This is a genomic window from Bacillus sp. SIMBA_074 (assembly GCF_046534555.1).
GTDB classification, from domain to species: domain Bacteria; phylum Bacillota; class Bacilli; order Bacillales; family Bacillaceae_G; genus Bacillus_A; species Bacillus_A mycoides.
In genome coordinates, this window is sequence record NZ_JAWRYM010000016.1 from 1 (window position 1) to 57671 (window position 57671).

Genomic DNA, 57671 nt, shown 5'->3' on the forward strand with positions numbered 1-57671 from the left:
ACCAAAAGAACCAGAGAAACCAACAGAACCAGAGAAACCAACAGAACCAGAGAAACCAACAGAACCAGAGAAACCAAAAGAACCAGAGAAACCAAAAGAACCAGAGAAACCAAAAGAACCAGAGAAACCAACAGAACCAGAGAAACCAACAGAACCAGAGAAACCAACAGAACCAGAGAAACCAACAGAACCAGAAAAACCGACAGAACCAGAGAAACCAACAGAACCAGAGAAACCGACAGAACCAGAGAAACCAACAGAACCAGAGAAACCAACAGAACCGGAAAAACCAACAAATCCAGAGAAGCCAACAGAACCGGAAAAACCAACAAATCCAGAGAAGCCAACAGAACCGGAAAAGCCAACAAATCCAGAGAATCCGACAGAACCGGAAAAGCCAACAAATCCAGAGAAGCCGACAGAACCAGAGAAAACAACGAATCAAGAAAAGCCAGTTCTGAAACAAAATGAAAAGATGGTAGCGAGTAAATAAAGAAAAACCCAACTGATATTGTCAAAAAGGTACTCATAAAAAGAGTGCCTTTTTTATTTGAAAATACATGTAATCTAATTTTTTTAATGAAAGGGGTCATATAGATGTTTGTTAATAGTGCAAATTTAGTACAAATTTCAAGTCTAGATAAAAGTTTAATGGTGGTAGGTCGAGTGGGAACAGGGAAAACGAGGGAATTGAAGAAAATGGCTTTAAGTTTATCAAAAGTTTTAGTGTTAAATCCATTGAAGGAATACGGAGAATTTGAAAAGAAAACAGAAGGTCATGTGACTTTACAACACTTGGATTGTGAATCGAATGAGGGGTATGGGAATTTTAAAATTACAGAAGATGTGATAAATATAGCTAAACAATATGAATACGTAATTGTAGATGAAACCAATTATTTATGTCAGGAAGATTTTATATACTTTCTTCAACAAATGAAAGATTCCGATATAAAAGTAGTAGCAAGTTTTCAACAAATGCCATCAGATGCCCAAATTACTAAGAAATTTGGATATATCATATCTTTAGATGTAACGAATGATTTCGATAAGATAACAGAGTATGAAAACTATAATTATGATTCGGGATTTGGCTTAAAAAAGTAATACGTGTGGCTAGATTGAACAGAGGTGATGCTTTGATATGTATAGTGAAAAGATATCAATCAAATATAAATTAGCTGAAAAAGAAGTACTCATTCCATTGAGTGCTTTTTTGTTTGTTGGAATGTTTTTAATCGCTAATTTTTTACTCAACTTATCTTTAGAGCTGATAGAAACAACATTTAGTGATTTATTACACCCAAAACCATTTCATATGGAGATAGGATTTCTTTTTCAGATGCCAATTGCAGAGCATCCAATTTACTACATGCTTGTTTTCCTTGTAGTGATTGGAACTATTGCAAGAACGGTGTATAAGCTGAAATCTTCCTTTAAAAACTTAAATAATCATCAGAAAGGATCTAGTCGTTTTACAATAGTTGAAGAGCTGAAAAAGCAGTATCGAGCTGTACCAGATCGAGAGGAATCATTTAAAGGTGGCGGTGGTGTCGTTATCTCACGACTAGGTGATAAGGTATTTATTGATGATAGCCCGGTAAACAATTTAATTATTGGTACAACACGCTCTGGTAAAGGGGAAACTTATGTATTTCCTACAATTGATGTTTATTCCAGGGCGGAGCATCAACCTTCTTTAATTATTAATACACCAAAAGGGGAACTATTTACGGCATCGAAAGATACCTTGGAAGAACGAGGGTATCACATTGAAGTTTTGAACTTGTTAAACCCACCTGATTCTATGAGTTATAACTTATTGCAGCTTGTCAAAGATGCTTATAAAGATGGAGATTATTCAACAGCGCAAGCACTATGTAAAACACTTTCTCACACTTTGTATTACAACCCAACTGTCAAAGATCCTTTTTGGCAACAGTGCGCTATGAGCTTGTGTAACGCCATGATACTAGCTGTTACGGATAAATGTATTGCAGAAGGTACAGAAGAAAAAATTACAATGTATGCAGTTGCAAATATGTTATCAGAACTTGGTTCAAAAGAGGTAATCGTAGATCCGGATGCAGATCCACAAAATGCATTAGATTTATACTTTGAAGGCTTACCAGCGGATAGTGTTGCGAAAATGCAATATGCAACCTCAAACTTCTCGAAAGGAACGACACGAGGGGGGATTTTCACCCAAACAATGAACGGACTTTCTATTTTTACATTTGATGAAATCGCTAAAATGACAGCAAAAAATAGTGTGGATTTAAAACGTGTCGGTTTTGGAAAAACAATAAAAGGAAAAGTGACATCTAGAAAACGAGTAGAAATTGTATTTCCAGATGGCTCAAAGGAGTCTATCAAGGCAGATATTACAGGACGTTTTGCATTAGATTTTAAGAAAGTAATAAAAGTTGGAGATACCATTCAATGTAATGAAAAGGAAAATCCGCAAACGAAAACATCTATTTCTATTACAAAAATAGATGAAAAAACGGGTCATACAGAATTTAAGGTAGTAGAAGAAAATGAAGATATGAAAATAACAAAAGTGGATTATTTCGATAAACCAGTCGCTATTTTTATGATTACACCAGACTTTGATTCTTCGAATCATGTGATTGCTTCTATTTTTGTAAGGCAGCTTTATTTTATATTGGCAAAGGGTGCGTCCCTTGCTCGAGGGGGAGAATGCCACCGTGAAGTAGTATTTTTACTTGATGAATTTGGAGTGCGCCCATACGGGCATGTAGAGAATCTCCTTAGACAAGAGATGGGAGTCTGTGCTTAACCCATTTACCACCTTGCTTACCTAGAAGGGGAAACCCGGAGGGGACCAGAGCATGCAAGGAAAGCCCTAAGTTACCCAAATGACCTAGGTACGACTGAGGGGCAAGGTAAAAATGTTATGAATAAGGATGAAGGCTAAACTGCTTGAACCATAGTCCAAAGTGGAGTATCGTCGCCCGAAGTGAAGGGTCATTGAAACGCTTCGCAGTCTAAGAATGGAAATATTGCCGAAGTTTCCATTGAACATACGTGTTACGTATGGCAGACCAAAGACTGACTAACTTGAATAACAAGTAACGGACGAAAGTGGCATCCGACATCATAATTAGTCTAGTCTCTATATGTACTAAATGGGGATTGCCTAACTTGGAGTGCCTCGTAAGGAGGCTATTGAGGATGATACCAAGTGTAAAAAGCAAGGTATGTGGCTCATGAAAATCCAATATGGCAACGGAGTTCTCGTAGTAGTCAGAGCGAGGGAAAGCCTCGTACAAGGCGAAGGAGAACAGTCTTTTCGACTAATATTAAATTGGGAAGGGGCGTGAGGCTCTTGCGAAGCCCAAAAATCGTATTAGAAAATCTAGCATCTCACAGTAAGAAAGCAGGATACAAATACAAGAAATTATATCGAAATCTGTACAATCCATTATTTTTCCTTGAAGCTTATCAAAACATATACGCTAGCGAAGGAAATATGACTGCTGGAACAGATGGAAAGACCATTGACGGAATGTCTAAGAGAAGAATCTCAGGATTAATTGATAAATTGCGAGATTATTCTTATCAGCCAAAACCAGTAAGAAGAGTTTATATTCCAAAGAAAAATGGAAAAAAGCGTCCGTTAGGCATACCTTCCGTAGAAGATAAGTTAGTCCAAGAAGTCATAAAAACCCTACTAGAATCTATCTATGAACCAACATTTAGTAAGTTTTCTCATGGGTTCCGCCCTGAAAAGAGCTGCCATACAGCTCTAATACAGGTTAAAGGCACGTTTACTGGGAGTAGATGGTTCATCGAAGGTGATATTGAAGGCTTTTTTGACAATATTAATCATCATATCCTTATCTATACTCTAAGGAAAAGGATAGATGATGAACAATTTATTGCGCTGATATGGAAGTTTCTTAGAGCCGGTTACTTAGAAGACTGGAAGTTCCATAAGACGTTTAGTGGTACACCACAAGGTGGTATCCTTAGCCCCTTATTAGCAAATATTTATTTAAATGAATTAGATAATTTTATGAATCGTTATAAGTCAACTTTTGATGTAGGAAAGACTAAAAGGACAAATCCAGTTTATTCTAAAATACAACATCAAATAAGTAGGGCTAAGAAAAAACTAAGGGAAGCTAAAGAAAAAGATGAAGTACGGGAAAAAGAGTTGACCAATAAGATACGTGAGTTATTAGCTGAAAGAGAACGCACTCCTCAACGGTATCCAATGGATGAGAATTATAAACGAATTCAATATGTGAGATACGCCGATGACTTTCTAATTGGAGTTATTGGGAGTAAGGAAGATGCGAATAGAACAAAGAAAGACATCGCTAATTTCTTGAAATCTGAACTTAAGCTAACGTTATCTGAGGAGAAAACACTTATAACAAACACAAGAAATAAGGCTCGATTTTTAGGTTACGACGTTAAAGTTGGACGAGATTTCCACTCCAAACGGCGAAGCGATGGAATAAAAACAAGAGCATTCTCGTTAAAGTGTGAACTATATATGCCTGCTGATCTTGTCTATAGTCGCCTATTTAAAAAAGGGGCAATAAAAGTCAACCAAAAGACAGGTCAATGGAAACCAATTCACCGTCCAGAGTTAATTAAATTAGTGCCTCTTGAGATTTTAAGGAACTATAACGCTCAAATACGTGGAACCTATCAATATTATCAACTGGCGGTGAATGTGTGCCATTTAAACAGTTATAAGTATCTCCTGGAATACTCTATGTATAAAACCTTAGCAAATAAGTACCGTACTACCTTAGGCAAAGCTAAACAAAAATTTATGGTGAATGGAATATTCCAAGTCAGTTATAAGACAAAGTCCGGCAAGAAAACGGAAGTGCTTTATGATAAGGGATTTCGTAGGAATAAAGCTCCTATAACTAAAAAGGATATAGAAAAACTTCCTTCGGAAGTATCCTACCAATCCCGAACATCGCTTATTCAAAGGTTGATGGCTAATCAATGTGAATGGTGTAAGGCTGAAGAAGGCTCAATGGAAGTTCATCATGTTCGAAAGTTAAAGAACCTTAAAGGGAAAAAGAAATGGGAAAGACAGATGATAGCAAGGAACCGTAAAACAATGATACTTTGTCGAAAGTGTCATCGTGACCTGCATAACGGGAAGCTAGACTGAAGAGACGGAGAGCCGTATACCTTGAGAGGGGTACGTACGGTTCGGGGGGGAGTTCTCGGAAACCTAAGACCGAGAGGTCTTAAGGCGCCGGGTTCTTACCCTACAACATGCCGAGTATTGAAGGAATGGCGAATATTATTACGGTTTGTCTCGGTAGAAATATTCGCTTTAACCTTGTTGTTCAAGCATACGCACAAATAAAAAATAAGTATGGAGATGATGCAGATACCATTGATGGAAACTGTGGGAATACGATCTACATTCTAACAAACGATCAAGAAACAGCAGAAAAAGTGTCCAAAAAGCTGGGGAATCAGACAATTAATCTACCTTCTCGAAGTGGAAAAGGTCTTTCTACAGATAAAAATAAAACGGAAGGTTTAGATCAACGACCGTTATTAACAGCAAATGAGCTTATGAGTTTTAAAGAAGGAGAAAGTGCTGTTATTCGTGTCATAAAACGTCAAGATAATAATCGAAAGCGTATCAGACCACGTCCAATTTATAATACGGGAGAAACAGCTTTAAAATATAGATGGGAGTACTTAGGGAAAGAGTTCGATACAGATAAATCTATTTTAGATATAGATATCGACTCCTTACATGATGATGTAGAACCGAAAAAACTGATTGTAGATTTTCTAGGAGAAAGAAAGGAAGAACAAATTAAGAAAGAACCATCAGAGCCAGAACAGGAAGATTTGTCACCAGTAGAGACAACGCAGCCAGTAGAAGAGCCAACAATGATGGGAATTGATGAAGATATACCGGAAGAGGCGTTTCAGCAGGAAGATAGCCCGTTTGATTCCCTCACCATTGAAAATTGGAAAGAAAAAACGGTTAATGAATTTTTTGAATCTGATTTAGCGGTTTTAAAACTGGTTGATAAGTTCTTTTTAGCTCAGTTAGGCAAATCAATAGATGAAGTTGAAAATCAAGAAATGGGCGAGTTTTACAGTGAATTTCAAATGTTAGCTCACAATGACCACATTGACAAAAGTGTTTATCAAGCAGTCGAAAATAAGATTAATCGAATCTTGCGTGATTTAGAAGAAAAAGAACAAGTGACGAGTTAGAAAAGCACTCAAATGATTGAGTGCTTTTTTGAATCCAAATATAAAGGAGGAAGAGGGAATGTGTGTACCGACAATCACGGATAAAATGCAATTGATTTTAGATAGTTACTTGCCATTTGTAACAGAAGAAAATGAGGTCATTCTTGGTCTAGACGATGCGGTTCTTTTCCTTTCAGTAGATCGGGAACAAAAAGGGAAATTGATTATTCGCATTGACAGACTGAATGAGAGAGTGAATTGGACAGCAAAAGAAGTATTAGGGCAATAGCAAGCATGAGAGGAGGATAAATGGTGAAAGATGAAGAAATTTTAAAAACTATAGAAGCGTTCTCGGATTATCTTCAAGTAGGAGACATCGTGAATTATGTATTGCGTTTGTTAGGATGGTTCCTAATTGTAGGCTTATCGTTAGTTGTAGATGCTTTAGAAGGTGTGACAGATGCCATTCTGGGGATTAAAGGATTCTTTAATTCACCGGAAATACAAAATTTTGTCGATATGTTATATCCATTGTTTGTCGTTCTTTTAGCCATATCATTTTTATATATTGGCTACATGTTCATTATGAACAAACAAATGAACCGTTCTCAAATTATCATCAATATTTTTGTAACACTGAGTGTACTTTGTCTATTAAGTACTGGTATGACAAAGGTTGATAAGTTCACCGATGATGCCATAGCAGTTGTAAAATCTGAACAAAAGGGTTCTTTAAGTGATGAAATTATTAAGAAGAACATAACGGATATTGCAGTAATAGATCAAAATGGATGGAAAAAGAAAGAAGATTTGAATCCGAAAAATAATATTCCTGAAAAAAATATTAGACAAATAGATATTACAGAAAAAATTGATTCCGATTTCAAATTTACGAAAGACAAAGATTTATCAGATGGTGGTCAAAAAATCCTACAAAATAAAAGGGTGATGGATGCATTAGGAGTTGCATCTTTAGCAGAATTGAAAGGTGGTTGGTTTGATTTCTTTCCAGAAAAGTATTATCGCTGGCATTGGAATTTTTGGTATATATTCTTTACTTTACTAATAACTGGCGCAACGTTGTTATTGGTAAGTGTTAAATTAGCTAGATTATTTTATGAATTGGCATTTAACTATTTGTTAGCCAACATCTTAGCACCAGCCGATGTTGCAAATGGTCAAAAATTAAAAGCGGTGTTATCGAATATCCTCAATATATTTATAGCAACAATTATGATATTCCTGTCTTTGAAGCTATATATAATGGGAACGGCGTTTCTCCATGACAAATTAAATGGTGTACCGTATCTGATTGCATTAGCGGCATTTAGTATGGCAGTTCTAGATGGCCCGGCAGTCGTAGAAAGATTATTTGGAATAGATATTGGATTAAAGAGCAGTTGGGGCATGTTAGCAGGTGGTTTCGCACTTGGTAAAGGGATTGGCGCTCTTGCAAATTCAAAACCAATGAAGGGTCTAGGAAATATGATTGGAAAAGGGGCGAAAGGTGCAGCAGAAGGAACTGGTGTTGCAGCAGCAAAAACAGCAAGTGCGGCAGCGATGGCAACAGGTGGCATGGCTGGTCTTATAAGTGGCTTGAAAAATGGAAATGAATCTGAAAATAAAGAGTCCTTGCAAGATCAAATGAAAAAAGCAGATCAGAAGAAAGTAAATGGAAATGATTTGGCAAAAAATGAAAAAGAAAAAGGTAACTTAAATAAGGAAGAAGATAAAAAGAATGGTGGTACGCCATCTATTCAAGAAGATATGAAAAAAGGAGAGAACGAAAACCCTGGGGTAGCAAATGGGCAAGAATCGGGAACAACAAGTCTTCAAGATGAAATGAAAGAAGCCGGAAAATCAAATGGAGCGAGTGAAGGAAGTCCAACGGCAGGAGGCGTAAGACAAGGAGCAAGTGAAGGAGGTCAAACACCAGAAGACGTAAGACAAGGAGCAAGTGAAGGAGGTCAAACACCAGGAGGCGTAAGACAAGGAGCAAGTGAAGGAGGTCAAACACCAGGAGGCGTAAGACAAGGAGCAAGTGAAGGAAGTCCAACGGCAGGAGGCGTAAGACAAGGAGCAAGTGAAGGAGGTCAAACACCAGGAGGCGTAAGACAAGGAGCAAGTGAAGGAAGTCAAACACCAGGAGGCGTAAGACAAGGAGCAAGTGAAGGAAGTCAAACACCAGGAACAGTAAGACAAGGAACAAGTGAAGGAGGTCAAACACCAGGAGGCGTAAGACAAGGAGCAAGTGAAGGAAGTCAAACACCAGGAACAGTAAGGCAAGGAAAAAGTGAAGGGAATCCAACACCAGGAGCAGTAAGACAAGGAACAAGTGAAGGAGGTCAAACACCAGGAACAGTAAGACAAGGGGCAAGTGAAGGAAGTCAAACGCCAGGAACAGTAAGACAAGGAGCAAGTGATGGAAGTCCAACGGCAGGAGGCGTAAGACAAGGAGCAAGTGAAGGAAGTCCGGCATCAGTAGAAACATCAAGACCAGCACCAAGCGGAAGTAGCCCGGCACCAGTGGAAACATCAAGACCAGTACCAAGTGGAAGTAGCCCGGCACCAGTAGAAGCATCAAGACTAGTACCAAGTGGAGGAAGCCCGGCACCAATGGAAACACCAAGATCAGTGCCAAGTGGAAGTAGCCCGGCACCAGTGGAAACATCAAGACCAGTACCAAGTGGAAGTAGCCCGGCACCAGTAGAAGCATCAAGACCAGTACCAAGTGGAGGAAGCCCGGCATCAGCCGACATCGTAACGGTGACACATAGTAGCCCAATTATTCCTTATGAAAGTGATAAAGAAGTGGTAGCAAGTAGAAGTCAGGAAACACGGACATTAGGACAATATACAACCGATAAAGTTAAAAATACAACATCATCCGTGAAACAAAAGGTAAGAGGAGTACAAGAGCGCATTCATAATTCTGAAACGGTACAGAATACAAAGCGTTTTTATCAGATGGGGCAAAACACGGGTAAAAGTTGGAGAGATATTGTAAACAAAAATAAAAATAATACAGATAAAAAATAAGCGTAATCGTACGCTTATTTTTTATTGTCGAAAAGGAGGGAATCCCGATGAGAAGCTATCGGATTCCGAAGGAAATCAGTACAGAATTACGGATTAATAAAGTGCTTTATTTAATAGATTTCTTTTTATTAATTGGCTTATTAGTTGTAACGATGATTCTTAGGAATTTTGTACATGATTCCTTTCAATTACCATTTGTTATTTTCATGGCAGCTATTGCAATTATTATGATTTGGCGACCAAGTACGAATCCTCAAAAACGAATGTATGAAGTGTTGATTATTACACTGTTAAGAAGGAAAGGTGCATATTGCGCCATTGATAACGATCAATAAGGGAGGGATCACATATGGCGTTATTCAGCGAAAAAGATGTGGAGAAAGAAGAGCCAAAACAACTAGAAGTGCCGAAGAAAACAGCATTTCGATTTAATGAAAAAAATGTAAAAGAATCACTTTCTGAACCAAAAGATATTGTGAAGGTGGTACCCAACAAAAAGAAAGAAGAAAAACCAAAGGTAGAACCAAAAGTAAAAAAACAGAAGAAAGAAAAGCCAAAGAAAGATGTTTCGAAAAAGAAAAATACAAAACTGTTAGGTTTTTTATCTAGAAAAAAGAAAGAAGCGCCACCAAAGGTAAAGAAAAGTATTGCAGAAATTATGCAAATCGTAGATATGACAGAGGATGGCATATTTGAGCTGAAAAATGAGGAGTTTTTAGAAATTCTTCAAGTGGAAGGTGACGATATGTTCTCAAAGAATAGCGACGAACAAGCATTTGTCATTTTCTCACATGCTTATTTTTATCAAGCCTACAAACAGTCCATTAAACTTGTTTTTTTAAACTTCCCATGTCAAACAACCGAACAACAACGTTATATAGAGAAGAAAATTAAAGAATGTACCAGTCCTTTGTATGAACGAATTTTAAATCAAAAGTTAAAAGAACTTCAGTTTTTAGAATGGGGCAGAACAAATCGGGAAGCCTTCTTATTTATTTACGGAGAAACGGAATTAATCGTAAAAGAACGTGTGGATGCAGCAAAGCGATATATCAAACGCTCTACTGAACTATTAGAGGTGGATGAAGAGAAAAAGTTAGAGCTTATGTTTAAATTGTTTAATCAAAATGCAAAATTAGGAACGAAAAATATATGGTAGTAAGGGGGAAACAATATGTTTGCGTTCAAACGTAAAAAATCTAAAAAAGAAAAACAGGAAGAACTAAAAAAGAAGAAAGGTTACAACCCCTATTTAGTGGCTAGAGTTCAGCCACAAGGGGGAATCAGCTTTAAAGAAAGTTATGTGCAAACAGGTGATGGATTAGGTACTTGTATTCATGTTTTTGACTATCCAACAGAAGTAAATGATTTTTGGTTAGAACAAATTATGAATATGCCAAATGTGATCACAACATTAGATGTAATGAGTGATGATCGAAAAGAAGTTGTTGAATCTATTAATAAATCCATGAGTGAACAAAGTGTTCGGCATGATACAGCAAAGGATAATATAGATCGGATCGATGCAAAAAATGAATTTTTAGAGCTGGAAGCTCTCTATACGGATTTGAAACAAGGTGAGGTCATGAAACGTATTCATATCCGTATCTATGTTTCCGCTAGAACTTTAGATGAGTTAGAAAAACAAGTAAAAGAAATCATGGAAACATTAGAGTCTTATAATTTTCGAGGAGCTGTCTTTTTAAATGAACAAGAGTATGAATGGGATGCACTCGTAACGAGCTTTGATACACAAAAAAATTATGTGAACCGAAGAAAAGGAAAAGAAATTCCGGCAGTCAGTTTGGCTGGTGGATGTCCATTTCACTATTCTTATTTGAACGATCCATACGGTACGTATTATGGGACAACGAAAACAAAAGGAAATGTTATTTTTGATATTTTTCATAAAGACAAACAAAGAAAGAGTTATAACGGTGTAATGGTTGGAAAGCCTGGTGCTGGAAAATCAACCTTACTAAAAAAGAAAGCCGTGGATTATGCAAGTAAGGGACATTTTATCCGTATTTTTGATATTGTAGGTGAATTTGAGGAAACAGTACGTGACTTGAATGGAAAAACAATTGCATTAGATGGATCGCAAGGTCAAATTAACCCACTTCAAGTGTATAAGACAGCAGAAAGTGAGGAAGTTAGTTTCATTCAGCATTTATCTAAAGTGACAACTTTTTATCGCTTTATTGCACCAGAAGCAAAAGATGATGAAATTAAAGAGTATGAAAATTTGCTTCGAAAATTATATATTCGTATGGGATTATGGAATGATAAAAAGGGAGCAACAAATGAAATTACAACAAGAAAACCGAAAGAATACCCTATCTTCTCTGATTTTTTAAATTTTGTTCGTAACGAGTTATATCAAGATGTAGAAAGTAAAAAACACCATGAAAATTTAGGAGACAGTAGAATCCATCGTTTAGAATTAATTGAATTAAATCTTATGAACCTAGTAGAAGTGTATGCACAATTATTCGATGGACATTCTACAATTGAAGATTTCAAGAAAGAACAAGTTGTATCTTTTTCCTTACGGAATATATCCAGTTCTAAACCAGAAGTATTTCAAGCGCAAATCTTTAATGTGTTAAATCTCCTTTGGGATGAAATGATTTCAAATGGTGCGCCTCAATTAAGAGCCTTTAACAAAAAGCAAATTGCTTTTGAAGATGTCATTCGATATTTCATTATTATTGACGAAGCACATCATATTATCAACACGCGAAAAGAGAGTGCTCACGCTTTACAATTTTTAATTAAATTTAGCCGAGAAGACCGAAAATATTTTGCTGGTCTTTTATATGGAAGTCATACAATTCGAGATTTTGTACCGGAAGGATCTTCACAAGAAATGATTGATGAAATTAAAAAGCTATTTGAACTTACACAGTACAAATTTATCATGCAACAAGATAATAACAGTTTAGACATGTTACGAAAAGTATTTGCAGGACAGTTAAGTGAAAGTGAGATTGCAGCGATTCCACATTTACCAACAGGGGATGTCATTTTAAGTATTGGGGCTGTAAAAAACATTCACTTCCATGTAGAAGTAACAGATGAAGAATTGATGTTATTCGGGGGAGGTGCTTAATACTATGCATCTAGTTTTAAGGGTTATACCAAAGAAATGGCTCATCACTTTAGCGCTAATTGTGATGGGTCTTTTTTCTTTTCTTTTACTTGGAGTTATGAGTATTTTTATTGCGGCAATGGGTGGAGAAAGTGGAACAGACGCAGGTGATATTACGTATACAGGTGAAGGGCAAGTCATGAACGTTTCGCCGGAAGTTTTGAAATGGGAACCTACGATTCGGAAGCATGCGAAAGACTTTGGTGTGGAACCGTTTGTCGCTTTAATGCTTGCTCAAATGATGCAAGAAAGCGGAGGGCGTGGCAGCGATCCGATGCAATCATCAGAGGGTGCTTTTAATACGAAATATTGTAAATCACCAAACTGTATTACAGATCCAGATTACAGTATTTGGGCTGGTGTACAGGAGTTTAAACATGCGATAGAAAGAGCCGGAGTAACGAGTCCAGGGGACATGGATCATATCAAAACAGCACTTCAAGCTTACAATTTTGGAACAGGATTTTTTGATTTTGTTGGTGCAAATGGTGGCAAGTATACGAAAGAATTAGCAATCAAATTTTCACAACAACAGTATCAAAAAGTGAAGCATACAGGAATGTACCATTGTTTAAGACCAGAAGCCGTTCCATTTGATGCGTGCTACGGCGATATTTTGTACGTTGACGCAGTTTTAAAATATTATCAGCCGGGTTCTGTCGTTTCTGGTGGCGGAGGAAATCCAGGAAGTGGGGGAAGTAGTGGTTCAAAAGTTGCCGATGTAGGTCGTCAATGGATAGGTCGTTCTACGTATGTATTTGGTGGTGGACGTAATACAAATGATATTGCAAGAGGGATTTTTGATTGTTCAAGTTTTGTGCGCTGGGCATTCGAACAAGTAGGGATGAATACCAGTCCAATGGGAGCTGTAAGTACGGAAACATTAAATAAAATCGGTACAAAAGTATCAGCAAATGATATGAAACCGGGGGACGTTATATTCTTTGATACCTACAAGCATGATGGGCACGTTGGAATTGTAATTGATAAAAATACTTTCATTGGATGCCAAACAAATAAAGGGGTTGCCATTGAAGATTTAAATAATCCGTATTGGCAAAAAGTCTTTTCTGGTCATGTAAGAAGGTTCTAAAAACCGAAAGAATAGGAGACTAAAAGAATGAAAGATAAACGAAAATCTTTGTTTATTGTGTTTGTCATTTTAGTTGTAGGTGTGACAGCTTTTAATATCTATTTGAGCAAAAAGTCAATGAGTGATGGCAAAGAAAAACAGTTAAAACTTTCAAATGAATTACTAACAAAACAAAATGAAGACTTGAAAAAACGACTGGATAAGGTGCTTCCTTCCGCACAAGAACAACAAAGAAGGGCGTACTTATCGACAGCCGAAACGTTTATAAAATTATCATTTCATCGAGAAAAAGAAGGCTACAGTGAGCGAAAAGAAAAAGCAAAATCCATTATGGGTGAAGAACTATTACAACAATTTTATCCAACTGATAAATACGAATTAGGAGATACGTATAAAACGAAACCAATAGAAATGAAGTTTTATTTACAAGAAAATGAACCAGATAAAGAGGAAGTAAATGTGTTAGCTGAATTTATAAATGTCACGACAGATTCAACGCAAAACCGAGAAGAAAAAGTAAACAATGTGTTACGAATCATCATGAAAAAAGAAAAGGAAATATGGCGAGTTACAAGTGTGGAAGAGTTAAATATGAAAGTTTTATAACGAAAAAGGTGGGGTGAGAATGTGATAGGTACAATTGGTAAGAAGAGTGAAAGAATCAATCTAAGAAAAAATAAGTCGTGGATCTACTTAACGATTATCAGCTTTCTATTTTTCGGTTTTTTCGCTTTCTTGACATCTAAAATTTACATGCCAAACGATGAAAAACTATTCCATACAGAGACAAATAAAGTAATTAAGTTGTCGGGTATGGGGAAATTGATTGTAGAACAAAGGGAATACAATCCACACAAAAACTTTATACAAATTCGCTTTCGAATAGAAGGGTATGAGGAAACAGGATTTACGTTTAAAGCACAAGAAAAAGCAAAGTCTGGTGTTCAATTACCTGTCAAAGTGTTGTATGAAGAGAACGGAAATTATGTGGTGGAAGTAAAAGAGTTATCTCCGAATTGGGGAGCGTTAGCTTTCGATATTTACAATGAAAACGGTGAAAAAGAACAAATGGATATTCGTAAATTCACGCAAGATGTTAACGAATATGAAGAAGAAAATGCATCAACAAAAAGTCCAAATAAATTAGTTCAGACGATTTTTACCGAACAAAGAAAAACAAAAGCAAATGATGAATTGTTAGCTGAAGATAAAAAAACATATGAGCTAGATTTTATAGAAAAAGACAAAAAAGATATAGAAACAAAGATCAAAAATTATGGGAAAGCAATCAAACTGGAAGAAGAAAATGCGAAGACAGTTTATGAGAAAGTAAAAGAACTAAAAGATGAAATGAAGTACCAAACTGAAGCGGAAAAAACGGAAACACAATCAAAAATAGCATCTTTAGAATCTAAAATAAAATCATCAGAAAAGAACGTTGAATTGTTTAAAGGAGAACAGAAAATTGCACGAGATAAGATCAAAAAGCTAGAAGAAAAAGCACAGGAAGTTAATAAAAAGTGAAAAAAGATATAGGGACGTGATGGAGACATTGAGGCGAAAAGAGGGGACATGAAGGGGACATTTAGAAAAAATAACGGGACGTGGTGGAGACATTAATAATAAAGATAGGGACGTAATGGGGACATTCAACTTCTTTTCTTGCCCCCACCGTTTCGCTAGGCTCCGCCTAGCCCCACACCTTCGGTGGGGGCAGAAACCCCTTATGCTCTTCTCGCTATTTTTGGTTCTCTACCCACAATTGCAGAAAGGAGCGGAAATTGTGCATCTAAAAATAAGAGATATAGATCCAGTTGCCTTAAAGAAAATAGATGAAATTGCAAAGGAAAAGGGAATATCCAGACAAAAGTTTTTGAAAGCACAAATTGAAATGTTGGCATTTTTTCAGCAACAAAATAAAAGGGAAATGGAATTAGAAAATCTCATTGAAAAGAACATCCATATGATGAGTGATTGTTATAGCGCAATGGAAAAGATGAATGAGTTTATTCAAATGATGATGCAGGATGTTGAAAATGAGTAATACCGTTCCTGTTCAATCTTCAATCACTCCAGGTGTTGTTTTAAAAACGAAATTTGTGTTACCAAGTTCGGACGCCTTTCAGAACTATATTGAGTATGTGGATCGGGAGGAAGCGAAAAGTGAAGTGAAGCTGAATCCGAAAATGTTTGAAACGTATCAAGAATATATGGGGAATCCAGAAAAGACATCGGCACTCTTTACGGAAAACGCAAATCGATTAACAGAGGGTGAGAAAAAAGCCTTAAAGGAAATGTTTAAAACCGCTCATGAAAATGGAAGTATCATGTGGCAAGATGTCATTTCTTTTCATAATCCTTGGCTAGAGGAACAAGGCATATATGATGAGAAAACTAAAACATTAGATGAAAAAAAGTTGATGGATGTGACACGGCTTGCGATGAAGGAAATGCAGAAAAGGGAGGGATTAGAAAAAAGTTCTACCTGGTCGGCAGCCATTCATTTTAATACAGATAACATTCATATTCATGTGGCAACTGTTGAACCATTTCCAACGAGGGAACGTGGAAAAAGAAAACCCAAAACATTGGATGCAATGAAAGGAAAAGTCGTAAACAATTTGTTAGATCGTAAGCAGGAACAGAAACAAATTAATGATCTGATTCGAAAAAACCTGGTGGGAAGCAAAAAAGAAGATTCCGTTTTTGATTGGCGAAATCAACATTTGAAACCATTGTTTTTACAAATCTATAAACAGTTACCAAGTGATAAAAGACAGTGGCAGTATAGCTACAATACCATTCAGCCATTAAAGCCGGAAATTGATGAATTAAGCAGGCGATATATTCAACATCACCTTAAAAAAGATTACGATCAGTTTCTCCAAAAGTTAGATAAAGAAGTGCAAGTTTTTAAAGAGGCATATGGGGAAGGGAAATATGATAAGAAGCAATATGAAAATTACAAGACGAATAAAATAAATGACTTGTATAAAAGAATGGGTAACGCCTTTTTACAAGAAATGAAGGCATATGATAAGGAACAAAAGAGAATCCATCACATGAAAAAATCAAAGCCATTTCAAAAATTTCAACAGAATGTATCTATTCAGTATTCTATGAGGAAAGTGGAACGTGCTTTTAAAAGTGAATATGAAAGCTGGAAGAACCAAAAGTATTATGAGCGTATGCAAAGGGAAAATGCATATGAAAATGAAAGGGGTTAGATCATGGGTAATGAAAAAATTCGAATGAAGTTATCGTTGAGTGAAGATGTGCATCAATACATTCAAGACTATATGGATGAAAATAATATTACACATCCAGGGGATGCTATATCGAAAATTTGTATGGAGCATCAAGCATCAAAAAGTACAGAATGGTCATTGAATTATATTTCTGAAATTGTATCAAAAAATCTACACGATGTGTTGAAAAGTGAATTAACAAAAATTCGTCTCGGTGCAAATAATGCGGATAGAAATACACAAGTTTTAATCGAATTAATGAATGGATACTTTTTTGCTAATGACTTGGATTTAGAAAGTATCATTACAACCGATAAAATAGAAGTCGGTGGCGTGAAGATAGCAAAAGAAGTTGTAGCGGAACGGATTAGTCATGCAAGACAAAAACGTATAGATCACGAGGCATCAAAGAACAGTGTAACGTAAGCTACATTGTTTCTTTTTATAAAAAAACAGGAGGTCATTAGGATGTTATTATTTCACGAAGATATCGTATTAGGGGTCATTAAAGAGGTTGGAGAAGGTGAACTCGTTTTACTTGTAAAAGAGGAAGAACTAACAATCAAAATTACACGAGAACAAGAGGAAGAACTTGCAGTTCATGTCATGAATCAAGAGAATATGTTAGTTCCGGTTAATGTAAAAACACATGCACTTTTCTTTGATACAACGGAAAGATGGAATGAAGAAGAAATGGAGGAATTGCAAAGAGCGAGTGAAAGAGTAGGAGAAGATCATGAGTAAAAGTTATAAGAAAAAGTATCAAACAAAATCACCAGAAGAAAAGAAAGAAGCGGTGCAAGCTTTAACAAAAAAGATGGAAAAAAGCGTAGAAGGTTATTTTCGTACACCGGGAGATTTGAAAGAGTATTTATCGTTTATGGCAAAGTTTTATCACTATTCACCATCTAATATTTCACTAATACAGAGTCAATTCGAGGGAGCCACCGCAGTGGGTTCCTTTTCTTTTTGGAAAGAAAAAGGATTTCCAGTTAAGAAGGGTGAGAAAGGAATCCAGATCCTTGTTCCAAACCGAACTGTAGCAAAATTCAAAGGCAAAAAAGGCACTTGGAAAACAGTAACTAAAGCAAGTGAGGAAGAGAAAAAACAAATTGAATCTAAAAGCGTAGAAGTGATACCTGGTCGCTTATATTTTGCTATTGGTCATGTGTTTGATGTGTCGCAAACAAGCGCAACAGTAAAAAATCTACCTCGTATTTTTCCGAATCGTTGGCTAGAAGGAAGTGTTACAGATTATAAGAGTTTGTATAAAGGAATGGAAGCCATTGCGGAAAAAAACGGTATAAAAATTATTGAGCCGAAGCAAGAACTTGGGGTCGCAAAGGGAGTTAGTTACACCTTAACAAAAGAGGTTGCTTTGAATCCACGAAACAGTGAATTACAAAATGTAAAAACACTTCTTCACGAATTAGCACATGCCAAACTTCATACAGCAGAGACACATATGAATTACACAGCACCAGAAAAAGAGTTTCAAGCAGAAATGACAGCTTACGCCGTTTCTTCTTATTTTGGGATTGATACAAGCGAATATTCGTTAGGATATTTAGCGAGCTGGACACAAGGAAAAGAAATGAAAGATAAAACTAAGTTGTTGAAAGAAGTACATGAAACTTCGATTGAATTTATTGAAACAATTGAAAATACGTTAGAAAAGGAAAAAGAAAAAACGAATGAAAAGGGAGTAGATAATATGTCAAAACAAGTGTCTGAATATGAAAGAGATAATTTTGAAATTTTGACAGGTATTCAACAAGATGTGCATAAGGATTTAAGCCGAAAATTCGAAGCATACAGACGTTCACAATATGAAGAAACACCAGATAATATTGATAGTATTGTCACTCGTGTAAAAGCTGAAGAGCGGTATTATACAACAAAGTATGTTTCGATTGATAATGAGCTAGTAAGCCAGGAACATATAGTGAAATTAGAAAACCAGGTGGATGAGAAACTTGGGAAAGAAGGAATAACGGTGAATCAGTCTACAACCTCAAAGGAAATGGATATAGTTAAAAAATTTCGGCCATTGAACGGAAAACAAACGAATCATAAAGAAAAAGACAAAGATCCAGAGTCAGGTAATGTAGACCAGTCGAAGGCTACAAAGAAATCGGGTAGAAAAAAAGAAACAATGGAAATGGAACGATGAAAAATTTAATAACAGGAAAACCAGATTAAATCATTTTTTGTTACTCAATTGAGAAAACGAAAAGTGATTTTTTTATATCTAAAAATGAAAGAGGGTAAAGGGAAAAGCCCTCTTTCTCATTTGTAAAACGAAAGGAGCGAATGTCATGAATGTATGGCTGTTTGCGAGCTGTATGTTCCTTGTAGCTGTCTTTTTGAACACATTGTTACTATTTGGTCACAGAATGATGAAAAAGCGGAGAAGTAAGAAATGGAAGCGTAAAACTGAAATTGTAGATTAATAGGAGGTACTACTTATGGGGAAAACATTGTTTATTGCTGAAAAGCCGAAGGTAGCTGTTGAATTATTAAAATCACCTAGATTTAGAAACTCGCAAAAATATCCAGGAAGTAAGCCATATTATGGCTACTATGAAAATGAAAATTACATTATTAGTTGGTGCCGAGGGCACTTATTAGAGTTAAAACATCCGGAAGAAATGGATGAGCGATACAAAGAATTCAAATTTGATCACTTGCCTATTATTTTAGAGCCGGAATATAAAGCGAAATCGGATAGTCTCGAACAAATTCAAATATTGGTTAAGTTGTTAAATCGTCCCGATGTAGAACATGTGGTCAACTCCTGTGATGCAGATAGAGAAGGTGAGCTTATCTATCGTGAGATAGTTGAGCATGCAGGTGTGAACAAGCGAGAATCCCGTCTTTTTATTTCTTCCTATGAGGCCGCAGAATTAGAGGGAGCGTTAAACCGATTAGAACCAGGAGCCGACTATGAGGGACTGGCGCAAGCAGCTAAAGCACGGCAATACTTAGATTATATCCTTGGAATTAATGTTACGAGAGGCTGTACATCAAAACTAGCAAGAAACCAATTCTTATTGGCTTCTGGTCGTGTTCAAATGTGTATCTTGAATGAAATTCGTCAAAGGGAAATCGCTATCCAAACCTATAAAGAACAAACCTACTACAATTTGAAGCTATTAACGGAAAACGGTTTATCACCAGTAATGAAAACAGAAGAGCAACTGATAGATCCATCGCCACTACAAAAGCTTGGAGATAGCTTGAAAGAAACGAATGTAATCGTAACGGAATTTAAAGAAAGTACGAGAAAAAAGAAACCAAAATTATTATATAACTTAACGGACATCTACAAAGATGCTCACGCTAAGATGAAGATAAATGCAGAAACAGCAAAAAAATATATTCAGAGTTTGTATGAAGAAGGCTTTATTACTTATCCTCGTTCTTCATCCAGGCATTTACCTACAGAGCAAGTGGAACGAGTGAAGGAAGTAATGGCAGCATTAGAAAAAAGCTCGTATGCAAATCTTGTACAACAAGTAGCCCCATCTTCTATTACAAAAAAACACACTACATTTAATGATGAGTTAGTCAGTAGTCACTTTGCCATCATCCCAACAACAAAATTATATGCCGGAACCAACCGAAATCCATTAGAAAAACAGTTATATGACTTAATTGTAAAACGATTTATCGGGAATTTTATGAAACCAGCAATCTACCTGGTAAGAGAAGTGCATTTTATAGATCAAGAGGGCAACACATACAGTACAAAAGAAAAGATCCTACAAGAGAAAGGGTTTCTAAGTGTGTTTCAAGAGGATATAGAAGAGGGATCAGTTGAAGAATTTCAGATACCTATTTTACGAGAAGGAGATTCTTTCAGAATCGTTCAGTATGACTTGATTGAGTCTCGAACAAAGAAACCAGCCTTTCATACGGAAAGTTCCATTTTAACCTTTATGGAGACGGCAGGACGTAAATTGGATGATGAACATTTGAAAGAACTTATGAAGGGAAAACGGATTGGGACAGTCGCAACGGAAGAAACGTTTATTCCGAAACTGTTAGAGCGAAGCTATATTGATGTTACCAACAGTCAGATTCGAACCACTAATATTGGTCGTGCGTTTATAGATGCTTTTCCGGTAGATGAAATCAAAAATCCAGCTTATACGGCTGAAATGGAAGGGATGATCTACATGATCGAAAAGAAAGAAATGAAATATGAGGAATTTGTAGAGAAAACAAATACGTTTGTAAAAGATACGGTGGAACAATTAGGCGCAATGGATGATAAAGTGTCGGATAGCATTATTAATACTTGGAATCAGCAAATTGAGGTGTGTAAATGCCCTTGTAGAAAAGGAAAAATCCTTCATAAAGGAAATTTTTATGGGTGCAGTAATTATCCAGAATGTGAAATCTCCTTACCGAAAAAAATTAAAGAAAAAGCGATTCCGGAAGCGCAAGCGAAAAAGCTGTTTGAGGATAAGAAAACAGATCTTTTAAAAGGGTTTAAGTCCAATGAGAAGGAGTTTTCCGCTTATCTAGTGTTACATGAAGGGAAAGTTAAATTTCAGTTCCCAACACAAGAGGAGCTGTCATTTGGTAAATGTCCAAAATGTAAAAAAGGGGATATGCTTCATCGTAAAACGTTTTATGGATGCACGGAGCATAAAAATGGATGTGATTTTATGTTACCAGCCAAGATGAAAGGGAAAGCAATCCCTGGTAATCAGATGAAAAAGTTAATTCAGTATAAAACAACGGATTTTATCAACGGCTTTCAAGGAGAAAAGGGAGAATTTATAGCAGCTATCTATATGGAAGCGGACGGAAGTTTGAAATTCCGTTTTCCAACGACTGAAGATCGTACAATTGGCAAATGTCCATTATGTAAGAGTAGAGTTCTTGTAGGGAAAAGTAACTACTTATGTGAGAAATACAAAAAAGGCTGTGACTTCATTATTTTTGGTACATTCTCTGGTAAAAATCTAAGTAGTAACCATGTGAAAAAATTATTAGATAAGAATGTAACGGATCAGATCAAAGGGTTTATCTCCAACAAAAACGGGAAGAAATTTGATGCTCGTTTATCATACAGCGTACAGGAGAAGCGATTAAAATTCTTATTCGGCAAATAAAAATGAAATGTATCAACTATAAGTAGCAAAAGAGGACTAGGAAACGGAATAGTCCTCTTTTTTATTTCATTTTATAGAGTAAAGGGGGGGATTCCGTAATGGCACGTGTCAGTACGGAGGATGCGATGAAAGCAAGAAAAGTTGACTTGATTTCATATCTGGAAGCAAAAGGAGAAACGTTTAAGAAAGAAGGAAACTATTATCGTCATACGGAGCATGACAGCCTCATCATTAAAGGGAATCAATACGCCTGGAATAGTCGAGGGGAAAAAGGATATGGAGCGATTAGCTTTGCGATGATGTACTATGAAATGACATTTCCGCAAGCTGTATTAGACATCAATAAAGGGGAGTACAAAGAGTTTGATCGTTCAAAAGCTGAAGAGGAACGCAAAAAAGAACAGCAGCCTTTTAGTTATCCAAAACACTTAGAGGTGCCGAAACAAACAGAGATCAAGCAGTACTTAATTGATGAGCGGAAAATAGATCCTCGTTTAGTGAACTGGTTAATTAAAAAGGATCTCATCGCCCAGGATAAGAAAAATAATGTCGTTTTCAAATGGAGAGAAGAAGGGGGCAAAGGGCAAGTAATAGGAATGAACCGTCAAGGTACTGTCAAAATGGAGAATAAAAGAGGAAGCTTTAAGCAAATTGTCCCGAATTATGAAAAAATCCATGCAGGTTTTACGGTTGATGTAGGTAAGCCGGATAAGATCTATTTTTATGAAGATCCAATCGACATGTTGTCCCATTGGAGTATCAAGCAAAATAAGATACAAAATGCTCGTCTGGTGTCCATGCATGGATTGAAGTCAAAAACAGTGATTCAATCTTTGATGGATGCGAAAAAAGAAGGGCACGATATTAAAGAGGTCATTATGGCAGTGGATAATGATAAGGCTGGGAAAGACTTCATTCAGACGATGAAATGCTTTGTAGATCTTAAAGAGGACATTCCAACTAATGAAAAAGATTGGAACGATGTCCGGAAGAAACAAGTGAATGAACAACAGCCAAAAGAAACAGCTCAACCAAAGAAAATGAAACCAATCAAAGAGGTGGAGAGAAGTGTCTAATATACCATCTATGCCAAATATGCTACAGATTTTGATTTATGGTTTTATCCTTTATATTCTTTTTCATATTTGTAAATTTGTGTACCGGAAGATTCAGGAGCGGAGAATACTGAAGCGAATGGCGAGATCTGGTATTCGCTATATAGACAAAATGGACGGACATCAATTCGAATTGTACCTGAAGGCTCTCTTTCGAGAGCTTGGTTATTCCCCAATGGTTACAAAGCAGTCAAATGATTTCGGTGCAGATCTTGTATTAAAGGGGAAAAATCGTATTGTAATCCAGGCGAAACGATACGGGATGAAAAATAGAGTCGGCATCAGTGCCGTACAAGAGATATATGCAGCGCAAGCTTATTACAAAGCGCATGAGGGCTGGGTTGTAACGAACAGCGTGTATACAAGGCAAGCGAAAGAATTAGCGGAGGCATGCCATATAAAACTAATAGATCGTGTAGAACTTCAGAAATTGATTAATAAAATTAATCCCGAAAATACGGCTGAAGATGTATATCAAGGGGTAAAACCTGTAGAAAGGAAATGCCCAACATGTAAAAGTCATTTAGTCGTTCGAAATTCGAGTACAACAGGAAATAAGTTTTTTGGCTGTTCTCAATATCCCACATGTACACATACAGAACCAATCAATACATGAGCTGTGATGAAAATCCAGCTCTTTTGTTATTTTTAGGAATTAACTTTTAAAAAATCATACTCGCATCAAAAAATAGCTTCACAGATTTCAATATAACAAATGTTTTAAGGGTTTAATTTTCTTGAAGTATAAAAAGGGAATAGGGGGGAAAAGGATATGAAAATTGGTACATCTGAATGGTTTTCTCTTAGTAAGGATATTAAGCTGAAGTTGATCCGTTTGGCTGTCATAGATAGTAAATATAAACAAGCAAAATAAAAACCCTTCATTTGCTTAACAGCAAACAAAGGGCATAGTTAATGAGTGACTGAAGTAGAAGGAAATCTAGTCGATTTCCTTCTTTATTTATTGTAACATAAATTGTCCTTTTACTTATATATATGTTCCATCCACTCTTCATGAGTTATTCGTTTATTTAAGATAACGTCGAATTTGTTTATCAAATTCCGGCCCATATTGATGTATCTATCGCATAATAGTTGTATGAGCCAGGGATAGCCCTCATTCCTCCATCATTTTCACCAATCATTAAATTCAGATGTGGTGGTTTATTTTTTGAATCACTAACGTATCCTTTTCAGATCCAATAACATTTACTTTATAAGGATGATTTGTCAGGATATTCATTAATTGATTGGCCATATATTGAGGGGTGTAAACTAGGTCGTTTTTAAACCAATAAACCAGCATTCCTAAGATGGAATAGGCTGTATAATAAGAATTTATTTCATGATTAATATTATGGTTGGGATTTATTCGTACCGCTCTTAGATTTTTTAAAAAATGGTTATTGATTGTTTCACACAAATACTCTTGAAAACCTGAATACACATGCTTATTCAGCATTAATTGATAATAATAAACATTATTCCAAAAGTGCGTAAATAGCGCCATTGCCGCAGAAGACATTTCTTCAAATAGGATATCCTTGCCGTTTGGGTATGAGTCAACTAATGCTTTAATTAAGTCTTCCATCTTTTCTTGAACTATTTCTTCTAATAAATTTTCTTTGCTTTCGTAATGGGAATAGAATGTTCCTCTATTACAATCCGCTCTTTCTGTGATCTCCGTAATGGATATTGACTTTAAATCTTTTTCTACCATTAATGAAAAAAGAGATTTTTTTAAAGCTATTTTCGATCGCTTAATTCTTCTGTCCGTTTTCGGATTATTTTTCATCAAATTCCCCTCCAATGTTCAATATTTCATAAAAAAAAGACATATAAAAATTATTTGGTTGATACTCAACAATACTAGATTTTTTGATTATGGTCAGACTCTGTTCTCAATACTATAATATAACTAACAATTGAACAAAAACAAACAATTGATCGATAACCAACAATTGTTTGTTTTTTAAAATTTCAAGCAATAAAGAGAGGAAAGTAGATGAGTACAAAAACGAATACTATCACGTTTACAAATTCTCGACCAATTAACAGATATAATTGAATCCAATCATATTACTACCTAAAGTAATGAATGCTTATAATTAGGGTTTTGTGACTGATTAACGAAAACATATCAAAAAAAGAGGTATACACAATGAATACAAAGCTAAAACGTCCAACTACAATGAAAACTTAGTTGTTTGAAAGTTTTATGGAGATCTGTGAGCTGATTGAAAGCAAAAAGGGAGAATTAACAGACAAGTTGGTTCAAGATGTTGAGGACAGTTTATGGATAACTATCAGCAACAATTCATTAATTTACATAAATGGGAGAGGATTACAAATGGTCATAAAGGAAATAACGCAACCTAAAACAGATGGAGATCTTGGAAATTTATTATTATTAAATAAAGAAAAACCACTTCAATCTTTAATGAAAATTGCTGATCAAATGGGAGAAATATTTAAGTTTGAAACACCTAATCAGGTTACGCGTTATGTATCTAGCCAACGATTAGTTAAAGAGGTATGTGATGAATCACGCTTTGATAAAAACATAGGCCCAGCACTCAAAAATGTAAGAAGCTTTGCTGGAGATGGTCTTTTTACGAGTTGGTCATACGAAAAGAACTGGAAAAAAGCTCATAACATTTTATTACCAATTTTTAGTCAACAAGCAATGAAGGGGTACCATGCGATGATGGTAGATATCGCTATGCAGTTGATTCAAAAATGGGAGCGCTTAAATGCTGATGAGCACATTGATGTACCAGAGGATATGACACGTTTGACACTTGATACAATTGGACTTTGTGGTTTTAATTATCGCTTTAACAGTTTCTATCGTGATCAGCCTCATCCATTTATTATGAGCATGGTGCGTGCACTAGATGAGTCAATGAGCCAATTACAGCGTGTGAATCCAGATGATCCATCATATAAGGAGAAAAAATTTCAACTTCAAAAAGATATTCAATACATGAATGGGCTAGTGGATAAAATAATTGCAGATCGAAAAATAAGTGGTGAGCAAGGAGATGATCTGCTTGCTCATATGCTAAACGGAAAAGACCCGGAAACAGGAGAAGTGTTAGATGATGAAAATATTCGTTATCAGATGATTACATTTTTAATCGCAGGCCATGAGACGACGAGTGGTCTATTGTCGTTCGCACTTTATTTCCTAGTGAAAAATCCGCATATTTTACATAAAGCAACAGAAGAAGCAACTCGTGTATTGATAGATCCGGTTCCTACTTATAGACAAGTGAAGCAGTTGAAATATATAACTATGGTATTAAATGAATCCCTTCGTTTATGGCCCACTGCCCCTGCTTTTTCTCTATATCCAAAAGAAGACACTGTGCTTGGTGGAGAATATTTGTTAAAGCAGGGAGAAGAGATTAAGGTACTTATTCCACAGCTTCATCGTGATAAAATAATTTGGGGTGAGGATGTAGAGGAATTTCGACCAGAACGTTTCAAGAATCCAAGTACAATTCCACAGCACGCATTCAAGCCTTTTGGAAACGGACAGCGTGCATGTATAGGACAGCAGTTTGCAATTCATGAAGCGACTCTTGTACTTGGAATGATGTTGAAGCATTTTGATTTTTATGATCATGAAAATTACGAATTAGATATTAAAGAAACTTTAACGTTAAAACCAGAAGGGCTTACTGTAAAAGCAGTATCAAAAAAAATCCCTCTAGGTGGTATCCCTGCTCCTTACCGTGAACAGCCAGAAAAAAATGTTCGTAAAGTAGTGAATAATGTTCATAACACGCCATTACTCGTACTACATGGTTCCAATATGGGGACATCAGAAGGAATAGCACGTGAATTGGTAGATATCGCTCTTAGTAAAGGATTTGCAGCACAAGCTGCTTCATTAGATTCTCATGCAGGGAACCTTCCTAAAAAAGGAGTGGTATTGATTATCTCTGCTTCTTATAACGGAAATCCGCCTGATAATGCGAAGAAGTTTGTAGAGTGGTTGGAGAAAGCATCTGAGCATGAAGTGAAAGGTGTTCACTATGCTGTATTTGGCTGCGGTGATAAGAGCTGGGCCACTACCTATCAAAAGGTACCTTTCTTTATTGATGAACAACTTGCAATAAAAGGAGCAGAGCGTCTAACAGAGCGTGGTGAAGGAGATGCAAGTGATGACTTTGAAGAAGCTTATGAAGAGTGGCGTGAGCAGCTATGGAATGATGTAGCAGATTATTTCAATCTTGATATCAAAGATAATGAAACAAGTGCTTCTACTCTTTCCTTTGAATATGTAGGAAGTGGAGCGGTAGCGACTTTAACAAAAGTGCATTCTACTTTTACAGCACAAGTTGACAAGAATAAAGAATTACAACAGCCATGTAGCGCAAGAAGCACAAAACACCTTGAAATTTCTTTACCGAGTAATGTGACTTACAAAGAAGGCGACCATTTAGGTGTGATTCCAATAAATTATCCTGAATTGGTGAATCGTGTGCTAACTCGTTTTCAGTTAAATGGGTCTCATTTTATCCGGTTAACTAGTGATAATAAAAAATTAGTACATCTTCCTTTAGGGCGCACTGTTTCAATTAATGAGTTACTGCAATTTGTAGAACTTCAAGAACCGGTCACAAGAAATCAATTACGTGCAATGGCAGCAAAAACTGTTTGTCCGCCACATAAAATAGAGCTCGAAGCACTATTAGAAAAACATGTTTATAAAGAACAAGTTTTATCCAGACGATTAACTATGCTTGAATTATTAGAGAGATACCCCGCATGCGAAATGGAATTTAGTAATTTTGTAGAATTACTTCCAGCATTGCGTCCACGATATTATTCAATTTCTTCTTCGCCAAGAGTAAATGACCAGAAATTGAGTATTACCGTTGGTGTTGTGGAAGACAACGCATGGAGTGGAAATGGAAAATACAGAGGAATTGCTTCTACCTACTTAGCTCAGCTTAAAGAGGGAGATTCGATTACATGTTTTATTTCAAATTCACAGTCTGGCTTCGAACTTCCGAAAAATCCTAAAATCCCGATTATTATGGTGGGGCCGGGAACAGGAATTGCACCATTTAGAGGTTTTCTGCAAGCTCGAAAATCAATGAAAATTAATGGTGAATCATTAGGTGAAGCGCATCTCTATTTTGGGTGTCGTTCACCTAAAGAGGATTATCTATATCAAGAAGAACTTGAGCAAACACAGAAAGAAGGAATTGTGGCTCTTCACACAGCTTTCTCTCGAATGAAGGATCAGCCGAAAATATACGTTCAGCATTTAATAAAACAAGATGCTGAAAAGGTGATTAATTTACTTAATCAAGGTGCGCATTTGTATATATGTGGTGATGGAAGAAAAATGGCGCCAGATTTAGAGAATACGCTTATTAAATGTTACGCTAACATTCACAACGTGAGCGAACAACAAGCAAGTGCGTGGCTACAACAGTTAGAAGAAAACCTGTATTATTCAAAAGATGTTTGGGCGGGATAATAAAAAATGTATTAGGGTTCTGTTGCAAAGTTTAAAAATCATTTAATCGTTCGTAATTCGAATAAAACAGGAAATAAGTTTTTTGGCTGTTCTCAATATCCGACATGTACACATACAGACCCAAATAACAAAAGAGCTGTGATGAAAATCCAGCTCTTTTGTTATTTTTAGGAATTAACTTAAAAAAATCATACTCTCATCAAAAAACGGCTTCTCAGATTTTGATATAACCAATGTTTATTTAAAAGTGAATGACATAAGACCTAAATAACAAAGGGTGTGTTGTAAGTGAAAATAAGTGGTTTAAAGTGAGTTAAGGATGTTATTAAGAGTTTCTTATAAAATATCTGAAAAACAAACAAATAACCTTACAAGGTTATTGCATAGAGATAAGGAGCGAAAATATTGGAGAATACAGTAAAAGAAATCATTGATGATTTAGAGTATCTGTTCAGGAATGAAGAAATTGGCATGGAAGTAAGTAATTTGGCTTACTATCAGAGGTTTTGCAAAGTATTGGATGCAACAGAAATGCGCTATGATTTACACATTCACGAATATGATGAGGATTCTCTAGTTGTTAAATTAGTGTAAAATACAAATGTTTAAGGGGTTTATTTTCTTGAAGTATAAAAAGGGGATGAGGAGGAAAAAGATATGAAAATTGGTACATCTGAATGGCTTTCTCTTAGTAAGGATATTAAGCTGAAGTTGATCCGTTTGGCTGTCATAGATAGTAAATTTAAGCAAGCAAAATAAAAACCCTTCATTTGTTTAACAGCAAACAAAGGGCTTGGTTAATGAGTGACTGAAGAAGAAGGAAATCTAGTCCATTTCCTTCTTTATTTATTGTAACATAAGAGGAAAAGCACAAACAAAGGAGAATTCCCATGAAAGAAATTAATAAATACATGACACCATCTGAAGCAGCTTTTTATTGGGGGATTCCTCGTGAGACAATTAAGAATAAATATAGCCCCTCCCTAATGAACGAGAAGCAAATAAATGATTTAGAGCGCATGTTACAAGAAGGTTTAGTGAAATACTTTTTGCATCCTGAAGGGAAGCGTAAGGAATGGATTATAAGCCGACAGGCAATGTATGAATGGTTTGGAGAACCAAAGGACAAGTAAGAAAGGATGATAATAATGCAAGAGGAAACATTTTCTCTGTGGAGAGGATTCAAGAGTGCATTTCGTTTGATTATTTGGTTTTGGATCATTATGTTTCTCGTGTATGGAGAAAGCCTGTTACAATAGTAAAGAATAACTTGGGTACAAATTGATAATGAAATGGGGAAATATGCTGGATGAAAGCAACCGGAGTAACTAGAAAAGTGGATGAATTAGGGCGTATAGTAATTCCAAAGGAACTTAGAAATACGCTTGGGATTAAAGAAAAATCACCATTAGAGATTTTTGTAGAAGGGGAAGACATCATTTTACAGAAGTATCAGCCTGGTCATGTTTGTGCATTAACAGGAGAAGTGTCAAATCGTAACATAGCATTAGCAAATGGTAAGATAACATTAAGTCCAGAAGGTGCAGAACTATTACTAAAAGAAGTAGAACAGTATCTTGTAAAATAAGTGCTCCTTTCAAGGGGCTTTTTTTGTGTAGGTTTAGAATAAAGTTTGATAAAAAGACCTGTTTTGTAGAGTATGTCTTTGTTCAACAATCGGGCGATTTTGCGGAAGATCAGCAGAAACTTTTGAGATCTTAATCAAAATAGTAATTAATCTATCGAGGTTGTAAAATAAGGGTAAGAATAGTTCTGGGGGGATTTATATCAATTATAATGCTATTAATCTAAGCGAGAAACTGTCCAAATTCAGTGAACACTGGTCGCCCAAAGTCATTGGTGAAATGAATGACTATCAGTTTAAGTTAGTTAAGATTCTGGGAGATTTTGTATGGCATGAGCATAAAGACACCGATGAGGTATTCATCGTGATAGACGGCGAGATGTCCATCTCATTCCGCGATGGACAGGTTAAACTTTCCAAAGGAGAAATGTATGTGATACCAAAAGGTGTGGAGCATAAGCCTTATGCTGAAAAGGAATGCCATATAATGCTGGTAGAGCCTAAAGGTATAGTTAACACTGGTGAAACTAACTCCAAACTAACTGCTGAAAATAATATATGGATTTAAATCAATAATTCAGTTACTTTCTTTGGAGCAACTTATAAAAGGAAGTTACATATTTTCCGCAATCGGGCGCTTTAATTGAGTAAGGTTCACAAAAATTATCAGCCTTTTTTATAAAAGGTTGATTCAATTGAATATAGAAAAAGCATGTTTTGATCAATCTTTTTTTCAAAACACGCTTTTTCTATTCGCTCTTTTATCAAGGTTTAGTAAGTTAATTTAATCAAACTTTATTCAAAAGCTACACTTTGCAAGGGAAATATAAAATTTCACGCACCGCAATGTTTAATAAAAAACAAACTACATAATCAATATTCTACATTTAATTTTGTGCCTAATTAATCCCCTTAATGGATTCGGTCTCGTCTGTTTTGGATACTATCTTATGTGAAATGGCGATATTATTTTTATTTCGGATAGAATTCTTGCGAAATATGTACCTAGAGCAGTATTTCGATTTAAATATGATAGGATAGTTATATATTCGTTTTGCTAGTAAAAGGAGATGAGTGTCGATGAAAAACCACATAAAAGTAAATGGAAAAATCCTTCAAACAAATAAAAAATGGTCACATCTCAAGCAAAAACAAAAAGAACATATTTCTAATCGGTTACGTAGAGAATATACACAGTTTGTAAAAACACATCATAGAAAACCTAGAAAGTATGAACATGATGAGATTCTTCATGAAGTGATGAATCAAATACAGGAACATGAAATTTGGATTCCTTATGGTGAAGTAAAAAGATATTATCTAAGCAAAATAGGAAAATGGTTTAGAAAAATAGAAAGTGAATGGGAATCACAAATATCCATCAGTGAAAAGCAGCAGGTATTAGAAGAAAAGTAAATACAAAGAAACCAGGGGGCGCATTTCATGTTTAATTTACAAGAAGATATGTATGAACAATTGAAAGAAAAAAAAGGGGAAGTTACTGTATTTTTAAAGAATGGCGTTCCAGTACGTGGGCAGATCCTTGCAACAGATAAATTTACCGTTCTAATGATGGTTCATGGTAAACAACAACTAATCTACAAACAAGCAATCTCTACACTTGCTATGTAATACATACTGGACTTATGTAAATATTCCCCGATATTATATTATTACTATATAAACTATAATATAAGTAATTCAATTTATTGTTTATATTTTGTTATTTCCTGTTGCAGAATCCTTATTATAAGGATTCCTTTTTTTGTATCAAAAATCTACAAAGAAAAAAGATAAGATCGGGAACACAATCTTATCTTTAGTACAAGGAGTAAACAAAAGGAATGACCATCATATTTTTTATAATACTTTAATTTTTGTTAATTTTGAATATCGAAACCATAATTGAAAAGTACTTCTATATTGAGAAATTTATTACAAAATTAGCTATAAATGATTCAAAACCCGAAAGTAAACTTTCATTCCCTCTAAAATATTAATTTTAAGCCAATTGTGATACAGAAACGATTATGGATTTCAAGGGCCACTCTAGGATTAAATTCCATAACTTAATTTTGATAAGTCTACTTGAGAGCTTCTAAATCTTTTAAAATCAATAACTTGCTATATTATCAATTGGGTACACTCTATTGAGAGGATAGAGTGTGATTATGCAATTATACATATCTAAATAAAGGGTTAAATGTATAATTAATACCATTAAATTATTCTATAATTATTTTTCTAAAATAAAAACTAACCCCTTCTAAATTAATATAGTTATTTTTTCATTGGATTTATTAAGTTGTAATCATTATAATTACTACGATAGAATTCATCATTAATTTTATTGGTATAATATACCCTCACTCATATTAAGTATGTAACTATAAAATTATCGAATACATAAGATAAAATTCTAATATTTACGACAAAATCTTACTATATACGCATTAGAGTTTAATGTTTTAATAAGGGCATAAGATATTAGTTACATTTTATGACATATAAAATCAAGATTACCTTTGTATATGTCTTTTATGTAACTGCTTAGGGAATACGTTTATAGTAAGCAATATGTACAAATATTTTCAAGCTATATTTAGATTCCCACAACATGTATTTTATAACTGTATATAACAATTAATAGGAGGAGTTACCATGAAAAAAACGTTAGTCGCAGGGTTATTAGTTACAGCAGTATCTACAAGTTGCTTCTTACCTGTAAATACTTTTGCAGAAAGTAAAACAACTTATTCACAACTAACAAGTAGTCAAAATCAAGTTGCTATGAATAGGTTATCAGATTCAATTAAGACATTAGGATCACAGACGCCATTAATTCAAGGATATGGACTAATCATATTAAAACAACCAAACCTTGAAGTAACTGCTATACCTGGAATAACAACTGATCAAGGTACTGCAAGAAACCATGTTCAAGACTGGCTGGATAAATATAATCCAAAACTATTCAATGTAAATCAAGACATGCAGGATTTCGGGGCTAGATTTACAGAATATTATGATATATTAGTTGAACTAGCTGGAAAAGTGAATGACGATTCGCAAGCAAAAGAAGACTTTGTAAGTATTTTTAATGCACTTCAAGACCAAATGCAAGCAATTCAGTATGATATGAAAGGAACTTCAGTAGACTTAAACATTTATAAAAATGACTTGGTTGAAGATAGTAAGAGCTTTTCTAGTAAAGTTAGCAGAGCGATTGAAGGTTATAAGAGTTCAGGCGGAGAAATTGAAAAATCAAGAACGGAAATTAGACAACTTGAGGAAAACATTCAAGATGATTATACCAAACTTCTAGCTCTACCAAAAGAAAATATAAAAGGTTCTATAAATATTGGAAAGACGGTTATTGATATTTGGAAAGACGCAGGTAAGGATCATACTTTAGACACGTCTAATTTGGAAGTGATTTATAACCAATTTGGACAAGTCCAAAATGATGAAGTAACAAAATTGAATAATGATGTTCGTCAGAAGCAACAACAAAAACTTCTATTGCTACAAAAATTATCGAAAATTGAAGTGCAAGCAACTCAAATGACACTTATTGATCTACAGTTAAATAACTTTACAAGAGTAGTTAAAAAGCAAATTGAGAGTTTTGACAAGCTAGTAACTAGTTGGGACATCTTTAATGACACAATGATTCAAATGAAGAGAAGTCTTAGTACTGATGCGAAAATAGATTCTAATGCATTACAAGCACAATTAAAAGAACTCAAAACGTTTACGGATGAATTGAATAAACAAACAACGGAATATGAAAATATTGTTACAAACATAAAAGTAACAGAGGCAAAATAGTAGAATGAAGAAAAAATCTTAATAATATAATATAATATAATATAAGGAGATAAAAATATTATGAAAAAACCTTATAAAGTAATGGCTTTATCTACATTAATTGCAACAATTGCAGCGGGTAGCATTACGCCATCATATGCCTCGGCAGCAGAAAATACAACAAAATCAGCACCTATTTATGCAGGTGCAGAAAATAACTCCCCTGAGTACCCTGAGTATTCACTTGGACCAGAAGGGCTTAAAGATGCGATAGAGAAAACTGGATCCAATATGTTGGTAATGGACCTGTATGCTTTAACTGTTGTTAAACAAGCAAATGTTAATTTTGATGGTTTAACTGTAATTAACAATGATTTACAAAAAAGCATTAAGGACAACCACGATGCTTCTAAAACAAATGCAAAACAATGGTTAGATGGTTTGAAACCGCAAATAATCCAGACGAATCAAAATATTATCAATTATAATACACAATTTCAAAATTATTATGATACTTTGGTAGAATCTGTGAATAATAATGACAAAGAAACACTAAAAGCTGTGCTTACAAGTTTAGATGAAAGTATTTCAGTGAATAAAGATGCAGTGGACAAGTTAGTGCAAGATTTGAAAGCCTTTCGCGGCAAATTAGAACTGGATACACAAAATTTAAAAACTGATGCTAACAAAATCACAGATATTTTATCTGGTCAAGACATGGGAATTCCATTGATGCAGAAACAAATCGAAACAAATCAAACATTAATTGATGAGAATAACAAAGTTTATATTGGATCGTCGGTTGCAACTGCTCTCGGTGCATACTTAGTTGCTACAATTGCCTTGGCGCCCATTGGTGCAGGTCCATTAGGAGGCGGGATATACGGGGTTATTACATCGCAGGAGCAGATAAAAAAAGCACAAGAAGAGATTATAAAGCTAACAGAAAATATTTCAACCGCGAAACAACAGGTAGTTAAGTTAACGTTCTTGAAAAATAATACTAAAAATTTAACAGAAACAATTGATGCAGCTATTACTGCTCTTGAAAATGTAAAGAATCAGTGGCAGACAATGGGGGCAAAATATAAATCATTGAATGACAATGTTGACAGAATTAACTCAGACAAGCTTGCTACTATTATAAAAGTAGATCTGAAGATAGCTAAAGGTAGCTGGGAACAGGTTAACAAGTATGCTGAAAATATTCAAAAGGCTGAGATTTCATTCGTAGAAGAGAAAAAATAATATTACTTCAAGAAATTGCCGAAGTAATGAAAAATATAATATACTGACTTTCCCTTTTGAAGAACATATAATATGAGTCTCCTGTTCAAGTTTGAACAGGAGATTTCCTATATAGTTATGAAACTTGATAAAGATTATAGAATAAGAAAGTATGACCCCCTATTTTAATATGTTGTTTTATTTGCAATGATCGTAATTCATTTGAAGTAAAGAATTGAAGCTTATGAATTTAATAAAATACGTAATACATTTGAGAGAATAGGTGAAAAAGGTGAATAAAAAATTGTATAAGAAAGTTATTTTATCAACAATCATTACTGGAATGGCAGCGAGTAATGTAATCCCGTTTCATACTTTTGCAGCAGAACAAACTGTGCAAAATAGTGTGTCCCAACAGCAAGAAGATAGTAAGAGCTATTCTCTTGGTCCTGATAAATATAAAGAAGTAATGGAGAAAATGGGGGCAAGTATCCTTACAATTGATTCATATGCTCTAACAATCATTAATCAACAACCGACAGATTTAAGTAAAATAAGTTCTATAAATGGTGATTTACAAGCAAACATGATTCAGCATCAAAATGATGCGCAAACGAATGCAATATATTGGTTTGATGATCTAAAGCCTCATATGATGAAAACGAATCAGAATATTGTAAGTTATAATGATACCTTTCAAGTGAGTTATAATCAATTACTAGCTGCTTTGGATCAAAAAGATACAGTGACATTTAAAAATGAACTGGAGAAATTATATAATAATATTTTGAAAGATAGTCAAGAAGTGGATGGACTACTAGAAAAGTTGAAAACATTCCGAAATAAAATGGCCGAAGATACAAGAAGTTTTAAAGCTGATTCAAATCAATTGATCTCTATTTTAGAAAGTACGAACGCTGGTATTCCACTTCTACAACAACAAATCAGTAATTATAATAATATAATTAAAGAAAACTATGATAAACGTGGTGGCTATATAGCTGCAGCTGTATTAATGCCTCCAGTTGGTATACCACTGATTGTCACTGCCGACAAGAGTATCGCATCTGCACAACAAGAAATAGAACAATTAAAGTCCAGAATTTCTGGAGCAGAAGCAGAATTAGTTATTTTGACAGATGCCAAAAATAAAACGGAACATATGACTGCAACAATTGATACAGCTATTGATGCGCTACAAAATATATCGAATCAGTGGCATACAATAGGATCAAAATATAACTCATTGCTTAAAAATGTTGACAAAATTAATCCAGACAGGCTTGCTTTATTAAAAATAGATCTGAAGATAGCGAAGGATAGCTGGCAGGACCTTAAAAATTATGCAGATAAATTATATGAAGGTGCTAAGGTTATACAAAACGGACCGATTGTACAAATAGGACAACCAATAGAAGGGACTGTACAAAAAGGGCAGGATTGCTCCTGAATGTTACATAATACACTCAAAAAAAGTCTGTTGGAAAATAATGTATCACTATGACCTAGTTTTACACGTATCTCGGCTGAACCCCAATATTCCCCCTTGCTATATTTAAAAGAAAGAAATGTGAGGAGAGAAGAACATGCGGAAAATTCTTTTAGGAAATTTAGTAGTATTTGCAATACTAAGGAGTATGTCTTTTGAACATAACGAAGCCGTAAAGAATTCTAAAGAAGAAACTGAAGAGGTGGATTTAATGTCTATCTTTCCATTTGAGTATTAAAAAAAACCATCCCAATTAGGTAAACCCTATTGATACAAGGTTTTTCCCTTAAGGTTGTAAATCCGCATAAATCTGACGATACCCCAATATGAGAAAAATAGGTTATGTTTGAGTAAGTTCTGTCGATCATAACCCAAAGAGACTATGTACATTTTTAGAAAAAATCTTTGTTTTTGCCTAAAGACTTTATCATAATAAAAGGAGCTAAATTCTATATCTTAGCTCCCTGATTTGCAAATTATTTAATTATAAAGGCTACGATTGCTAAAACGATACACACAATCCCACTTAATAATTGTCCTATTCCAGAACTCTGTCCATTAATTAATAAGTTGAAAAGATTTTTTCTTGTTTGAGTTTTTCCTACGAATGCATCATACTTTTTCATTTTATATACACCCGATAAAATTAATGCTACCCCAATAACGATAAGTACTATTTTTAAAGCCACTATATTTACCTCCACTTATTATGTATATGTTGAATTTTCCTCAATCATTTTTTAGTTGTTGTTATAATCGTGAACAATACTCGTCTATAATTTCTAAAAAATCATTATCAATTCTTATAAGTTAATTATTACATTTTAACATTAAATAAACCATCTAATAACCTTACACAAAGATGACAGTTCTGTAAGGATAGAAAAAAACAAACAAGCTATTTACAAAAGCCTGCTTTTCTTGCTGTAGATATATATTAAAAATGTACTTTACACTCTCCGTTGCAATTACTCTATCTTCCCTTATAATCTATATCTATTTTAATTTTCCAACATATAAGTCACTGCTATGCAGAATACAGCACGAACGCTACTTGCTTTCTCCTTTTGTTTGAAACCTTGCATGTGGCAGAAATAGGCCCTGACGCAGCATGAATCCTACTACATAATCGGACTAAGGGGTCACTTGCCACCCGTTGACTGATCCAAATACAAATAGTAGCTAAGTCTGATCCAGAAAACTTACGTTTTTACTTTATAAAGCCTATTTCTCTTGCAAGTTCTTCTAAAAATACAGGTGTAACATATCGTTGTAATTCTTCCGCAAATGGTTGTAGTTCATCTTGAATCGAGAGATTAATAAAAAACATCATCCTTTCTAATCTAGCTTGTTTAGAAAAGATAACGTTTTTTGTATTTAAAAGTATTAAAATCTCTTAAGTTGAGGGGCATGTAGGGTGCCCTCTGTTAGTTCAATAAGAATTAAATGCCTTTATTATTCATTTATACTTGAATCGTCTTTTTCGTATGTGAAATTTTCCTTTAACGTACAATATTTTTTTGTCGTGTCGAGCTAAATATAGCATACATATAACAAGGGAATGCAGTACATATTAGCATACAAGTATTCCCTTGTGATCATCATGTTATTATTTTAGTAGGGCATTTTATGTCCCCACTTGTCAAAGTGATAATCTTTACCGTCGATTTTAAACCAAGCGTCTGCATAAAGTGAACCATCTTCTCTAGCACAATACCAAAGGTATCCGTATGCAAGGGGAAAAGGTCTATATCCACCACCAACTTGGAACCATCCTGTTTTAGCTGCCCCATTTTCATCGAAGTAATAATATTTATTATCGATAGTTTGCCAACCCGTTTGTGCTTCGCCGTTCTTGTCAAAGTGGTATAGCTTACCATCTATTTTTTCGAACCCTGTTTTATTAACTGATCCGTCTTCATGGAAATAATATTTTTTTCCGTCAATGTCTTTATAATCATTGAACGTAGTATTGTGACCATTTGTGAAATAGTATCTTTTACCGTCTATCATTTTCCAACCGGTATGGAAAGATCCATCTTCTAAACTATAATATTCTATTATTCCCTCTCTTTTGTTGATCCCTGTTTTTAAAATCGAACCGTCTTTATTAAATGCTAATACTTTGTTGTCAAACCCAACATTAACAATGCTGTTTATAGCTGCTCCCTTTAGATTAGAAACTCTCTCAAGTGCGCCTTTGTCAGAAAAGTGAAGAATGAAATCTCGATCTTCTAGACGTATTTCCTTTTTATTTACATTGTAATTTTGGAAATAATAAATTTTACCATCTATATCTTTCAAGCCTTCTTTAATAACCACTCCATCAGTATCGGAATAAGTATCACCTTTCCAGGTTGATCGTTGCAAGGAACCATTATCATTGAAGTTGTAGTACTTCCCATCGATTTCAGATCCATTTACAGTAACCATGTAACCATCAGTCGGGTGGAAATAATAAGTCTTCCCCTTAATGTCTTGCCAGCCTGTCAAAAGGGCTCCTTCAGCATCTGCAAAGAAATACTGATTCTCGCGATTTACCCAACTGTTCTTTATTACATTTCCAGAAGAATCTTTTGCACTATATTTAGTAGGGTCCTTTTCATTCTTTATCATCTCTATTTTGTCATACTTCTGTCTCTCATTTTCTTTACCCGGATACCACTCTATTAACCAATTGTGAATTTCATTGTTGCTTTTATCAGAGAAACCAATTTCAGATTGGAAACTCCAGTCTGTACCAAATTGAGAAATATATTGATTACCAGCCAAACTTACCCCATTTTTGTTATTCAAACGGAACTGAAATTTACCATCGTAAGAATTTCCTATCTGAACAAGTTCAAACACTTCATCATCGCCAAGCGAATCGGAATATTGAAGTCCCTTTCCTTCTTTCCCCGAAAGATATTTCGAACCTGTTTTTACGATTACTTTATTCGTTCCTTTTTTATAAGGGATAATTTGATAAGGTTTACCATCATTTAGTTTAATGAATGGTAGTTTCATAGATGTCTCTAGGACGTGAGTACGCTCCGCCAATACATCTGATAATCGATCATAAAAATCTGCACGAGCTTTAGGGTCATTATTAACATAGTTGTCAAGGACATCTTTAGATACTGGCTTTGAAGTCAATGTTATCAATTGTTTTTGCTTATCTGATAATTTATTTTCTATCTGACCATATAGGTAATCCGAATTTCTAGCAATCACCGTCCAATCGCCAAAGGAGTCGCCGGAATATTTTTTGTAAAGTGGACCAAGAAATCTTGGGTTTTTACCAGATGCTTTTTCTACAAATGCATGTTGGCCCTGATTCATCACAACTCCGGTCTTTCCTTCGTCTAATTGTGCTTGTGTAATGTAAAGAAGATCGTGTTCTGAGACATTCGCTCCATTAGGGTTTAAATCTATAATTGCACCTGCTTCAGTAATTTTAAGCTGCTGCCCAGATCTTAGTTGATGAATTTCAATTTTTCCATTTGGATAGCGTACTTTAACTGGTTTAAGAAAATTCGAATCACCTTGTGTATGATACATGGAAATATTAAATTCCCCAGATGTAAAACTAGGAGCTTGGTAAGTTTCATTTTCTGCATATACATCAATGTGAGTGCCAGGGTCTCGATCCCCTGGGCTTATTCCAAGTGCTTCATAAGTGTTTGCTACAGCACCTAATACAGTAATACTTATATCTATTACCGTACCTATCCCTGCGCTAGCTTTGTTTTCTGCAATAGGAGCTACAGAAAAAAGAATACCTAATGCCGCTGCAGTAGGAATTACTTTCTTTCCAATTCCAATTGTTTTAAATTTTTTCTTCATTTTTGTTGTCCTCTCTTAGTAAGATTGAGCCTAGATTGCTTACATGTAACACTGTAAAAAACAAACATATAAATACTGTCGTATATTGATTTAAAATATAAAATCAATATTTATAAATTCATCTTAGTTTAAAAACCTTTCAAATTCCTTTCATAAATGTTACAAAAGTCTTACATTAATATATTATAAGATTTTGATTTTTTCGATATTCTATATTTTTTCAGCTTGGCCCCATACTCATTAAGCGAAGATTTTTAAGTATCTCCAAAACAAAATTTTTATTTGTAAAATGAATGAAGTAGTAAACAAGAAAGGCTGGTAAAATGCCAACCTTTCTTGTTTTTTGGGTCTCAATTTTTATTTTGATAAGATATATCGGTGGTTTCCTTATGTATCAATCCTTTTATTTCTATCGGTATGTCCAAGTTTAAAAAATTACTTACAAGAGTCCTGAAGTGTTTGTATGAAAAATACTGAAAGGGTTTTGTAACATTTACGAAAGACTTTTGAGAGTTATTTAAATTAAGATAAACTTACCGATGTTAATTTAAATATGTTGGAAACAGTATAAATTAGAAAGTAAGGAGCACATCCATGAAGGAAAAGATAAAGAGATGTATAAAAAAGATTCCTCCTGTAGGAATAGCGATGGGGATTGTATTCAGCTTCAACCCGTTTACAAAACATAAAGCGAAAGCAGACGTTGATACGTTCGCAACGATTGTTACAACATTTGGTGATACCTATAATTCATTTTTAAAAGAGCCTTTTGTTATCTTTTTATCCGAACAAAGTGCTAAAAATGATTATACAGCTAACAATGAAAATCGTGCTTACAAAGCTCCTACTTTTAACAAAGGAGAATTTGGTATTAGTGTGTTTGATTATTATAAAAACCAAAACTTTTCTAAGAGAATTAAAATTTTCTATAAAGATGGGAAAGTTGAATACAAAACGATAAAACATGGTCAACAACTTCTGATTAAGCAAGCTGGTCTCATAGTGGACTTAAATCCTGATACCTCAGATCGATATAAACATGATATTTTGTATATTACACAAAAACAATTAGATGAAGGGAATACTGGTATTGCGCTTACGAATTGGCAAACATATTACTTAAAAAGTGACAATAGTGGTCAAATGAATGGTCCTCTAGCTCTAAAATTTATTAGACAGGAGTTTCCAAATATAAAACCAGGTAGTGCTTCTTTTGATCTAATGAAACTTTTTCATGCACTACCGGAAGAGAAACGAAAACTGGCAACGATAACTTCAAATCCAGTAAAAGAATCTGATATTTTTAGGTATACCTTTGATGAGCTTGCTGAGATAAAGAGACATAAGCTCGCCGTCGTTACACAACATAATAATAAAAAAGAAAGTCACAGGTAAATGAATTCACTTAAAATTTTCTTTTTTTGATATGATAACCTCTAGAAGCTTTACAAACATTTTTAACGAGTAACAAATCAACAAGACAATTTTCTGTGCGTTAAGGAAATTGGCTTGTTCTTTGTCTAAAGCTACTTAGTGCTTTTACCTCGGCGCTTTGTTATATAAGTGGTCCCGTCCACATTTGTTAACATGTGCGTGTTCTCCCTAATAGGTCTCAAATTACCAATGTTTCAAGATTAGCTTTATATAGGAAACTACAAGACAGAGTATAATAAAAATCACCCGCTAAAATTGGAAGTTTTTTCAGATGTGGCGGGTTATTCTTTGAATCATTTCCGTACCCCTAATTGTCTTACGTCCATCGTTTACCTCCAATGTATATGATTTTGATATATATAAATAACATTATAGATATTTTCCATATAATTATAGAGGTGATAATATGAGTAAGCAAATAAAATAACTTAAGCATGGGTTTTAATGTTTGTCTGATGAGAAAGACAGACACGTAGGAGCTTAATATTGTATGGGAGGTGGAAATATTGGATAAACCCCAATTATGGACAAGGGATTTCATCAGTATTGCCATTACTAATTTTCTCGCGTTTGCAACATTTTATTATTTGTTGGTTACACTGCCGATATATGCTTTACAAGAATTGCATGGTACCGAATCTGAAGCAGGACTTATTACTACAGTTTTTTTAATTGCATCCATCCTAACACGCCCATTTGCAGGTAAATGGATCGAAAAATCAGGAAAGTTTATCGTTTTTATAAGTTCCCTCCTGGTACTTTTCGCAGCTTCAATGTTGTATTTTATTCCATACTCTATGATTGGTTTACTAATTCTTCGCTTTTTTCATGGAATTGGCTTTGGAATGGCAACAACGGCCATTGGAGCAATTGTTGCCGATCTAATCCCGGAATCCCGCATAGGAGAAGGGATGGGGTATTATGGACTAACGCTAAATCTTGGTATGGCTATTGGTCCCTTTTTAGGTTTGACTGTTATGCAACAAGCAGGGACGAATTTAATGTTTATCATAAATGCATTATGTTCTCTCTTTGCACTCGTTGCAGGATTATTCGTTAAATTACCTAAGAAAACGGTTATGTTAGATCGGAAAATTCAACAAAAAACAAATATGAAAATTGGAAATTTTTTAGAAACTTCCGCCATTCCTGTATCATTGGTTTCAGCTTTCTTTGCACTGATTTATTCAGCAATAGTTTCCTTTGTATCTATATATGCTAAAGAACATAGTTTAGTGGAAGCTGCTGGTTATTTCTTTGTTGTGTACGCAGTGGTCCTTTTAATTTCTCGGCCTTTTAGTGGAAAATGGTTTGATTTATTCGGGGCAAATATTATAATTTATCCCGCTATTTTATGCTTTGCAGCCGGTACATTCTTATTGAGTGTATCGAATACGTCCTTGTTATTTCTTTCAGCAGCAGCCCTTATTGGATTGGGTTGGGGAACCATGTTTCCCAGTCTTCAAACTATTGCCATTCAAGTAGCACCTCCTAAAAAGAGAGTATTGGCTACTGCTACATTCCTTTCTTTATTCGATTTTGGGTTCGGCATTGGATCATTTATCTTTGGTATTGCAGCAGCTAAAATTGATCATGGCTCATTATATTTTTATTGTTCATTCCTTATAATAATCGGAATTGGTGTTTATTATTTACTGCATGATAGAATAAATTCACGTTCTATTGTGAAAAAAGAAAAGGTTTCTTAGGGTATTTTTAATTTATGAAATATACAAGTACATTCTAATTATAAAATACGTATCACTCAATATGGCAGTACCAACACTTTTATAACGGTGGTACTGCTATCTCGCTAACTAAGATCCCCACGACCTCCAGATGCTTTCAGCATCTGGAGGATTTTTATTAATTTGATGGCTATGGCCTTAGTAAGGTTTTTTTATCGTTTTCTTAACTACATCCAACACCAATATTAATTAATTGTGCTGACTAGATAAATTACTGAATAATTGCTCTGTAAATTGATTTATTAGCCCAGATGCTTTTTCATTTTTTCTTGTTACCTTCCAAAGATAATAGGGGATCGTTTTATATTTATCTATGGAGACAGAGATAACTTCGTTTTTTTGCTCTGGGGGTAATGAATGAACAAGATAATCGGGGCCAATTGTAACTGCATTTTCATGAATAATCATTCGAAAAATACCTTCTATGTTATTCGTTATTAATGAGACCTTATTCCATAAATGCGTCGGTAAAATATCTTGAGTAATCTTTTTTAAGTAGGGATCATTATACAAAACAATCATTTCATCCTCTAATTCATCACCTGAGATACTGTGCTTAAAACGTAAATGGGAGTTTTTATTTACTACTAATAAAGTTTCACCTTTGACTAATGGTTCCCATGTTAAAAATTCTTCTTCTTTTTCAGCTTTAAAAGACACAAATCCTAAATCGGCATGGCCGTTTTGAACGTAATTTAGGACCAATCTAGAATCACCTTCAACTAACTGGATGTTCACATGAGGAAAGTCTTTCCTAAATTTTATTGTAGTATCAATTATCTGTGAGATCATCCCTGGGATAGTAGCAATAATAATATTTTCTTGATTCTCACTTTGGAATAATGATATTTCATTCTTCATTTTATTAATCGTTTTCAAAACAGTAAGCGCATGTTGAATAACGATTTTCCCTTCAATAGTTGAATTGGTTCCTTTCCTTGAACGGGTAAAGAGTGTAACACCCAATTCATTCTCTAATTGTGCAATTGATTGGCTTATTGTTGGTACGGTCATACGGTTTTTTTTTGCTGCTTCAGTGAAAGAGCCTAACTCTCCTACATCAATTAAATATTGAAGCTGAATGATATTCATGTAAGACACATCCTTAAAATAAATTTAACTAAAAATAAATTTAATTAAATTTATTTTATCATAATTAAAAACTATAATACAGTTGTGGAACAAGCCATTCATATCGCTTTGTTACAAGATGTTTTATAAAGAAAATTTTTAATGAAAGATAGCTTATAAAATAATAAAAGCTCAAGATTATCATCATGAGGGAGTGTAAAACGAATGAATATCAACAATGTGCCAAAACATTTGACTACACCATTGACTTCACCAGCATATCCAATGCCGCCATATAAATTTGTGAATCGGGAATATTTAAATATTATTTATAGAACTGACATGACAGCTTTACGTAAAGTTGTACCTGAACCTTTAGAAATTACGGAACCTTTCGTTAAGTTTGAGGTGATGAAGATGCCTGATGTTTCTGGACTTGGTTCTTATACTGAAGCAGGACAGGTTATACCAGTAAGCTTTAATGGAGAAGAGGGTGATTATATACATTCCATGTATGTTGACAACTTCCCAGCGATTGCAAGTGGACGTGAACTGTCCGCTTATCCAAAAAAATTAGGTAATCCAGAGTTGCTTATAGACTCGGATACTTTAGTTGGGACACTTGATTATGGTTCATTACGTGTTGCAACTGCAACAATGGGCTATAAACATATTCCATTAGATCATAAAGAAGCTCTAAAAGAAATATCCCGCCCAAATTTTATGGTTAAGATAGCAACGGGATATGAAGGACAATTAAAGGTTTGTGATTTGGTTCGTACTCAAATTACAGATATCACAATAAAGGAAGCTTGGATGGGACCTGCACGATTGCAACTATTTGAGCATGCACTTGCACCGCTCGCAGATTTACCAGTCCTTGAGGTTGTTTCAGCTACACATATTTTGACTGATTTAACTTTAAATGCTGTACAGCCAGTTTATAATTTTCTGAATACGAAATAAAGAAAGGTGTGTTTAAGATGAGAGTTGCAGTTTTAGGAGCAGGTTCTTTAGGTACTATTATCGGGGCATTTATTGCAAAGGGCGGAGAAAACGTCGAATTAATTGACGTAAATCAGGCTCATGTCGACGCATTAAACAAATTTGGAGCGAAAATTGTAGGCACAACAGAATGTACTATACCAGTAAAAGCAGTTACACCAAAACAAATGTCAGGGACATATGATTTAGTCTTATTGCTTACGAAACAACTTTATAATCAATCCGTTATAAGCGAATTACTTCCTTTCCTAAATAAAACAAGCGTTGTGTGCTCGTTACAAAACGGAATTCCTGAGGGAAACATTGTTTCATTGGTTGGTAAAGAGCGAGTAGTGGGTGGCTCAGTTGAATTTGGCGCAACGTGGGTAGAACCAGGAGTTTCAAAACTTACTACAAACTTTGATACATTTAAGGAGCAGGCATTTGCAATCGGTGAACTTGATGGTTCAATGACTGAAAGAATTCAAAATATAAAATCTGTATTAGATCACGTAGGTGGCACAGTTATATCAGATAACCTTGTTGGAATAAAGTGGTCAAAATTAATGGTCAACGTAGCTCTTAGTGGTATGTCAGCTGCGCTTGGGGGTACGTACGGTGATGTACTCGATAATGAGTTTGGTGTTAAGAGTGCTGTGTATTTAGCGGATGAAACTATTAAGGTAGGTCACTCAAAAGGTATAAAATTTGCTCGTATGGGGGGCTTTGATATTTCATCTTTAGAAATAAAAAATGGATCTGATATTGTAGATAGAATGAATGTTTTTAGAACGATATTTAAACCACAAGCACTATTAAAAGCAAGTATGTTACAAGACCTTGAAAAGCAAAGAAAAACAGAAATAGACTATATTAATGGAATCGTTCCTAACCAAGCGAAGCATTCAAGGATTTTAACACCATACAATAATTTAGTAGTAAAACTTGTGAAACAAGCAGAAGAAACGAAGAATATTCCGAATTTTTGTTCGAATATTCAATCATTTAAACAGTTAATTGAAAATAATAATTAAAATTTTGTCATAAAAAGAAACTTATGCAAACAATAACCGATTCCCTATACGGTAGTTATGGAATCGGTTATTAGTTATTTTCATTTTGGGGAACAATTAATTTCTTAAGTTGATGGGCATGGGGTACAGCCGAGATACGTGTAATTTTGAGTATTAGTCTTACTTTTATTTCCAAACGAAACCTATGGAACTTATAAAATTTCGTTTGATTGATTTCAAACTTTTTTAGTTGATAGACGTGAGACTACTATTTTAGCAATCTGACAAAAAATGTCGAAAAATAGCTAATATTGTCTAATTTTGATTGCTATACGACCTGTTCGATGTTAAGTTCTTAGTATAAGAAAAAAGGAAATGGGTTCGTTCCATTCCCATATCCTACCTTTCGTAATTACTCAATATGAACACGGATGGAGATTTCTTTCTTCGGGTATGTTTTTTATTTATAAACCTAAAGGAAAGTTTACGAGCACTTATTTCTTAATTTTCAAAAAACTAAACCGACAAGAAATCGAAATCAATTACATTCATTTAGCGAAAGGACTTTAATGGAACGAATTGAAAAGAAGAGGATGATTTATATGCAGAAAAGGAATAATTTTATGTTCCAAAAACCGATGAAAGTACTTGCGACATCTGCTATTTTAGCAACTACACTATTTACACCTACTTTAACAAATAGCTTGACAGTTCAAGCTGAAACGGTTGCCGCACAAACTGAAAATCAATATGAACAGAGGGAATTCGAACTTTCAGGTACGGGAAGTTTTGGAGGTGAAGCAAAAAGAGAACGAAGAAATCAGCAAAAAAGCTATATGCCAACAGGAATCTATGTAAAGCCGAATGAACAAGTTACAATTGAAGTATCAGGAACGCAAAAGATTAGAGCGATTATTGGGACGCATCAATATGATAAACAATGGGGAAAAGAAGTTGATCTTTCTCCTGGCACTAATACCATCTCCTCTCCAAACGGTGGTTTATTAGGAGTTGATAACCCTCAAGATACAGGAACAGTTAAGGTGAAAGTAACACAAGGCGGAAGCCCTGTTCCATTCTTTGAACTAGGGAAGCATACGAAAGAAGACTGGATTGCGATGATGAACAAGTATCCAGATGCACATGCGGTACAATTGAAATCAGAAAAAGCAGTACTTACTGTTACACAGGATAGTGCCAATAAATATATTGTGGATCAAGATCCTGTTCCTCTATTAAAAAAATATGATGAAATGATTCGAGCGCAAGATAAGATATCAGGGTTATCTGAAAAAGACCCGAATCCTTTACATCGTTCGACACGTCGCATTTGGGCTTTTGTAGAAAATCCTAACAAACCAGATTGGGGCATGTATGCAGGTTGGGATGGAGCCGTATTTACTACTGCCGGTAACGCAATCGAAAGTGCTTTAAATGTAAATAAATTTAGTTGGGGACAAATGCACGAAGCCGGACACACAAGAGAAATAAATCCTTTGACGTGGACTGACCTTCACGGTATGGTTGACGTAACTACTAATATATATTCTTTAGCTGCACAAAAGCAATTATTCCCGAATCAACCAACGCGCTTAGAAAAAGAGGGGTATTACGATAAAGCCTTTGCATACTTAAAACAAACAGATAAAGAATATAAAAATATTGATGACTTGTTTGTGAAACTTGTTATGCTTTGGCAACTTAATCTAGCATACGGTGAAGATTTTTATCCGAACCTTCACAAACTATATCGAGAGTTACCAGAAGAACAACTTCCAAAAACGGATGAAGAGAAAAGGCAAGCATTTATTTATAATACATCAAAAGTAGCGAAACAAAATTTACTTCCATTTTTTGATCAATGGGGGCTGAAAGCATCACAAGAAACGAGACAAAAAGTAGAAGCTTTAAATAATCCAACATTAATTGCCCCTATATGGGAAGCGACGGATGCTAAACCTGTTAAACCACTAGCTGTATTGTCTAAAAAAATAATGAATGCAAGTGCAAACAGCGAGGAATCATGGCATGATCCAGCTAGTAATGCAATTGATGACAATCCAAACACAATTTGGCATAGTAAATGGAGTACAAAAAATCAATATCCATACAACTTAACGTTAGATCTCAGTGAAACGAAAACGATTAATCAAGTAGCGTGTCTCCCGCGTCAAGATGGTTCGAATAATGGCCGTATTTTAAACTATAATATTTATACAAGCATGAATGGTAGTAACTATCAAAAAGTAACTTCTGGAACATGGGAAAGTAATGGAGGGAAAGAAGTTGCAACATTCGAATCTGTTTCCGCTAAATATGTAAAAGTGGAAGTAACGAACGGAAAGAATGGATATGCCTCTATAGCAGAAGTAGATGTTCTAACTGATTCTTCACCCGTTAAACCATAAGTATTACCAAGACAAACAATGTGTAACTTTTAAATAAGGTTTGATAAAAAAGCTTGCTTGATTACTAATCACAAGCTTTTTTTGTTTCTTACGAACCGTTTTGAAAAAAGTTTACATCATAGGTAAGCCACTCCTAATTCTCCCATAACTGTAGATTTGAAAAAGTCGTACCGTTTTGAAAAAAGATGTACCATTTAAAAGAAAGTTATACCGTTGGCAAAAAAATACACCGCTTTATTCTTTTTCAAAATTAAAGGATTCTATGTGAGTTTTAATCAAACTTTATTTCAAAACTACAGTTGATTACATAAAAAATAAAAAAGCTAACTTAAACTCATTAAAAGATACATGGTTGGATTTATCTGAAGAACATCCATATAGTCATTTCTTGATGACAGTAATGGGTGAAGTAAATCAATTGGAGCGTGATTTAATTCGCATGCGTCAGCGTGAAGGAATTGATCTTGCAAAAAAGGAAGGGAAGTACTAAGGACGAGTTAAAAAATATCATGAAAAGCATGCTGGAATGAATTATGTACTTAAGCTTTATGAAGAAGGGAATATGACAGTGAAACAGATTTGTGAAATTACCAATGTTTCAAGATCAGCTTTATATAGGAAACTACAAGACAGCGTATAAGAAAAAACACCCGCCGAAATTGGAGAATTTTTCAGATGTAGTGGGTTATTCTTTGAATCGTTTCTGTACTCCTTTAATTCACGAAAATAATGTCGAATTTATGCGAATTTTGTTGTTTTATGTTATTTTTAGTGATAAAATCTTAATTATAGAGAGAGTGGACACAAACCCCTTTGGGTTTAATTTTCCGAAAATTTAGAATTATTATTTTTTTGTGTTTGTACACTTTCCATCTCTACTCTTTCGTTTTTCTACCCTACGGAAAAAAACGAATTATTATGATTCAAGTCGTTTTTTTTCGTGAAAGTTCTATTTATCATTTTAGATGTAACACGATGAACCGTAACGATAATAACTAGTGGTAAAAAACTATAGAAGAATTTTTTCCTTAATTAAGGATTACCACATTATTAAATGAAATTTGATTTAATAAGTTTCAAAATATATAAATATATTTTGAATTTTGTTATGATTCCATCCGATAATGAAATTCGATAAAGGCAAAATTAGTGAAAGCTAATGGCGCAAAGCTATAGGGACTAAGGTGCATTGCACTATGTCAGCCAGTTGCCGAAAGGTTAGGAAACTACCAAATTTTATTCATGTTGGCTGTTTAATTCCTCATGCCTTTAGGTGTGGGGAATTATTTTATATAAAGGAAGATAATGCAGCAGTCAAAGGTCAAAAACAAAACAAGGGGGACTTATTTTGAAAAAGATTTCATCTTTATTATTAACTATGCCAATTATTTTAGGGAGTGTTGCTACGATTCCGTATACAAAAGTTTCAGCTGCAACGGTGCCATCCAATCAAGAAACATTCAATCTAGAAACATTGAACCAAAAGACAGATCAGGCAATTGCAAATGGTAATTTTGAGGGTCATTTGAGTTATCTCACAGTGTATCTGAATGTGAAAATTGGAAATATCACTGAAGCGGGTTTACAAAATAAGCTTGCAGACCCAGGATTTGCAGCAGCTTTGGCTCAGTGGCAATTGATCTCACAAACAGGTGCTGCAGCAATGAATACATTCGCTAAAAAAGATGCTGAGCATCAGAAATTTCTTAGCTGGACTATGAAAAATACAGATGTGATGAATACATACCTTGAAGGTGGCAGCCCCACAGGAAACAATCCTGTAAATGCACTTGAGATATGGAATACAATATGGAATGCGGATGCAGATTCTCACCAAGGGTTGTATTTAAAATTAGCTATAGCTACATCGTTAGCTCATGCTGAACCTATAAAATATTGGACAAACAATAAACCTATTAATCCGTTAACGAGGTATCAACATTATAAATCAGCAGATCAAAATAATGAGTTACTTCCTTGCTTTAGAACATATGATGTTTGGCATTTAAGATTAGTAGTGAATACTTGGTCACCTGAAGAAGATTTAACTTGGGCAAGAAATATGATTAATACGGAACATCCAGATCTTAAAAGCCAAGATAAGATAGGGAAAAGTGCATATTTAATTAAATATGAAGAACATAACAAAGATGGAGTTAGCATTCACGCTGGAAATGATGCATTCTACGGTTTAGGTTGGAATCTTTCCTCCATTTACAGATTTGGCGGGGTATGCGGTAATATTTCGAAGTTTGGTACGCAAGTAAGTCAAGCCTTTGGTGTGGCAGCGATGCCTGTTGGACAACCTGGACATTGCGCACTCATATGGAATGACAACCCATCTTCTTGGCATTTAGGAAATGATATATCCGGATGGGGTGAATCAAATCGTCATGATGTCACTGTTATTCCTTGGTCAGATAATAGCCCGAAAAATCAAGTACCGTACATGTTACTATTTGAAGATGCTGCACGTGATTCAGTAAAACTAGATCAATCAGAGCGATTACGCTGGTTAGCGAAAGCGATATCTTCACCAGCTAAGAAAAGTGCAATTTACAAAACAGCTACTAAAATGCTACCAATTAATGTTTTAGTATGGAAAGATTACGTTTCTTTCATGTTACAAAATCCAAATGTAACAGATGCTGAGTGGCAAGAATTAAATAACAGTATAGTTACTGCTTTTGCTAATGAACCGAGACCGATGATGGATCTTCTTACTCAAATAAAAAGCCGTGTTCTGAATACAGATGATAGAGCAAAGCTTCAGCAATATACTTTAAATATATTAAATGCATTCTCCACAATAACAAATGTCAATCAAAAACAAGTAGCTAATAATATAAAATCCCAAATGCCAAGTTTAGGGTTGCACCTTGCTACTTTTAGTTTTGATGGAGCAAATGCAGGGAAATTAATGGGAATTAAGACCGATACGGAATACAGTATTGATGGGGGAAAAACGTATAAAGCTGCTACAAGCAATGATATGCTTCTTAGCAATGAAGAAATCTCAGCAATCAATTCAACAGATGGTATTTTAACAAGAGTGATTGGAACAGAGCAGCCTTTATTAATTCCAGTTGGAAAAGCTGGTAAAGTTAATGTTTATGCAAATGATGATGAGAACTCAGTTTTTGGTCTAGACGGTACGATGGAATTCAGCATCGATCAAGGTTCACATTGGACAAAATATAATCCAGCTGCTCCTAATTTACCGAATTTAACAGGAAATGTTACGTTAACAGTTAGAAAATTTGCTACTGGTTTAAATCCAGCAGGCGATGCTGTTAACTTAAAGTTTACTGATACTTCTGTAGCAGGATTAATACCGCGCCAAAACTTATCAATTGCAGGTATCTCAAGTCAGCAAGATTCAGATGGTAATGCTGCTACAAATACAATTGATGGAAACCCTGCAACAATGTGGCATACGTTTTGGAATGGAAGCGATAAGGCTCCATACATCACGCTAAAGCTTAATGAAGTTACTAATATATCACAATTAGCTTATGTTCCAAGACAAGGTGGCAATCCTAATGGTAACATAACTAGTTATAATATATACACAAGTATGGATGGAGTTAACTTTACAAAAGTTGCAACTGGAACGTGGGAAGATAATAATCTTACAAAGAATGCAAGTTTCAGTAAAGTAAATGCTCAGTATATAAAGCTTGAAGTTGTATCAGGACACGGTGGATTTGCTTCAGCTTCAGAAATAAAGTTATATAAAAACTAATTGAAAGATGAATGGGGACTGTAGCAAAAGTATTTTATATGTTTGCTACAGTCTTTTTTTTATGTGCTCAAAACAATGATTTATTAACTTTTTTAATTTTACTTACAAAAAGACTAATTATACCGATAGCTAAAAATGAATAACCCATTGGTAGTAAATAGAATGGTTCCACAAGAGTACCATCCGATGCAACTTTAGATCCGATAGTATTATAACTAACTACACATCCTATACTTAGGATAAATGGTATTAAAGTTAAAATATATTTTTTCATTTTAAAACCTCCGTATGTAAGGATTGTTTGATACAAAATAAGTGATTTATAGGTTAGTAATGGAGCTACTCCTTTATAAATTATTTAATTATAAAGGATAAAATACCAGCAATTATGCATGTAATTCCGCCTAATAACTGTCCTATTCCAGTGAGTTTGTCTAAAAATGATTCATATGTTTTCGTACTATATATACCCCATAATACTAAGACTACTCCAAAAAGTATAAATGCTAGTTTTACAATCATCGTATGGTTACCTCTGTATAATATATTTTTTATGTATTTCTTATATTTTTATTATCACATTGAAATAATAGTTAAACTATCTAATATCCTTACATAAAGGTGACAGTTTTGTAAGACTTTATAAGTAAAAATAGGGTATCACCACATCGCCATCAAGCTAAGATTTTGAAGTACCCCCTAAATTAAAAAAAATTCTCTCCAGGTCTCTATATGTAAAAAAACTTTGCTACAGAACCTTTTTTCCTTTGTATACATTTTCCCAATCGATTTGGGTTAAGTTATTTCTAGAGGGAATGTAGCAATTTCAATGAGTATATTTTTGTATTACACTTATCGGATTTTTGAATATGAATTTTTGAAATGTATTATATAGTTTATTTCTGAAGGGAAGGGGATTATCAATTGAAACAACATGAAAAAATCCCTAGTTATCCTATGAAATCTTTGAAAGACCTTATTCAATTGTTAAAGAAATCTAAAGATTTCAATGAATTTAAAATCCATTCAGATAAATCACCTATAGTGGTCTCATATTTTCGGACATTAATTGATGTAAATATGTTACAAGAAGATGTTTTACCGTACATAAAAGAAAAACCTTTCGATTCACTACAAGATATTCAAGCTGTTTTACCAATCGGAATTTCAAAAATAACAAAACAAATAGCAGACATCCAGAATGATATTTTAAACGGGTATATACTAATTCAAATGGATAGAGATGTGTCAAGCGGATTGTTAATCAATATATCCAAAAAAGAGGGCAGGGATATTACAACAGCCGAAATTGAATATAATATTGTAGGCCCACAAATCGCATTTGTTGAAGATTTAGATACAAATTTGAATTTGCTGCGCAGAAAGCTTCCAACACCGTTTCTTCAAGTAGAAGAATTGAGAGTAGGAGATTTATCTAATACCTCTGTGGCCGTTGTATTTATTGAAGGAATCGCAAACAATCAAAATGTACAGGAAATCATAAAACGGGTAAGTAATATTAAAACAGACCACATTCTTGATAGTACTTATTTAACCCAACTGCTTGTTGATAATCCAAGTTCTATTTTTCCACACTTCCTTAATACAGAACGTCCAGATCGTGTAGCTGCTGTTTTGGCTGAAGGAAAGATTGCACTATTTGTAGATGGCTCACCTTTTGCTATTACACTCCCTACGACATTGATTGAATTTTTTACTTCAACAGAAGACTATACGATGCCTTGGGTTTTAGCTTCTTTCTTTCGGTTGTTAAGAATTTTTGCTTTTATATTTTCCGTTTTAACTACGCCCTTATATGTTGCGATATTAACATATCATTACGAGCTTATTCCGAAAGAACTTCTTGAAACATTGGTGATTTCTAGAAGTAAGATACCTTTCCCTCCGGTAATCGAAGCATTTTTTTTAGAAATAACTATTGAATTACTGAGAGAAGCAGGGACACGCTTACCAACTAAAGTGGGATTAACCGTAGGTATAGTAGGTGGTATTGTAATTGGACAAGCATCAGTAGAAGCCAGTCTCACAAGTACCGTGCTTATCATTATTGTTGCTCTTTCAGCACTAACATCATTTACAACTCCAATTTATAAAATTGGTATTACAATTCGAGTAATCCGCTTTCCCTTTATAGTAGCAGCACAACTACTAGGGTTACTAGGGATTGTTATAGCAAGCTCTTTTCTTCTAACGCATTTATTACGTACAAAATCGTTACAACGTCCTTATTTATTCCCGTTTTATCCAACAAGACTGACAGATTGGAAAGACAGTATTATTCGTATGCCAATCTCATCAATGTTTCAGCGACCTTTGTTTTCAAGAACCAAACAGCGCATTCGGTTTAATCCTGAAAACGAAAAGAAAAATAAAATTTCATCACGAAATGACTTTGATGATTGAACAAAACATGGAGGAGCGTCATGAAAAACATTCCAATTGAGTATAAAGTCTCCCCATTTGTTGTGTTTTTTTTAATTTGTACTATGCAAATGGGAGTCGGCATGCTCGGTTTCGAAAGAATTAGTGCAAAGTTAGTAGGAAACGATGCATGGATTAGTACTCTGTTTTTTGGCTTGTCTGTTAACGTCATAATTTGGATTATATATCAAATTTTGAATCGAGGTAATAGTGACATCATCACAATCCAAAAGAATGTCTTTGGAAAATGGATTGGTGGAGTATTCAACCTCATTTTTTTAGTATATCTGTTAATGTTGGGTGCAACAACATTACACACCTATATTGAGGTAGTACATGTTTGGATGTTTCCTTCTATGTCAACGTGGTTTCTTTCAGGGGTTTTTTTGATTTTATGTTACTACATTGTAACAGGAGGATTCCGTGTAGTTGCAGGTATTGGTTTCTTTGGAATTGTCATTCCAAGTATACTGTTTTTTACATTTTTCTATCCTTTGCAATATGCAGATTTTCGAAATCTATTTCCAATGTGGCAGCATTCAGTTCAAGAAATTATTAAGGGAATGAAAGGAACTATGTTCAGCTATCTAGGATTTGAAATGTTATTGATGTATTATCCCTTTATTAAAAATGCGCGAACCTCTCAGAGATATGCGCACTACGGGAATTTAGTAACCACTGTCACATACACGTACCTTATGATTTTATCACTCACATTTTTTAGTGAAAAACAACTTTCCAGTGCTATATGGGCATATTTGAGTATGACCAAAATCATCCAACTTCCTTTTATAGAGCGATTTGAGTACATTATAATCTCTGTCTGGGCATTTTTTATATTACCAAATATATCCATGACATTATGGGGAGTAAGCCGTGGCATAAAAGAGACATTGAGGATAAAACAAAAATATGTTTTGCCGTTTCTTATCCTATTTATCTTCATTTTAACATTTTTCTTAAATAATCGTAATCAAATAAATGTATTAAACACTTGGGTAGGCCAAGCTGGCTTTATTTACATATATATGTACCTTCCTATATTGTGGATTATCCAAACCATTCAAATAAAATTAAGGAGATAAAGATGAAACAGTGGTTATTTTTTCTCATATTAAGTGTCCTCTTAGCAGGGTGTGCTAAAACCAAAATTGTAGATGACATAGGTTTAGTTCAAGTCGTTGCATATGATATAGAGGATGAGAATAAACTACAGGGAACATTTGCGGTTTCGGCATATAAAGATAGTGGAGAAGGCCAAACAAAAATTTATTCAGCGTCAGGGAAAACTAGTAAAGAAGTACTTGCAAGAGCATCTGAAAAATCCTCTGGTCCTCTAGAATTAGGTCAATTACGCATGATTATATTTGATAAAAAATTAGCTAAAAAGGGGATGAAAGAAATTTTAGAAACCGCAAACAGAATTCCAAATATAGGGAATTCTGTTTATTTAGCGATTACAAATGAAAAAGGAGAATCACTTTTAAAAGGAACTTACTCTAAAGAAAAAGGAGTTTCTACCTATTTATCTTCCTTAATTGAGCAAAATATTAAGAATGGAGTACAGCCAAAAACAAATCTTTATTTATTTTTAAATCAACTTTATGATGATGCGAGAGATTCATATTTGCCTCTAATTTCCAAAAAAGAAAATTCACTAGAGGTAAATGGTGTGGTTTTATTCAAAAGGTATAGGATGGTTGATACGCTCTCATCTAAAGATTTGTTTATATTCAAGGTGTTGACCGATAAATTTCAACATGGAACGTACCAATTCCACCTTCCTGGTTTTTCTGATAATTATGCCACAATAGAAAATATTAGAGCAGGAACAAAATATAAAATGAAGGGAAATAGCTGGAATCCATTCATAGATGCACATATTCAAGTGACAGGTGAAATTCAAGAAATTACAAAAACAAAAAGCTTGGATAATGCCAAAGAAATACGAAAGCTGGAAAAAATAATGGAAAATGAAATAGAACAAAAGGCAACTAAATTAATAAAAAGATTTATCAATAAGGGTACAGATCCTATAGGTCTTAGAAAATTTGGTAGGACTCAAACAAGAAAGTGGAACGATAAAGAGTGGGAAAACTCCTATAAGCATTTACGTTTTCATGTAACTGCGGATGTGAAAATTACCCAATCTGGTGTGACGGAATAAAAAAGTCAATCAGATAAGGTATGAAAGCTGTTAATAAATGAAACCAGGTGTTATGGGATGAACAGAGGAAAGCATCTTATGAAAAGGTGAAATACTTGGGTTCTGTTGCAAAGTTTTCTAAACCACGTTACATTTTAGAAAATATGAGTAAGAGCACGATAAGATGAGATATTTTAAAGGAAAACAGTTTAAGAAAGATATCATTTTAATTTCCGTTGGCTATTAT

At 34.6% G+C, this 57671-nt stretch carries 44 protein-coding genes, 6 pseudogenes and 1 riboswitch (1 of these 51 running past the window's edge); of the genes and pseudogenes, 44 read left to right on the forward strand and 6 right to left on the reverse strand.

The features are described 5' to 3' along the window. From SB773_RS17540 to SB773_RS17645, 22 genes and pseudogenes are all read left to right on the forward strand, one after another. Positions 1-493 (forward strand): annotated as a pseudogene (locus SB773_RS17540) (hypothetical protein); the annotation flags it as partial. A 104-nt stretch (positions 494-597) separates the two neighbouring features. Further along, positions 598-1107 carry a hypothetical protein gene (locus SB773_RS17545; RefSeq protein WP_410591135.1) on the forward strand — a complete coding sequence of 170 codons (510 nt, stop codon included), beginning with the start codon at positions 598-600 and terminating at the stop codon, positions 1105-1107. A gap of 37 nt (positions 1108-1144) precedes the next feature. Then, positions 1145-2752, forward strand: a pseudogene (locus SB773_RS17550) (VirD4-like conjugal transfer protein, CD1115 family); the annotation flags it as partial. 600 nt (positions 2753-3352) lie between these two features. Beyond that, on the forward strand, positions 3353-5167 hold the full coding sequence (locus SB773_RS17555; protein ID WP_179955928.1) for a reverse transcriptase/maturase family protein: 1815 nt from the start codon (positions 3353-3355) through the stop codon (positions 5165-5167). Between the two features lie 104 nt (positions 5168-5271). Then, positions 5272-6243 (forward strand): annotated as a pseudogene (locus SB773_RS17560) (TraG/TraD/VirD4 family protein); the annotation flags it as partial. A 58-nt stretch (positions 6244-6301) separates the two neighbouring features. After that, positions 6302-6511, forward strand: a complete 210-nt coding sequence (locus SB773_RS17565) for a hypothetical protein (RefSeq protein WP_240381397.1) — start codon at positions 6302-6304, stop codon at positions 6509-6511. A gap of 23 nt (positions 6512-6534) precedes the next feature. Further along, complete coding sequence (locus SB773_RS17570; protein ID WP_410591138.1) at positions 6535-9261, forward strand: pLS20_p028 family conjugation system transmembrane protein; 2727 nt, start codon at positions 6535-6537, stop codon at positions 9259-9261. 47 nt (positions 9262-9308) lie between these two features. Beyond that, positions 9309-9596 (forward strand): DUF5592 family protein, encoded by a 288-nt coding sequence (locus tag SB773_RS17575; RefSeq protein WP_002130425.1) that lies wholly within the window; start codon positions 9309-9311, stop codon positions 9594-9596. A 14-nt stretch (positions 9597-9610) separates the two neighbouring features. Then, entirely contained in the window at positions 9611-10420 is an 810-nt protein-coding gene (locus tag SB773_RS17580; RefSeq protein WP_002169626.1) for a hypothetical protein, read from the forward strand. A 15-nt stretch (positions 10421-10435) separates the two neighbouring features. After that, positions 10436-12373 carry a VirB4 family type IV secretion system protein gene (locus SB773_RS17585; protein WP_410591141.1) on the forward strand — a complete coding sequence of 646 codons (1938 nt, stop codon included), beginning with the start codon at positions 10436-10438 and terminating at the stop codon, positions 12371-12373. Positions 12374-12377: 4 nt separating this feature from the next. Next, on the forward strand, positions 12378-13505 hold the full coding sequence (locus SB773_RS17590) for a bifunctional lytic transglycosylase/C40 family peptidase (protein WP_016102515.1): 1128 nt from the start codon (positions 12378-12380) through the stop codon (positions 13503-13505). Positions 13506-13532: 27 nt separating this feature from the next. Next, entirely contained in the window at positions 13533-14111 is a 579-nt protein-coding gene (locus tag SB773_RS17595; RefSeq protein ID WP_410591143.1) for a MerR family transcriptional regulator, read from the forward strand. 21 nt (positions 14112-14132) lie between these two features. After that, positions 14133-15029, forward strand: coding sequence for a hypothetical protein (locus SB773_RS17600; protein WP_410591145.1), 897 nt, complete (start codon positions 14133-14135; stop codon positions 15027-15029). 259 nt (positions 15030-15288) lie between these two features. Beyond that, a complete protein-coding gene (locus SB773_RS17605; RefSeq protein WP_098289353.1) occupies positions 15289-15549 on the forward strand; it encodes a hypothetical protein in 261 nt (86 codons plus the stop codon). After that, on the forward strand, positions 15542-16732 hold the full coding sequence (mobP2, locus tag SB773_RS17610) for a MobP2 family relaxase (protein WP_410591147.1): 1191 nt from the start codon (positions 15542-15544) through the stop codon (positions 16730-16732). The genes SB773_RS17605 and mobP2 overlap by 8 nt, the downstream gene beginning before the upstream one ends. Positions 16733-16735: 3 nt before the next feature. Continuing rightward, positions 16736-17179: a hypothetical protein gene (locus SB773_RS17615; protein ID WP_410591149.1), complete on the forward strand. Its 444-nt coding sequence runs from the start codon at positions 16736-16738 to the stop codon at positions 17177-17179. A gap of 42 nt (positions 17180-17221) precedes the next feature. Next, entirely contained in the window at positions 17222-17497 is a 276-nt protein-coding gene (locus tag SB773_RS17620) for a hypothetical protein (protein WP_410591151.1), read from the forward strand. Then, positions 17490-18926, forward strand: a complete 1437-nt coding sequence (locus tag SB773_RS17625) for an ImmA/IrrE family metallo-endopeptidase (RefSeq protein WP_410591153.1) — start codon at positions 17490-17492, stop codon at positions 18924-18926. The genes SB773_RS17620 and SB773_RS17625 overlap by 8 nt, the downstream gene beginning before the upstream one ends. A 145-nt stretch (positions 18927-19071) precedes the next feature. Beyond that, positions 19072-19206 (forward strand): hypothetical protein, encoded by a 135-nt coding sequence (locus tag SB773_RS17630; protein ID WP_265176617.1) that lies wholly within the window; start codon positions 19072-19074, stop codon positions 19204-19206. Between the two features lie 15 nt (positions 19207-19221). Continuing rightward, entirely contained in the window at positions 19222-21879 is a 2658-nt protein-coding gene (locus SB773_RS17635) for a type IA DNA topoisomerase (RefSeq protein WP_410591156.1), read from the forward strand. Positions 21880-21977: 98 nt separating this feature from the next. Continuing rightward, entirely contained in the window at positions 21978-22955 is a 978-nt protein-coding gene (locus tag SB773_RS17640) for a DUF3991 domain-containing protein (protein ID WP_410591158.1), read from the forward strand. After that, positions 22948-23610: a restriction endonuclease gene (locus tag SB773_RS17645; protein WP_410591160.1), complete on the forward strand. Its 663-nt coding sequence runs from the start codon at positions 22948-22950 to the stop codon at positions 23608-23610. The genes SB773_RS17640 and SB773_RS17645 overlap by 8 nt, the downstream gene beginning before the upstream one ends. A gap of 534 nt (positions 23611-24144) precedes the next feature. Here the strand turns inward: SB773_RS17645 and SB773_RS17650 are convergent. Next, positions 24145-24789, reverse strand: coding sequence for a TetR/AcrR family transcriptional regulator (locus SB773_RS17650; protein ID WP_410591162.1), 645 nt, complete (start codon positions 24787-24789; stop codon positions 24145-24147). A 555-nt stretch (positions 24790-25344) separates the two neighbouring features. On the opposite strand from SB773_RS17650, the gene SB773_RS17655 reads away from it, so the two are divergent. The 11 genes from SB773_RS17655 to SB773_RS17705 all read left to right on the forward strand — a co-directional run bounded on the left by SB773_RS17655 (position 25345) and on the right by SB773_RS17705 (position 36843). Then, positions 25345-28494, forward strand: coding sequence for a bifunctional cytochrome P450/NADPH--P450 reductase (locus tag SB773_RS17655; RefSeq protein ID WP_410591164.1), 3150 nt, complete (start codon positions 25345-25347; stop codon positions 28492-28494). Positions 28495-28899: 405 nt separating this feature from the next. After that, positions 28900-29088 carry a hypothetical protein gene (locus tag SB773_RS17660; protein ID WP_410591166.1) on the forward strand — a complete coding sequence of 63 codons (189 nt, stop codon included), beginning with the start codon at positions 28900-28902 and terminating at the stop codon, positions 29086-29088. Between the two features lie 296 nt (positions 29089-29384). Then, positions 29385-29627: a helix-turn-helix domain-containing protein gene (locus SB773_RS17665; protein ID WP_002130397.1), complete on the forward strand. Its 243-nt coding sequence runs from the start codon at positions 29385-29387 to the stop codon at positions 29625-29627. Positions 29628-29803: 176 nt separating this feature from the next. Then, the gene (locus tag SB773_RS17670) at positions 29804-30082 is read left to right on the forward strand and encodes an AbrB/MazE/SpoVT family DNA-binding domain-containing protein (protein WP_002090664.1); all 279 of its coding nucleotides are present in this window, start codon (positions 29804-29806) and stop codon (positions 30080-30082) included. A gap of 199 nt (positions 30083-30281) precedes the next feature. Continuing rightward, positions 30282-30647 carry a cupin domain-containing protein gene (locus SB773_RS17675; RefSeq protein ID WP_410591229.1) on the forward strand — a complete coding sequence of 122 codons (366 nt, stop codon included), beginning with the start codon at positions 30282-30284 and terminating at the stop codon, positions 30645-30647. Between the two features lie 512 nt (positions 30648-31159). Continuing rightward, a complete protein-coding gene (locus SB773_RS17680; protein ID WP_410591169.1) occupies positions 31160-31495 on the forward strand; it encodes a transposase in 336 nt (111 codons plus the stop codon). 27 nt (positions 31496-31522) lie between these two features. Continuing rightward, positions 31523-31711, forward strand: coding sequence for an RNA chaperone Hfq (gene hfq / locus SB773_RS17685; RefSeq protein ID WP_060749739.1), 189 nt, complete (start codon positions 31523-31525; stop codon positions 31709-31711). A gap of 1029 nt (positions 31712-32740) precedes the next feature. Next, positions 32741-33910 (forward strand): non-hemolytic enterotoxin subunit A, encoded by a 1170-nt coding sequence (gene nheA / locus SB773_RS17690; RefSeq protein WP_410591171.1) that lies wholly within the window; start codon positions 32741-32743, stop codon positions 33908-33910. 60 nt (positions 33911-33970) lie between these two features. Next, positions 33971-35137, forward strand: coding sequence for a non-hemolytic enterotoxin subunit B (gene nheB / locus SB773_RS17695; RefSeq protein WP_410591173.1), 1167 nt, complete (start codon positions 33971-33973; stop codon positions 35135-35137). A gap of 271 nt (positions 35138-35408) precedes the next feature. Next, the gene (nheC, locus tag SB773_RS17700) at positions 35409-36566 is read left to right on the forward strand and encodes a non-hemolytic enterotoxin subunit C (protein WP_410591175.1); all 1158 of its coding nucleotides are present in this window, start codon (positions 35409-35411) and stop codon (positions 36564-36566) included. A gap of 136 nt (positions 36567-36702) precedes the next feature. Further along, positions 36703-36843 carry a hypothetical protein gene (locus SB773_RS17705; RefSeq protein WP_410591177.1) on the forward strand — a complete coding sequence of 47 codons (141 nt, stop codon included), beginning with the start codon at positions 36703-36705 and terminating at the stop codon, positions 36841-36843. A gap of 238 nt (positions 36844-37081) precedes the next feature. Here SB773_RS17705 and SB773_RS17710 read toward each other — a convergent pair whose 3' ends face one another. The 3 genes and pseudogenes from SB773_RS17710 to SB773_RS17720 all read right to left on the reverse strand — a co-directional run bounded on the left by SB773_RS17710 (position 37082) and on the right by SB773_RS17720 (position 40433). Then, the gene (locus SB773_RS17710; RefSeq protein ID WP_410591179.1) at positions 37082-37294 is read right to left on the reverse strand and encodes a hypothetical protein; all 213 of its coding nucleotides are present in this window, start codon (positions 37292-37294) and stop codon (positions 37082-37084) included. A gap of 404 nt (positions 37295-37698) precedes the next feature. After that, positions 37699-37926: pseudogene (locus tag SB773_RS17715) on the reverse strand (IS4 family transposase); the annotation flags it as partial. A 293-nt stretch (positions 37927-38219) separates the two neighbouring features. Beyond that, complete coding sequence (locus SB773_RS17720) at positions 38220-40433, reverse strand: N-acetylmuramoyl-L-alanine amidase family protein (protein WP_410591180.1); 2214 nt, start codon at positions 40431-40433, stop codon at positions 38220-38222. A 594-nt stretch (positions 40434-41027) separates the two neighbouring features. Here SB773_RS17720 and SB773_RS17725 point away from each other — a divergent pair. Beyond that, entirely contained in the window at positions 41028-41828 is an 801-nt protein-coding gene (locus tag SB773_RS17725) for a hypothetical protein (RefSeq protein WP_410591182.1), read from the forward strand. Positions 41829-42364: 536 nt separating this feature from the next. Further along, positions 42365-43576 (forward strand): MFS transporter, encoded by a 1212-nt coding sequence (locus SB773_RS17730; RefSeq protein ID WP_410591184.1) that lies wholly within the window; start codon positions 42365-42367, stop codon positions 43574-43576. Between the two features lie 228 nt (positions 43577-43804). Here the strand turns inward: SB773_RS17730 and SB773_RS17735 are convergent, their stop codons facing one another. Beyond that, positions 43805-44707 carry a LysR family transcriptional regulator gene (locus SB773_RS17735; protein WP_410591186.1) on the reverse strand — a complete coding sequence of 301 codons (903 nt, stop codon included), beginning with the start codon at positions 44705-44707 and terminating at the stop codon, positions 43805-43807. A gap of 204 nt (positions 44708-44911) precedes the next feature. Here SB773_RS17735 and SB773_RS17740 point away from each other — a divergent pair, with 204 nt between their 5' ends. From SB773_RS17740 to SB773_RS17760, 5 genes and pseudogenes are all read left to right on the forward strand, one after another. Further along, the gene (locus SB773_RS17740; RefSeq protein ID WP_098986806.1) at positions 44912-45652 is read left to right on the forward strand and encodes an acetoacetate decarboxylase; all 741 of its coding nucleotides are present in this window, start codon (positions 44912-44914) and stop codon (positions 45650-45652) included. A gap of 17 nt (positions 45653-45669) precedes the next feature. Then, complete coding sequence (locus SB773_RS17745) at positions 45670-46704, forward strand: ketopantoate reductase family protein (protein ID WP_410591188.1); 1035 nt, start codon at positions 45670-45672, stop codon at positions 46702-46704. A 602-nt stretch (positions 46705-47306) separates the two neighbouring features. Then, a complete protein-coding gene (locus SB773_RS17750) occupies positions 47307-49091 on the forward strand; it encodes a M60 family metallopeptidase (protein ID WP_410591231.1) in 1785 nt (594 codons plus the stop codon). 298 nt (positions 49092-49389) lie between these two features. Next, a pseudogene (locus tag SB773_RS17755) lies at positions 49390-49731 on the forward strand (helix-turn-helix domain-containing protein); the annotation flags it as partial. Between the two features lie 489 nt (positions 49732-50220). Further along, positions 50221-50306, forward strand: a riboswitch (cyclic di-GMP riboswitch). Positions 50307-50439: 133 nt separating this feature from the next. Then, positions 50440-52836, forward strand: a complete 2397-nt coding sequence (locus SB773_RS17760; RefSeq protein ID WP_410591190.1) for a discoidin domain-containing protein — start codon at positions 50440-50442, stop codon at positions 52834-52836. Positions 52837-52903: 67 nt separating this feature from the next. On the opposite strand, the gene SB773_RS17765 is transcribed toward SB773_RS17760, so the two are convergent. After that, positions 52904-53110 (reverse strand): DUF3955 domain-containing protein, encoded by a 207-nt coding sequence (locus SB773_RS17765; RefSeq protein WP_131247078.1) that lies wholly within the window; start codon positions 53108-53110, stop codon positions 52904-52906. A gap of 650 nt (positions 53111-53760) precedes the next feature. Here SB773_RS17765 and SB773_RS17770 point away from each other — a divergent pair. The 4 genes and pseudogenes from SB773_RS17770 to SB773_RS17785 all read left to right on the forward strand — a co-directional run. Next, positions 53761-55260: a spore germination protein gene (locus SB773_RS17770; RefSeq protein ID WP_410591192.1), complete on the forward strand. Its 1500-nt coding sequence runs from the start codon at positions 53761-53763 to the stop codon at positions 55258-55260. Positions 55261-55280: 20 nt separating this feature from the next. After that, positions 55281-56363: a GerAB/ArcD/ProY family transporter gene (locus tag SB773_RS17775; RefSeq protein ID WP_000790080.1), complete on the forward strand. Its 1083-nt coding sequence runs from the start codon at positions 55281-55283 to the stop codon at positions 56361-56363. Positions 56364-56365: 2 nt separating this feature from the next. Then, positions 56366-57445 (forward strand): Ger(x)C family spore germination protein, encoded by a 1080-nt coding sequence (locus tag SB773_RS17780; protein ID WP_215577179.1) that lies wholly within the window; start codon positions 56366-56368, stop codon positions 57443-57445. 163 nt (positions 57446-57608) lie between these two features. After that, positions 57609-57671: pseudogene (locus SB773_RS17785) on the forward strand (IS6 family transposase); it runs 582 nt beyond the window's last position.

Bases quoted from the DNA above. Each gene is read 5' to 3' on its own strand.
- SB773_RS17545 (WP_410591135.1), top strand. From the start codon at position 598: ATGTTTGTTAATAGTGCAAATTTAGTACAAATTTCAAGTCTAGATAAA.
- SB773_RS17565 (WP_240381397.1), top strand. From the start codon at position 6,302: ATGTGTGTACCGACAATCACGGATAAAATGCAATTGATTTTAGATAGT.
- SB773_RS17575 (WP_002130425.1), top strand. From the start codon at position 9,309: ATGAGAAGCTATCGGATTCCGAAGGAAATCAGTACAGAATTACGGATT.
- SB773_RS17580 (WP_002169626.1), top strand. From the start codon at position 9,611: ATGGCGTTATTCAGCGAAAAAGATGTGGAGAAAGAAGAGCCAAAACAA.
- SB773_RS17585 (WP_410591141.1), top strand. From the start codon at position 10,436: ATGTTTGCGTTCAAACGTAAAAAATCTAAAAAAGAAAAACAGGAAGAA.
- SB773_RS17590 (WP_016102515.1), top strand. From the start codon at position 12,378: ATGCATCTAGTTTTAAGGGTTATACCAAAGAAATGGCTCATCACTTTA.
- SB773_RS17595 (WP_410591143.1), top strand. From the start codon at position 13,533: ATGAAAGATAAACGAAAATCTTTGTTTATTGTGTTTGTCATTTTAGTT.
- mobP2 (WP_410591147.1), top strand. From the start codon at position 15,542: ATGAGTAATACCGTTCCTGTTCAATCTTCAATCACTCCAGGTGTTGTT.
- SB773_RS17615 (WP_410591149.1), top strand. From the start codon at position 16,736: ATGGGTAATGAAAAAATTCGAATGAAGTTATCGTTGAGTGAAGATGTG.
- SB773_RS17620 (WP_410591151.1), top strand. From the start codon at position 17,222: ATGTTATTATTTCACGAAGATATCGTATTAGGGGTCATTAAAGAGGTT.
- SB773_RS17625 (WP_410591153.1), top strand. From the start codon at position 17,490: ATGAGTAAAAGTTATAAGAAAAAGTATCAAACAAAATCACCAGAAGAA.
- SB773_RS17630 (WP_265176617.1), top strand. From the start codon at position 19,072: ATGAATGTATGGCTGTTTGCGAGCTGTATGTTCCTTGTAGCTGTCTTT.
- SB773_RS17635 (WP_410591156.1), top strand. From the start codon at position 19,222: ATGGGGAAAACATTGTTTATTGCTGAAAAGCCGAAGGTAGCTGTTGAA.
- SB773_RS17640 (WP_410591158.1), top strand. From the start codon at position 21,978: ATGGCACGTGTCAGTACGGAGGATGCGATGAAAGCAAGAAAAGTTGAC.
- SB773_RS17650 (WP_410591162.1), bottom strand. From the start codon at position 24,789: ATGAAAAATAATCCGAAAACGGACAGAAGAATTAAGCGATCGAAAATA.
- SB773_RS17655 (WP_410591164.1), top strand. From the start codon at position 25,345: ATGGTCATAAAGGAAATAACGCAACCTAAAACAGATGGAGATCTTGGA.
- SB773_RS17665 (WP_002130397.1), top strand. From the start codon at position 29,385: ATGAAAGAAATTAATAAATACATGACACCATCTGAAGCAGCTTTTTAT.
- SB773_RS17670 (WP_002090664.1), top strand. From the start codon at position 29,804: ATGAAAGCAACCGGAGTAACTAGAAAAGTGGATGAATTAGGGCGTATA.
- SB773_RS17680 (WP_410591169.1), top strand. From the start codon at position 31,160: ATGAAAAACCACATAAAAGTAAATGGAAAAATCCTTCAAACAAATAAA.
- hfq (WP_060749739.1), top strand. From the start codon at position 31,523: ATGTTTAATTTACAAGAAGATATGTATGAACAATTGAAAGAAAAAAAA.
- nheA (WP_410591171.1), top strand. From the start codon at position 32,741: ATGAAAAAAACGTTAGTCGCAGGGTTATTAGTTACAGCAGTATCTACA.
- nheB (WP_410591173.1), top strand. From the start codon at position 33,971: ATGAAAAAACCTTATAAAGTAATGGCTTTATCTACATTAATTGCAACA.
- SB773_RS17705 (WP_410591177.1), top strand. From the start codon at position 36,703: ATGCGGAAAATTCTTTTAGGAAATTTAGTAGTATTTGCAATACTAAGG.
- SB773_RS17720 (WP_410591180.1), bottom strand. From the start codon at position 40,433: ATGAAGAAAAAATTTAAAACAATTGGAATTGGAAAGAAAGTAATTCCT.
- SB773_RS17725 (WP_410591182.1), top strand. From the start codon at position 41,028: ATGAAGGAAAAGATAAAGAGATGTATAAAAAAGATTCCTCCTGTAGGA.
- SB773_RS17735 (WP_410591186.1), bottom strand. From the start codon at position 44,707: ATGAATATCATTCAGCTTCAATATTTAATTGATGTAGGAGAGTTAGGC.
- SB773_RS17740 (WP_098986806.1), top strand. From the start codon at position 44,912: ATGAATATCAACAATGTGCCAAAACATTTGACTACACCATTGACTTCA.
- SB773_RS17745 (WP_410591188.1), top strand. From the start codon at position 45,670: ATGAGAGTTGCAGTTTTAGGAGCAGGTTCTTTAGGTACTATTATCGGG.
- SB773_RS17750 (WP_410591231.1), top strand. From the start codon at position 47,307: ATGTTCCAAAAACCGATGAAAGTACTTGCGACATCTGCTATTTTAGCA.
- SB773_RS17765 (WP_131247078.1), bottom strand. From the start codon at position 53,110: ATGAAAAAATATATTTTAACTTTAATACCATTTATCCTAAGTATAGGA.
- SB773_RS17775 (WP_000790080.1), top strand. From the start codon at position 55,281: ATGAAAAACATTCCAATTGAGTATAAAGTCTCCCCATTTGTTGTGTTT.
- SB773_RS17780 (WP_215577179.1), top strand. From the start codon at position 56,366: ATGAAACAGTGGTTATTTTTTCTCATATTAAGTGTCCTCTTAGCAGGG.